The following is a 57,671-nucleotide window of genomic DNA, read 5'->3' on the forward strand; positions in this document are numbered from 1 at the left end:
GGGCATTTGTTATGTGAAACTGTAGATGTTACCCGGTAATGTCTACAGTTTTTTCTTTTATCATTTTTATTGTTTTAGAAATGTTTAGAAAAATTAGTTTATATGTTTTGGGGATGTTGTTAATGTATTTTTTGCATATTTTACTTTGCTAGTTACTTATTAGCATTTATGTTATAATCAAAGTTATGAGTAAAGAGAGTTTATATAGTAAATTAATTGAATATAGCAAAAATGGAAGATATCCATTGCATATGCCAGGACACAAGCGACAGAGAAAATTATTTGATTTTAATAAAGCGTTTGTCGGTGATGAAGATTCTTTTAATAAGTTAGTTAATAAGCCATTTGATAACTCGGTTAACGAGTTAAATGAAGATAAAGAAATAAGTGTATATGTTAATAACCAATATGATCCCTTTGATATAGACATAACAGAAATAAATGGTTTTGATGATTTGCATCATCCTGAGGGAATAATAAAAGCTGCTATGGAAAATGCTTCAGATTTTTTTGGAACAAGGGCTACATTTTTTCTTGTTAATGGAAGTTCATGTGGAATTTTATCTGCAATTACCGCGGTTACAAATATAGGCGATACTATTATTTTAGGGAGAAACTGTCACAAATCAGCTTATAATGCTGTTCAGCTAAGAAATTTGAATGTTGAATATGTGTATCCTGAAATAGTTGAAGGGTTTAATATAAGTGGTGGTTATAAACCGGAAGAAATTGAACAAAAATTTGTCGAAGCAGAAAAGAAAAATATAAAAGTTAAAGCTGTTGTAATAACAAGTCCAACTTATGAGGGTATAGTTTCTGATATTAAAAAAATTGCAGAAATTGTTCACGGACACAATAGCATTCTTATTGTTGATGAAGCACATGGTGCTCATATGATTTTAAGTGATGAGTTTCCTACTTCGGCTTATAAATTAGGGGCTGATATTGTTATAGAAAGTGCACACAAAACGCTTCCTGCAATGACACAGACAGCCTTTTTACATGTGCAGGGGGACAAAGTTTCAGTAAAAGATGTTCAGAGGATGTTATCGGTTTATCAGTCAAGTAGTCCATCTTATGTACTTATGTCCAGCCTTGACAAATGTATAAGAGAGTTATCAACAAAAGGGCAAAAAGATGCTAACGAAATGTTAATAACTCTAAAGAAATTCCATAATAGAGTTAAAAATTTTAAAGTATTAAAAGTGTTAGATCGTAGTATTATAGGAAAAAACAGTGTGTATGATTTTGATATTTCTAAAATTGTTATTTTTCTTAATATGAAGTTGAGGAGTATAGAAAAAGATAATGTAGAATTAAATATTACAAAACTAAATAATACCGTATCAAGCAATACCGTATTAAGTGATACTGTATTAAACAATACCGTATTAAGTGATACAGTATCAGATAAAGCAGAAATAAATAATGCTAAATTAGATAATGCCAAAACAAACAATACTGAATTAAGTACCGATAAAATAAATGAAACTTATGATGGAAAATATCTTGAGAGCATTTTAAGAGAAAAATATAATTTCGAAATAGAAATGTGTTCCAAAGATTATGTAATCGGTATGACTTCTATATGTGATAATATGGATGAGATATTAAGACTAGCTGATAATTTAGTGGAAATAGATAATTATATAGCTGATAAAATTAAAGATAAAAGTTTGTTAGAGCAAACAAATACTGAAATTTTATTAGAAAAAACGGAGCAGGTAATGACAATATATGAGGCATTATTATGCAAAAAAGAAAAAATAGATGTTTGTAATGCTGTAGGTCGGGTAAGTGCAGGATATGTGTATGTTTATCCGCCTGAGATACCAATTATTGTACCAGGGGATTTAATTACAAATCAAATGTTGAAAAAAATAATGGAATATAAAATGTCTAATTTAAATATAAAGGGAATTGATAATGAAAAAATTATTGTTATCAAAAGATAAATTTTTTATATTTACATTAATTATTAATTTATGTAAATATTTGATTATCTATTATAAATATTTAATTAATCATTATGAATAATTGATTAGTTACTGTAAATGATTAATTACTTATTATGAACATATAGTAGATATTAAAGGTTAGATAATGAATGTCAAAAATTCTATTATTATAATTATTAGGAATGGTATGGATTATAGTATGCCTGTAAGTTGGAGGAGATATGTCAAAAATATTTTTTGTATTGGGAAAAAGTTGTAGTGGAAAAGATACAATTTTTAGATATTTGAAAAATAATAAGGAATTAAATTTAAAAACAATTGTTGGTTACACAACAAGACCAATGAGAGAAGGGGAACAGGAGGGTGTGGAATATCATTTTGTTAGTAGGGAAAAACTTGCTGAATATAGAAAACAGGGAAAAATTATTGAGTGCAGAGATTATGATACTGTGTACGGAGTGTGGAGTTATTTCACATTAGATGACGGTCAAATTAATTTGGGTGCAGATAATTACATTTATATAGGAACTTTGGAGTCTTACAATGCCATGGTTAAGTATTATGGAAAAGATGTGGTGGTACCTATATATGTAGAAGTAGAAAATGGTGAAAGGTTAGAGCGTGCCATAAAAAGAGAGCGCTTGGAGAAAGAGCCAAAATACGCTGAACTTTGTAGAAGATTTCTTGCAGATGAGGAAGATTTTAAGGAAGAAAACATCAAAAATGCCGGTATTGAAAGAAGATACATGAATGATGATTTAGACAGATGTATTGCCGAGATTGTGGAAACAATTAATAAATTATGATATGATAAAAGTTAGGTTTGTGAATAATAAAGTCTTTGTTTGTAAGTTAAAGATTTTAGAGTTTATGTGAAAGAAAGACCGTAATCTGTAAGTTAAAGAATTTTAAAGTTTACGGAAAAAAAGACCGTAATCTGTAAGTTAAAGAATTTTAAAGTTTACGGAAAAAAAGACCGTAATCTGTAAGTTAAAGGATTTTAGAGTTTACAGGAAAAAAAGACTGTAATTTGCAGGTTAAAAGATTAGTAGTTTATAAATTATTAAATTTTGTTGGATATAAAGGATAGTATGGAGTCAGGAAGAATTTTAGGACAAAACCATATAGTAAAACACTTCGAAAATGCCATAAAGATAGGAAAGATTTCTCATGCTTACATTATTAATGGGGAAAAAGGCACAGGTAAGATGCAGCTTGCAGTGGATTTTGCAAAAGCATTGCAATGTGAGGAGTTTAATGGCAAAGCATGTGGGCATTGTAAGTCGTGTAAGCAGACAGATTCCAAGAATCAGCCGGACATAAAGTATGTTACTTATGAGAAATCCGGAATTGGTGTTGACGAAATAAGAGAACAAATTAATGATGATATAGATATTAAGCCATATAGTAGCAGGTACAAAATATATATTGTTGATGAAAGTGAAAAAATGACTGTGCAGGCACAGAATGCATTGCTTAAAACAATAGAGGAGCCGCCGGAATATGCAATAATAATTTTGTTGACTACAAATGCAGACACATTTTTGCCAACAATTTTGTCAAGATGTGTAGTTCTGAATATTAGACCGGTGAAAGAGGAATTAATTAAAAACAAGTTAATGTCGGAATATGGCATTGGTGCTTATGAGGCATCGATGGCAGCAGTTTTTAGTGGAGGTAACCCTGGAAAGGCAGTTGAACTGGCAACATCAGAAGATTTTAAGGATTTGAAAAATCATGTTGTTGGGGCATTGTTGTCGCTGGAAAAAGGTGGCATGGATATAATATCAAATAATGTAAAGGAAGCAGCATCTTTTAAGAAGCAGATTGATGAATATTTCAGTCTAATTAGAATATGGTTCAGAGATGTTTTATTATATAAGGCTTCAAAAAGTGATGATAAACTGGTATTTCAGGATGACTATAAGTTAATAGAAGAAATGTCAGAAAAAATAGATTATTATGGTATAAATATTATTTTACAACAGTTAGATAAGGCTCAGAGTAGAATAAAATCAAATGTTAATTTTGATGTAACAATGGAAGTCTTATTTTTAGCAATAAAAGAAAGGATGAATGATGGTAAAGGTAATAGGAGTTAGATTTAGACAGGCGGGAAAAATTTATAATTTTGATCCGCTGGATTTTAAAATAGAAGTTGGCAATCATGTAATTGTTGAGACAGCAAGAGGTATTGAATACGGAAAAGTTGTACAGAGTGTGCAGGAAAAAAACGAAGAAGACGTTATTATGCCTCTTAAACCTGTCATAAGAGTGGCAACTGAGGAAGATGACAAGATTGCCAAGCAAAATAAAGATAAGGAAAAGAAGGCCTTCTTTATTTGTAAAGAGAAGATTAAAAAACATGGTCTTGAAATGAAATTAATAGATACAGAATATACTTTTGATAATAATAAAGTATTGTTTTATTTTACTGCTGATGGACGAATTGACTTTAGAGAATTGGTTAAGGATTTAGCATCAGTGTTCAAAACAAGAATTGAACTTAGACAGGTTGGTGTAAGAGATGAGACAAAAATGCTTGGTGGTATTGGAATTTGTGGAAGACCACTTTGCTGTAGCACATATTTGTCAGAATTTATTCCGGTGTCAATAAAAATGGCGAAGGAACAGAATTTATCTCTTAATCCTACCAAAATATCAGGAATATGTGGAAGACTGATGTGTTGCCTAAAAAATGAGCAGGAAGCATACGAGTATTTGAATTCTAACTTACCAAATGTAGGTGAAACAGTTAAAACTTTTGATGGTTTAAAAGGAGAAGTTAAGAGTGTTAATGTTTTACGTCAGAAAGTTAAAATTGTTATTGAGCAAAATGACGAAAGAGAAGAACGTGAATATTCTGTTAATGAATTGAAATTTAAGCCAAAGAAAAAGAAATTTGAGTTAGCTTCTGATGAGTTAAAAGAATTAAAAGGTTTAGAAGATATGGAAGCTTCAAAGTTAGATTAGAAAAATCAAAAGGATAATTATGAATTTAGAAAAAGAAAATAATCTGTTTTTAAAAGAAGGGGAAAGGATAGATGACCTGGAGAGAAACGGATATAAAATAATTCAGGACAGAAAGCGCTTTTGTTTTGGCATGGATGCAGTTCTTTTGTCAGGCTTTGCCCAGGTTAAAGAAAACGAAAAAGTTTTGGATATGGGAACAGGCACAGGAATTATCCCAATATTGCTTGAGGCAAAAACTGTGGGTGAAGATTTTTATGCTTTGGAAATCCAGCAGGACAGTGCTGATATGGCAAAGAGAAGTGTAATTCTTAATCATTTAGAAGAAAAAGTACACATTGTTCAGGGTGACATAAAAGAGGCGTCGGTTATATTTAAGCCGGCTTCTTTTGATGTAGTAACATGCAATCCGCCTTATATGACAGAAAATCATGGGATTGAGAATTTTGAAGAGCCTAAGGCAATTGCAAGACATGAAATTAAATGTACTCTTGATGATGTTATAAGAGAGGCTGCCAAGGTTTTAAAACCCGGTGGAAGATTTTATATGGTTCACAGACCAAGACGTTTGGTAGAAATTATGAATCTTATGAGTGTGTACAAAATCGAACCTAAACGACTTAGAATGGTACATCCTTTTAAGGATAAAGACGCAAACATGCTTTTAATTGAAGGACATAGAGGACGCAAGTCCATGATGAAAGTGGAAGCACCACTAATTGTCTACAAAGAACAGGGTGTGTATACAGACGAAATTTTAGAAATATATGGAAAAAGGTAAATTATGGCAGGAAAGTTATTTTTATGTGCGACACCAATAGGAAATCTGGAAGATATTACTTATAGAGTAGTTAGAACACTAAAAGAGGTTGATTTAATTGGTGCAGAGGATACAAGAAACAGTATAAAATTGTTAAATCATTTTGATATAAAAACGCCAATGACAAGTTATCATGAATTTAATAAATATGATAAAGCAAAGGTGTTGGTTCAGGATATGTTACAGGGAAAAAACATTGCATTAATAACTGATGCAGGAACTCCGGGAATATCTGATCCTGGGGAAGAACTTGTAAGACAGTGCTATGAAGCAGGAATAGAAGTAACTTCTCTTCCAGGAGCTGCAGCATGCATAACAGCACTTACCATGTCAGGTCAGAAAACAAGACGTTTTGTTTTTGAGGCATTTTTGCCAAAGGATAAAAAAGAAAAGCAACAGGTACTTGAAAGTTTAAAAAATGAAGTGCGAACTACTATTATTTACGAAGCACCTCATCGTTTAGTTAAAACTTTAAAGGAACTGGAAAAAACAATAGGCAACAGACCGCTGACTATTTGTAGAGAGTTGACAAAGAAATACGAGGAAGCTTTTCAGACAACTATCAGTGAGGCAATTGAATATTATGACAGCAAGGAGCCAAAAGGAGAGTATGTTTTAGTAATTGCAGGAAAGCCAATGGAAGAAATTCAGGCTGAAAAAAGAGAACAGTGGGAATTAATGACTATTGAGGAACACGTTCAATTCTATATGAATCAGGATATGGACAAAAAGACTGCAATGAAAATGGTTGCAAAGGACAGGGGCGTTTCAAAAAGAGACATTTATAATGAGCTTATTAAATAATAAAAATTTATTAAGCGACGAAAGTTTGTGGAGAAGATGGATCTGACTGATTTATATTCCCATTAAAAAGTGCGTAAATTTTAAACTTTTAAAACAGATTAACAAACCTCTATGGGGGCTTTATTTAAGTGCACCTTTTTTCTGAAGACAAAAGAAAAAAGGCGCACTATTATTTTGGGGAAAACAATAAAATATGGTCAAAAAAGGTACTGTGCCCTAACGATTATAAATGGTTAGAGCGACAGCCCCTTTTTTTGGGGGGGGTGTGCGACCTGTTGTCGCTATATGAATTGATTTCTAATTAACAAAGATAATTTTTTAATGATTTTGTGATTTCATCACAATTGTCGTTAGCATGAATGTTAAGTTGTAAAGGTTTTGACAAATCAAAGGCGAATATCCCCATAATTGATTTTGCATCAACATAATTGCGTCCTGATACCAAGTCAAAATCATTTTCATACTTAACAATATCATTAACGAAAGACTTAACTTTCTCGATTGAGTTCAAGTTAACTGTAACTGTTTTCATTGCAAATACCTCCTTTAAAAACTGTCACTACTTGAATGGCACAGTTTCATCCCTCATTCGACATACAATACTAATGCCTAAAACAAATTAAGTCAAGAAAAAGAAAAGGGCAAAAATAACCAAAGTTTATACATTAATATATGAAAAAAATATCGTATTTTTATAGAAAAATCGGAAAGGTTTCCAATAATCTGTAAAAAAATTAGACAAAGTAATTTAATCGTTTTTATAAAATAGCAAAATGTACTATATTTTAGGCAAAAATCACTGTTGAAAAAAAATTCGTTCATATAAGAACAAAATCCTTAATATTATGTGTAAATAGGCAAAAAGAGCGGAAAATGTTAAATTATATTTGGACTTTTATGATTATAGTTGGTGTGGTTTATGGTGTGATAACAGGTAATATTGATAAGGTTGGCAACGGAGCAGTAATGTGGGCTGAGGAAGCTGTGAAAATATCAATAACAATGTTGGGGATAATGAGCATGTGGATGGGCTTTATGAATATAGCTGAGAAATCAGGCTTAGTCAAAAAATGTGAAAAAGCAATTAATCCACTTATAAATTGGTTGTTTCCCAATTTGCCATGTAACCATAGTGCAAGACCACACATAATTACAAATATAATTGCAAATGTTTTAGGTTTGGGCTGGGCGGCAACACCGGCTGGCTTAAAAGCTATGGAAGAATTAGCAAAAAATCCAATACCACAAAAGGGAAAAATAATAGAAAGTCATATTTCCACCAACGAGATGTGTACATTTTTAGTATTAAATATCTCATCATTACAATTAATTCCTGTTAGTATGATAGCATACAGAAGCCAGTATAATTCTCACAACCCAGGAGCTATTGTTGCACCAGCAATTATTGCAACCACAATAAGTACCCTGGCAGGAGTGAGTTTTTGCAAAATTATGTGCAGGAGAGTAAGAAAATAAAATAAATAATATTAGTGTTTGACACTGTAAAGCCATTAGTATAGAATGAGTGTGTCAATAAAATAAAAATAGTTATGGTCTGGATATATTTTAATTAATTACAATTAAAAAAAATTACATAAATTTAATGGTTGTATGTGAATATTAAAATTATTTAGTTTAAGGGAAGTCCGGTGAGAATCCGGCACAGTCTTTCTCTACTGTATAAGGGACGAAATAAGCATTATGTCACGGATGATTTCTGGAAGGCGCTTAGAATAGGATGAACTTGAGTCAGGATACGTCAACATAACCAGCTGGAAATCGTAAGCAAGGCGAGTAGGAGTATATATGGCCCATAAGGGTTTTTTTGTCTTGCTTTTTAAGCAGGACTTTTTCTAATTTTAGAGAAATTTTATACTTGATTTCTGAATAAATTTATATTGACAAAAGGAGGATAAAATGAACAAAGTAACAAAGAAGATTTTAACTTTGTTAATGGCAGTAACATTAGTTGTTGGTATGTTTACTACAACATATGCCAATGAAACAAAGAAAATTAACGTAACATTTGCTATTGAAAGATTTACAATTGGACAGGGCTTTTTAGTTGAACCGGTTACAGTTCAGGTAAACGAAGGGGCAGCAGCTAAGGATGTTTTAGAAGAAGTTGCCAAGGAAAAGAATTTAACAATTAATTTATCATCTTATGGATATTACATTGATTCAATCAGTTATGCAGATACAGGCGTTATTAATATTCCTGAAAGTATTCAGAAGATGCCAAGTATTGATGTTGACTATGGTTATGGAAATCAGCATTATGATGCTCCAACAAATACAAGTACAAATGCGTTATTTACAGATGACCAGAAGTTAGGTTCAGGTTCATATAGTAGTTTAGCAGGTTGGATGTATACAGTTAATAATGTTGCACCTGATGTGGCAATGGATTCACAGCCTGTAAAAGATGGAGATGTTATCAGACTTCAGTTTAGCGTTTATGCAGGTGGAGCTGATTTAGGTTTTGTAAGTTACTATGAAAATATCGAAAGTGCGAAACTTCCAAATAAAGATGCACTTACTAAATTAGTAGCTAATACACCAGACAACCCTCAGGTAGTAGCAAAGGCAGAAGCTATTAAGGTTCTTGCAAATTATGATGCAACTCAGGAAGATGTAGATGCTGCATACACAAACTTAGAAAAAGTGCAGGTAACTACAGCAGAACCTACAACAACACAAAAGACAACTTTAAAAAAAGCAAGTATTAAGTCTTTAAAGAATGTTAAGGGTAAAAAGGTTAAAATTAAAATTAATAAGGTAACAGGTGCAAAAGGTTATCAGATTAAATATGCAACAAATAAAAAATTCAAAAACTGTAAATACAAAAACACAAAGAAAACAACATATACACTTACTAAGCTAAAGAAAAAATCAAAATGCTATGTAAAGGTTAGAGCTTACAAGAAGTCAGGAAACCAGAAAGTATATGGTAAATGGAGTAGTCCAAAATCAGTTAAGATAAAAAAATAGCAGGAAGATTGTCGCAGTAGATTTTTTATAAATTTGCTGCGATAATTTTTAATGTAATAATAAATTCTTTCAGAATTTCTTATTACATTAAAACGTTTCACTAGGAATGCACCCTGGCGCGAAAGGAAAAATGTTGCGCGGCAACACGCACTCGGTGCGAAGAATGCCGCAAGTAACATTCTTTTATAATAGAAATCTCAACAAAGATAAAGGTGTAGAAGATGAGAGAAAAAGTTTTAAGTACAATAAAAAAATTAATATTTATGTTTTTAATAATGTTGTGTGTTGTATCACAATCTACTTCTACACAATGTAAAACAGTATTAAATAAGAAACAAACGGAAAGCTATTTACAGAAAATTTCCAAATATGAAATGTCTACAATTCAAAATCCCCAGTACGGAAGTATAGGTGGCGAATGGTTGATGATTGGATTGGCACGTTTTGAAAAAGTTCCGTCATCTTATGTAGAAATTTATTTAAACAATTTAAAAGAATATGTGAAAAAGTGCGATGGAGTTTTATCAACAAGAAAATACACAGAGTATTCGAGAGTTGTTTTAGCTTTAACTTCATTAGGTATTGATCCTGAAAATTTTGAAGGCTATGACTTATTAAAATCTTTGGCAGAATTTGATAATGTAAACAAGCTTGGAATCAATGGACCAACTTATGCATTAATAGCTTTAGACAGTGGAGATTATGCAATTCCTGAACCGGCAAAAAGTTATGATGGAAAAGTTACAACAAGAGAAAAATTGGTTGGTTTACTTGTAAATGCACAAAACGACGATGGCGGTTGGTCATATATGGGTGGCAAGTCAGATGTTGATGTGACAGCCATGGCAATGCAGGCGTTGGCAAATTATAAGAAACAAAGTAAGGTGGAAAAAGCATTAGAAAAAGGAATTGAATACCTGTCCAAAAAGCAGAATAAAACAGGGGCTTATTCCACATCTAATAGTGAAAACTGTGAAAGTACAGCACAGGTTTTAACAGCAATGTCAATGCTTAATATTAGCGTAAAAGACAGTAGATTTATAAAAAATAGAAATACAGTATTAGACGGTTTGTTGCAATTTTATTCAAATGGTGCCTTTAAGCACACTAAGGATACTTTTGTAAATCAAATGGCAACAGAACAGGGCATGTATGGACTTGTTGCGTACTACAGGAATTTAGCTGACGACAGTAATCTGTATGATATGGGTGATGCCAAAAAGAATAATAATTATGGCACAGATAAGAAAACTAATAAAAAATCTTATGAAAAAAAGGGCAGTAAAACATCAGAAAATAAAAAGAAAAATAGCCTAGGTAATACTACAGACAATAGCACAGGTAGCAAGTCAAATAATAATAGTGTAAGTTCCGGAAATAGCAAAAAATCAAATGCATCAGTGAATTCAAATAAGAATATTTCAGGCACAAATAGTGATACGAAAAACAAGTCAAAAAATAGTAAAAGCAAAAAAAGTAACAACAATAAAGATAACAATAACAAAATTAGTAATATAGAAGATTCAGGAAATACAGCAGAATCCGTAAATGTATCAGAGAATGAAGCCCACAAAGCTATAAATCAGAAACAGAAAGAAAAATCCGTAAAAAATTGTATAATACTAATTTTAATAATTGCTGCATTAGCGACAGCTACAGGTATAGGAATTTTTGTAAGAAAGAAAAAGAAAACTACTAAGCTAACAATGGTTGCATTAGTTTTGTTAGTTACAGTAACAATGTCAGGTTGTGGTAAAAGTAATGCACCACAAAAGGAAGCCGGAAACTGCACCATTTTGGTAGAGTGTTCAACAATTTATGACAACTTAAAAGATTTAGACAAAGGGTTGAAAAATCATATACCAAAAGACGGCATTATATTAAAAAGTCAGAAAGTAAAATTTTATGAAAAAGATACTGTTTACGATGTTCTTAAAAGACAGCTTGATAAAAACAGCATTCTTATGGAGGCATCTTTTACGGGAAAAAGTGCGTATGTAGAGGGCATTGATAATATTTATGAGTTCTCCTGCGGGAAGAAATCAGGTTGGATGTACAGTGTAAATGACAAATATCCACAGGTAAGTTGTAGTGAGTACACTGTAAAAGATGGCGATGTAATAAAGTGGCGATACACATGTGATTTAGGCGAGGATGTAAAATAGTGACAGATGAATTTTCAAGATACCACCCAGTTGTAAATTTAATATTTTATTTACTTGTATTAGGAACAACAATGTTTCAAATGAGTGTAGGGTTAGTTTTTATTTCTCTTTTTTCGGCAGTAGTCTATTATTTTATGCTGAAAAAAACAGAGGGATTAAAGTATTGCGCAGTAGTTGTAGGTATAATTATTGTCTCTGCAATTATAAACCCATTGTTTTCTCATAAAGGTGGAACGTTGTTGTTTTATCTGTTTACGGGAAATCCTGTAACTTTGGAATCTATTATTTACGGATTAATATCTGCAATTATAATAGGGGCAATGTTGTTGTGGTTTTCAACTTTTAATCAGGTAATGGGCGTGGAAAGAATCTTAGGTGCAATAGGAAAAGTGCTACCAAACGTGTCTCTTTTAATAACCATGATAATGAGATTTATACCCCAGTATACAAGGCACCAACGTAAAGTTTCAATGGTAAATAAAGTCAATAAAAGAAATTATGACGAGAAAATAAATCTTTTAAATAGAGAAAAAACTGAAAAAGAAAATGTTATAGAAGCACGCAAAAGACAAAAAAAGAAAAGTGGTATAGAAGCACATATAGGACAAAAAAAGAAAAATTATATAGAGGCATGCAAAAAACAAAAAAAGAAAAATGGTATAGATAAGATAATTGATAGCATAAAAGAAGGCAGCAGAACTTTCTCAATAACCACCACCTGGGCGTTGGAAAATTCAATTTACACAGCGGACTCCATGAAAGCAAGGGGGTTTGGAACAGGAAGAAGAACAAATTACAGCAATTATAAATTTCAAAAAAGAGATTATTTGCTAATGGGCTGGCTGGTAATTTTATGGTTGGTTGTTGTTTTTTCATTAGAGAGAGAAAAAGTTTACACTTACTATTATCCTTTTATACAAGTAAAGAATAATATGGTTGTGTATTTGATGTACGGTTTGTTGTGCTTGACACCTGTATTAATTAACGTAAAGGAGGAAATAAGATGGCTCATATTGAAATCAAGAATTTAAGTTTTAAATACAAGACCTCAGAAAAAAATAGTTTGTCAGATGTTTCCTTTACAATTAATAAGGGGGATTTTGTTGTATTATGTGGAAAATCAGGTTGTGGAAAAACAACATTGCTTAAATGTTTAAAGCCTAATATTATGCCGGCTGGAAAAACTGAAGGCGAAATATTGTTAGAGAGTAGAAACATAGAAAGTTTAACTGACAGAGAGCAGGCAAAAAAAATAGGTTTTGTAATGCAAAATCCTGAATATCAGATTGTCACAGACAAAGTTTGGCATGAACTGGCATTTGGCTTGGAGAGTATGGGTGAAAAGAACGAAATTATAAGAAGTAAAGTGGCAGAAATTGCTGAATATTTTGACATAACTGATTTGTATAATGAGAATACAGACAACCTTTCAGGGGGTCAGAAGCAGCTTGTAAACCTTGCAGCTGTAATGATAATGAATCCTGAAATTTTGGTGTTGGATGAACCGACATCTCAATTAGATCCAATTGCAGCAGAACGGTTTATGGATATTGTAAGCAAAATTAACGAAGATTTTGGAATTACAGTTATTATTTCAGAACATAGACTGGATTATCTTCTTAAATATGCAAACAAATTAGTTGTTATGGAAGAGGGCAAGTTAGTACAGTGCGGTTGTCCACAGGAGGTTTTAAGGGAAGCGTTGAATATGGAAGTAAGTCCTTTAATGCCAATACCAAGTAGGATTTTTAATGGGCATAACGGCGCAGGTCAAATTCCTATATCCACGAAAGAGGGAAGAAGCTGGCTTATAAATTATATAAGTGACAGTAAAGATGAGTCATTTTTTTCAAAAAGAAATTTTGCTGAAAAAAAATCCAGTGAATATAAATCTTACAAAAAAGATGAAAATTTGAGTGAATGTAAATCTTATAAAAAAGATGAAGATTTAAATGAAAGGAAATCTTTAAATTTGGGATTCCCTACATCATATAACAATGAAAAGAATATGAGTGTAGTTAACGTGAAAGACGTGTGGTTTAGATACGAAAAAATGAGCAGAGATATTATAAAAGGTCTAAATCTGCATATAAATAAAGGAGAAATATTCTCAGTTATTGGTGGTAACGGAACAGGAAAAACAACTACAACAATGTTGCTTAGTGGTATTCTTAAACCTTACAGGGGCAAAATCAAGGTGAGGGGTAAAATAGGATTCTTGCCACAGGACGTGCAAATTCTCTTTGAACAGGAATCTGTAATGGAAGAATTGAAAAAAGTGGACAAGTCATTGATTGAAAAAATGAACTTGCAAAAGCTTCTAAATATGCACCCTTATGATTTAAGTGGTGGGGAGCAGCAGAAGGTTGCCTTGGCTAAAGTCCTTGGAGAAAAGCCGGCTGTTTTGTTATTGGATGAGCCTACAAAGGGAATCGACAATATTTACAAAGAACAACTGGGAATTCTATTAAGGGATTTGGCTGAAAATGGAAAAACAATTATTTTAGTAAGCCACGATTTAGATTTTTGTGGAGAGTATTCAGACAGATGTGGCTTGTTTGCTCAGGGAAGTTTAATTAGTGAGGACACTGCCAGAGAATTTTTTCTGAACAATAGATTTTATACTACTACAATTGCAAAATTAGCAAGGGGGATTATTGATGGTGCATACAAAATGGAGGACATGTTATGATAAGACATTATTACATAGTATCCATACTTATAATTGTGGCGGCAATTGGAATTTTTGTGTGGTCATTTGAAAAAAGAAAACCCAAAACAAGAGAAATAGTAACCCTTGGTGTTCTAACAGGCATGGCGATTGTGGGTAGGGTTATATTTTTTATGACACCACAATTTAAACCATGCGCAGCCATAATAATAATTACAGGAATTATGCTGGGTAAACAATCAGGATTTTTATGTGGCTGTTTAACTGCGTTTATTTCAGACTTCTTTTTCGGTCAGGGACCATGGACCCCTTGGCAGATGATTGCTTTTGGTTTAATAGGTGTACTTTCGGCAATTGTATTTAGTGGAAAAAGACAAAAGCATGCAGAAAAAAGAGTTCTAATTAGTATATATGGTTTTTTTGTAACATTTGTGCTGTACGGACTAATTCTTGATACGGCCACAGTTGTTATGTACACAGACAAGCCAAGGTTGTCTACGTTTCTGGCAACTTACGGTGCAGGTATATTTTTTAACTTTGTACATGGTTTATCCACTTTTGTTTTCCTAATGATTTTGTCTCAGGAAATGTTTAGAAAAATAAAAAGAATAAAAGTTAAATTCGATATGTTTAGTTAGGTAGTATATAAAAATATTTTAAATTGGCAACTTAAATAAAAGTTTAATTTAACATATATGATAAATATGTTATAATGAGCTGTAAAAAATAATAAGAAGAGAGGTATAAATTGTGCTTAAAGCAGAAAATTTATCACTTTATGTAGATGATGAAGGGGAAGAAAAGTGTCTCCTTAATGATATTTCATTTCAGGTTGATGATGGGGAAATGCTTGTTATTACAGGTCCAAACGGAGGTGGAAAGTCCACTTTAGCCAAAACATTAATGGGTATTAACCATTTGAATAGTGGAAAAATTATATTAGACGGTGAGGATATAACAGATTTTGACATTAATCATAGGGCAAATGCAGGAATCGGCTATGCATTTCAGCAACCACCAAGATTTAAAGGTATGACAGTTTTAAGACTTTTAAAACTTGCGTCAGGAGAAAATCTTTCAGATGAAGAATGTTGTAATCTATTGAAAGCCGTTGGCCTTTGTGCAAAGGATTATATTCACAGACAGATAGACGGAACACTTTCAGGTGGAGAGATGAAGAGAATTGAGATTGCATCTGTGCTGGCTAAGGAACACTCACTTTGCATTTTCGATGAACCGGAGGCAGGAATTGATTTGTGGAGTTTCTCAATGCTTATACACAAGTTTGAAGAAATCCATACAGAGAAAAAACAAAGTCTTATTGTAATTTCACATCAGGAAAAAATTATCAATATGGCAGATAAAATTATGATTATTGATAATGGAAAGATTAAAAAAATAGGCACTAAAGATGAGGTTCTACCATATCTTACCGGTGTGCAGGAATGTCATAAATGTGCAGAAGAATTGGAGGGAAGAGCGTAATGGTGAAGCTTAACAATGTAACTGAAGAAGTTTTAAATGTTATTAACGATAATGAATTTAGCCAAAGCGGTGCCTTCAATCTTAGAGAAAATGGCGTATCCATTTGTCATGGAGACAGTGAACATATTAAGATTAGAAAAAAAGAAGACAATCCGGGAATAAACATTTATATTGACGGAAAAACAAACGGTGAATCAGTATATATACCGGTGGTTGTTAGTGTTTCAGGTATGATTGATCTTGTTTATAATGATTTTTACATTGAAGATGGGGCAAACGTAAACATAATTGCCGGCTGTGGAATTCATAATAGTGGTTGCAATGAAAGCAGACATGATGGTGTTCATACTTTTCACGTTGGAAAAAATGCAAATGTACGATACGTGGAGAAACACTATGGCGAAGGTAATGGAACAGGCGCAAGAGTTTTAAATCCTGTTACAAATATCATTGTGGGAGATAATTCTGTTTTTACTTTGGATACAGCGCAGATTGAGGGTGTAGATTCAACTGTTAGAGAGACAAATGTTGAACTTGGAAAAGAAGCCAAGCTATATGTAACTGAGCGTCTTATGACAAGTGGCGAGCAGAAGGCAGAGTCAAATATTGAAGTTCAGCTTAACGGCGAAAACAGTTCGGCACAGATAGTTTCAAGATCCGTTGGAAAAGGAAATTCAGTACAGACATTCCATCCAAATGCCATTGGAAATAACAAATGTCAGGCCCATATACAGTGTGATTCAATTATTATGGACAAGGCTGAGGTTGGTTCAATACCGGAAATTAGAGCAAAAAACATAGATGCGGCAATTATTCATGAAGCTGCAATAGGAAGAATTAATGATGAACAGCTTCTTAAGTTAAGAACATTAGGTTTAACAGAGGAAGAGGCTGAAGCAGTTATTATACAAAACTTTTTAAATTAAAAAATATAGTGTCCAAAGGTCATAACCCAAATTGTGTAAAAACAGGTGGAGTTATGACCTTTTAATGTTGTAGTTTTGATTACAGAGATTGTTATGTGTTACGCACTTTTATAAACCCACAAAAATCTTAAATTTATTAGTTGAATTTACTAAAATAAGGTGTTATTATGATTCAGGTTGTAAAATAAATTTTACATAACTATATTCTAAATACATAGAAAAGAGGTCGTGAAAATGGAAGAATATGGATATCTATGGCAACTTGCTTTAATATTAGCAAGCACTAAACTTTTTGGTTTGGTAACAAAGAGATTCAAAATGCCACAAGTAGTAGGCGCGTTATTAGCAGGACTTATTTTAGGACCGGCAATTTTAGGTAACTTGTTAAATGGTGTTATGGTTGGGGGACACGATTTAGGTGCTTTAACATTATATCAAACACCATTTATTGATCATATGGCAGAAATAGGCGTAATCGTTCTTATGTTCTGTGCAGGTCTTGAAACTGATATTAACGAATTAAAGAAATGCGGTTTAGCATCATTTGTAATAGCAGTTTTAGGCGTAATCGTACCATTAATTGGTGGTGGATTATTTACTTATTGGTTCTTAGAAGCAGGATGGATTGAACCTGCAAAGGCATCATCATTATTTATGCAGGCTGTTTTCGTAGGTGTAATTCTTACTGCAACATCAGTTAGTATTACAGTTGAAACATTGCAGGAAATGGGCAAGTTAAAAACAGCTTCAGGTAATGCAATTTTAGGTGCAGCTATTATTGATGATATTTTAGGTATCATTGCACTTACAATTGTAATCAGTTTAGGTGGAAAAAGTGGAAAAGGTGCAGAAACAACACCACTTGAAATCGTATTGTTAAAAATAGTATTATTCTTTGTATTTGTTGCTGTATTTGGATTTATTATTTACAAATTATACAAGAAATGGTGTGAACATGACGGAAAAGGAATGCACAGACATGCTATCATGGCATTTGTAATCTGTCTTCTTATGTCATTTGCAGCAGAATATTTCTTTGGCGTTGCAGATATTACAGGAGCTTTCTTTGCAGGTGTAATTATCTCAATGACACAGAAGGACCAGTTCATTGCATCAAAATTTGATGTTGTAGCATATATGCTTTTAAGCCCAATATTCTTTGCAAGTATCGGTCTTAAGGTAGATGGTAAGGCAGTTGCAAGCATGGGAATTTTAATTGTTGTATATGCAATTGTGTTAACAATTATTGCCATTATTACAAAAATTATGGGTTGCGGACTTGGTGCAAAAGTATGTGGATACAAGAACTACCAGTGTTTAAGAATTGGTGTTGGTATGGTATCCAGAGGTGAAGTTGCATTAATCGTTGCAAACAAAGGTATTGAGGCAGGACTTATGAGTTCTGAGTTAGTAGCACCGGTAATTATCGTGGTTATTGCTACAACAATTATTACACCTATTGTACTTAAACCTGTATTCTTAAAGACAGGTCAGGATGTTGTAACTGAAAGTAAGTTAGTTGAAAACATTGAAAACAGAGATAAGTACAACAGACCAATAGAAGGTTAAAAAATTTAATAAATACAAGTTATATACCTCTTTATCGGATGCCCGGTAAAGAGGTTTTCCTTTTTTGTTCTCGAATAAAATTTCTATGCATAGATTTATAAAAAAGACAGGGTTTCGTATGGAGATTTTAGTTAAACTATCTTCTTTTATAATTCCGGGAGTAATGCTTTTTATTACAATATACGGAATTAAAAGTAAGAGAAATATATATGATGATTTTGTTTCGGGAGCAGCAGATGGGTTAAAAACAGTGGTAAAAGTTTTGCCAACGTTAATTGGACTTATGGTTGCTGTAGGTGTTTTAAGTGAATCCGGTTTTATGGAATTTTTAGGAAAATGGTTGGGAAAAATAACTAATCCTTTAGGTTTTCCGGGAGAACTTATGCCGGTTACAATTGTAAAAATATTCTCTTCCTCGGCAGCAACGGGTATGGTGCTTGATATTTTTAAAAGATATGGCCCTGATTCATATCTTGGAATAGTAACTTCGTTAATGATGAGTTGTACGGAAACTATATTTTATACAATGTCTGTATATTACATAACTGCAAAAGTAACGAAAACAAGATGGACTTTGCCTGGTGCAATTTTGGCAACAATTGCTGGAACAATTGCCAGTGTAATACTTGCAAATTTAATGTAAATACTATATATTTTGATTAGATATTTGTCAGAAAAATAAAATATATAGGAGGCAAAAATGATTTATACAGTTACATTTAACCCATCTATTGACTACATTGTTTCAGTAGATGATTTAAAGTTAGGCTTGGTAAATAGAACATCGGAAGAGCTTATGTTCCCAGGTGGAAAGGGAATTAATGTATCAATGGTTTTAAGTAATCTTGGATTTGAAAATACAGCTCTTGGATTTTTAGCCGGATTTACAGGTGAAGCTATTGAAAGCATGTTAAAGAGCAATGGAGTAAATGCTGATTTTATACAGGTTGCAGAAGGCATTACAAGAATTAACGTTAAGATTCGTGCTCAGCAGGAAAGCGAAATTAACGGTATGGGACCTGCAATTAAGAAAGAAAACATTGACGAATTATATAAGAAATTAGATCAGTTGCAGGATGGTGATATTTTAGTTTTAGCGGGAAGTATCCCAAGTGTTATGCCGGAAACAATGTACAGTAACATTATGGAATATTTACAGAACAAGGATGTTAAGATTGTTGTTGATGCAACTAAGGATTTATTACTTAACGTTCTTAAATATAAACCATTCTTTGTTAAGCCAAACAATCATGAATTAGGTGAAATTTATGGTGTTGAATTAAAGACAAGAGAAGATGTTGTTCCGTATGCAAAGAAGATGCAGGAAGAAGGCGCAAGAAACGTTCTTGTATCAATGGCTGGCGAAGGTGCTGTATTAGTTGCTGAAGATGGACAGGTTTATAAGAGTCCATGTCCAAAGGGCAAGGTTAAAAATTCTGTAGGTGCAGGAGACTCAATGGTAGCCGGATTTATTGCAGGTTATTTAGAAACAGGCGACTATAAGGAAGCACTTAGAAAAGGTTTATTAACAGGTAGTGCAAGTGCATTTAGTGATAATTTAGCAACTAAGGAAGAAGTTGAAGAATTAGGCAAGACTTTCCAGTTAGACTAAGTATTAAACAGAATTAGAGAGTCTGATTAATAAAATAATTAATTAATAAATAAAATCACTCTGAAGTATAATATTTTAGTTTATGGGTGAAATTTAATTAAACTAAAGCTTGGTAAAATTTAATATATTAATTTATAAAATGAGCAGAAACTCTAATTAGAAGTTGGGTGTGTTGACATTCAACTCTAATTTAGAATTTCTGCTTATTTGCTTATGTAATGTTAATAATAATATTCTAACCACTTCTCAACTACATCAAAGCTTGTAGGTCCAATAGTTAGAAAACTATTATGAAATCTTTTTGTATCGAATTCTGCTCCAAATTTTTTCGTGAATTTATTCTTTAGATTAATAATTTCTAAATAGCCAACATAGTATTGCAAATAATTTGCAGGCTCTTCAATTACAGCCTCGTAAATTGAATTACAGGCATTGTCATCAAAAATACTATAAGTTGACAGAAACTTTTTTGTGTCCTTACGGTTCCAACCTTCATAGTTAATTCCAATATCACAAAGAGAATAGAGAGCCAATGAGTATGAAGTGTTACAACTTAAAGCTCTGGCAACAATAGAGTCTTTGTATTGATATTTATACGAAAAAATTTCCGTATAAGTTGCCCAACCTTCGGAATAGCCACCAAAATTTAATATGTGCCTAATGGGAGAAGGATTAGTTGAGGCAAAAAAATTGTTTTGATACATATGTCCAGGTATTCCTTCGTGTGCTAAAGTGGCATAAAGATTTTGCCCTTTATTCTTTTTTGAATTATTAATATAAATATTGTTTTTGTTCTTACTGTCAATTGCCGGTGACAAATAAAAAGCAGGACTTAAGTGTTTTTCTAAGGTTTTATCAACATACTTAATATTAAAAGAGTAATTTTGTTTTATCTGAAAATCCCCGGAACTTTTTTTCGTAAGTTCTTTTAAAATATCTTTTGGAGATTTAGCCACTGACAAACGTTCAGCAGCGTCCAACTTCTTATCTAATGAAGGACTTATGTTGTACAAAGAATAGAGACTTTTCATATCCTTTGTTATCTGTTCCTGAATCATTGCTTTTATCTCTAATATGTTTCTGTTACTACCGGTATAGGTTTTAACCAGATACTCGTAATAATTTTTGCCGTTTGGCAAATTACATAGACCACCTTGGTTTTTACAATAGCCCTGCTTCATTAGAGAGGAGAGAGTACTAATAATGAGATTGTAACCTGAGATTACACTGTTTTGTAAATATTTTTTATTTTGTGCAATAAAAGCCTGTTTTTGTGACCCACTTAAAAAAGAACATTCATTGATTTTTTGTACAAAAGATTTGTGTAGAAGGTTATTTTCAGGGACTTTGTCACCAACAAAATCCTGACATTGATTAATTATGTTTTGGCAACAAAATGAGCTAATAAACACATTTTCCTTTGCTTTCAGTTTTTGAAAATCACAAATGTCCTTAAAATAGTCGTAAACCTGAGACAAAAGCTTTAAATATGTGGTAATGTCCTGCTTGTTTTTAAAAGTATATTCAGAAAAAAGTATGGGAAGTTGGGACTGAAGACCTGTTGTGGGACTTAATATTTCTGAGCATAAGCATAAATCAGCAAAATCAAGCTGATTATTAAAATAACCGGCTAAGGTATCGTATGTTATTTTCTGTTTAACCGATAATTGATTATAATTGAATTTTTTTAAAATATTAATTTGGTTTATGTAGAATTTCTGACTATCCATCATGGATTGATAACTGTATTCTCCGAGAGTTGGTTCTTTCACATTAATATTCCATTTTTCCGGGTGTTCCAAATAAAAATGCAAACTTAAGTAATCATTAGACAGATTAATTTTAAAAAGCTGATTACTATACAAGTCAAAATTATACTGATCCTGATTTTGGTAATGGGGTGTTGAATCCGCATAATCGTTACTTGGGGAATGATTATAAAAAGCTGCAAAAAAGTAAGTTATGAAGATAAAAGTAACTAAGCCAATAATAAAAACAGCTAAAAATTTTTTTGATTTTAACATTGAGTTTATATTTTTCATTTGAGGCTCACCGAAAAACTAATTATTATAGAATATGGAAAGTCGCGTAAAATTATGATATTTTAGAATAGTATGATAAAATATCATTTAGTAAAGGGAAGAAAGAGGTGGATTATGTCAATTTTAATGTTACATCCAGTATTTAAGGATGCCATTTGGGGCGGAAAACTATTAAAAAACTTTGGATACGAAGAAGCCGGGGATAATGCAGGCGAGTGTTGGGGAATCAGTGCCCATCAAAACGGAGACTGCACAGTTGCAAATGGAGAATTTGCAGGCAAAAAGCTTTCATGGTGTTATGAAAATCATAGAGAATTGTTTGGAAACATAAAAGAAGATGTTTTTCCTTTATTAATTAAAATAATTGGAGCAGAGGATGATTTAAGTATACAGGTTCATCCTAACAACGAATATGCAGCAGAACATGAAAACGGTGCATTAGGAAAAACAGAATGTTGGTATATTTTAGATTGCAAAGAAGATGCTACTATTGTTATTGGTCACAATGCCAAGGACAAAGCAGAGTTAGAAGACATGATTAGAAACAAAAAATGGAACGACTTAATCCGAGTTATTCCAATTAAGAAGGGAGATTTCTTCCAGATTAATCCGGGATGTCTTCATGCTATAAAAGGTGGAACTTTATTAATAGAAACACAGCAAAGCAGTGATGTTACTTACAGAGTTTATGACTATGACAGACTTCAGAATGGTAAGCCAAGGGAGCTTCACGTTCAGCAGAGTATTGACTGCATTACTGCACCACATGTTGACTATAACGAAGAAAAAGTTGTAGAAAAACATGATGGTATGACTAGCGAAAAATTAGTTATATGCCCATATTACACATTGGAAAAATGGGACGTTGATGGAGAATATGAATTCAAGATGGACAAGCCATTTTTAAACGTAAGTGTAATTGACGGTAAGGGAGAAGCTGACGGAATTAAAGTTAAGAAGGGGGATCACTTTATAGTTCCTGCGACAATGGATAGTTGCGGTTTTTCAGGAAAAATGACAGTAATGGTATCTTACTGCTAAAGAAAAAAGAAAGTTGGGGAATATATGTTATCAGAAAGAGGACTTCAGATAATTGAAAAGTTAATAGATAACAATCGTGTGCCGATTACATCAAAGACTCTTGCATTATATCTAGGGGTGTCAGAAAGAAGTGTAAAAACTTACATTAAGGAAGTGTCTGATTTTTGCGAAGAACACAAGATGATATTAGAAAGAAAGCCGGGCATAGGTTTTGTTGCTAATTTTACAGACGAGCAAATCAGTCAGATTAATGAATTAAAGAGAGACAAGAAAATCGTAATGTCTAAACGTCAGAGAATGGGATATATTATGTATATTCTTTTAAGTGGCTGGGACACATATACGTTATCATTATTTTCAGAGGAATTAAATGTCAGCAAAAAAATGATTGGTGACGACATTAATTCCATATCAAAAGAATTAAAAAAATACGGAATCAAAATTAACAGAGTGGCAGGACATGGTGTTTTTATAACAGGAGATGAATTTTCCATTAGAAAAGCCATGAAAACATGCTGCACATACGCAATCGGAAGCAAGGTAATAGAGGAAACTTACGATTACCGAATGAACATAGAAGAAGAGGAACTTTGGATAAATAACTTTGGAAAAGATAATTTTGAAAAATCAATAGAAGTTATTCATGCGGTAGAAGAAAAGTTTGACGTGGCATATACGGACTATAGTTTTAGAATGTTGGCAGAATATTTGTCTATTCAGTTGTTCAGAACAAGAATGGGAAATGTAATAACTGAGGACATTTATATTCCTGAAACATTTAATAGAAATGAGAGTCTTGTAAATATGGTTGTGGAATATTTTGAACAGCTAGGAAAAGTAAATCTAAACGAATATGAGAAGCAGTATATTGATATTTTATTTGCTTCAGCAGCAGTGCAAACTGTGGAAAATGCAAATAAAGTCCATATGATTTCAGAATTTGAAGAAAAAAATAAAGAAATCTGCGAGGAAATGCTGGAATATCTTTCAGAAATTTTGAATATAAATCTTTTAGACAATGAATTATTAAGGACAAGTTTGGAAGGTTTTATACCGGCATCAATTGTTAGAACAGCTTATGGAATCGAAGTTAAGAATCCGTTCTTATCAGATATAAGGGAAATGTATTCGGGAATTTTCGCCACATGTTTTACATTAGGAAAATTCTATGAGGAATACAGTAAATCCATACCTACAGATCATGAAATATCATTTATTGCCTTATATTTAGGTGGTGCTTTGCACAGAAATGTTAAAAATGTGAAAGCTGTTTTAATTGGAACAAGCGGTATTGCAGCAGCAAATATTGTCGCCAGGAAAATAGAAAGTAAAATATCTGATATTAAGATTGTAGCCATACTTTCATCAGGCAAAATAGATTGTATTGACGATTATGAGTTTGATATTGTATTATCAATGCTTCCAAACTTCAAATACAATGACAAAGTTGTTTATATTTCACCAATTGTAAGTAAAACTGACGAGAAAAATATAAAGGATGCTTGCTTTGAGACTCTGTCACATCCGAAGCTTGAAAAAGATAATTTTACGGATATGATAGACAAAGATCATATTCTTTACGTTGAGGAGAAGGTCGATAGAGATTTTGTCTTAAAAGCAGCCTGTAAACAATTAGTAAACGAGGGATATGTTACTAAAGAGTTTTACAATGATGTTCTAAAAAGAGAAAACATTGAGCCTACTGCAATTGGTAACGGCGTAGCAATTCCTCATGGAATACCGGAAAATGTTGTTAAGCCAAAAGTATATGTTATTAGTTTAAAGCATCCACTTAATTGGGGTGGGAAAATGGTAAACGTTATGTTTTTACTTGCATTAAACTTCAATAACATAAAAACAACAAAGGCATTTTTCTCAGATTTTGCAAGAATTGTCGGTTCGGAAGAGAAACTTGAGAAGTTCAAAAAATTAGACAATGTTCAAAAAATGGAGCAAAATCTTAAAGAAGAATTGCATTGGGAGTAAAAAATATAAGAAAATTAAAAATGTTTCAATCCCAGTGGATAAAAAGCTTATTGAAAATTGCACTAACTTTAGTGCAATTTTCTTTTTTTGCGACAATTGAAAAAAAATAAATATGTAGCTAGAATAAAATCACACAGAGGTGATAACTTAAAGAGAAGGAGGACAAAATTTTGGCTAAAGAACTTATGAACGAAGCAATCGTAATGTTCGATGTTGAAGCTAATAGTGCTGAAGAGGTAATCAGACTTATAGCTGATGCAATGGACAAGGATGACAGACTTATTGACAAGGAAGGATATGTAGCGGACGTTTTGGCTAGAGAGGCAAGCTCAAGCACAGCAGTAGGTTTCTCAGTTGCTACACCTCATTCAAAGTCAGTACATGTTAAGGAACCATCACTTGCATTTGTTCGTCTTGCTAAACCAATGAAGTGGGATGATTCAGAAGAAGTTGATATGGTATTCCAGATAGGTGTTCCATCACCAGGACAGGGTGACAGACATCTTGAAATTTTAGCTGGTTTGTTTAGAAAAGTTATGCATGATGACTTTAGAGAACAGCTTGCTAATGCAAAAACAGCCGATGAGGTTATTAATCTTATAGGTGCAGTTTAAAACCTAAATAGGTAAAAGATTACATGATAGGAGAAAAGTTATGAAAGAATTAGTTGATATTTTAAAACACACTAAAACACATCTTATGAATGGTGTATCTTACATGATACCAGTTGTTGTTGGTGGTGGTATTTTAATGGCTATTGCCGTTTTATTAACAGGTGAAGGAGCAGCTCCAGGATGGGGTTCAGGAATTCCTTACTGGTTATGGACAATCGGAGTTGATGCTCTTGGATTAATGTGTCCTGTATTTGCAGCATACATTGCATTTTCAATCGCTGACAGACCTGGTATTGCAGTTGGTATGGCAGGTGGATTTATGGCATTAAACATTCCTACAGGTTTTGCTGATGGCGCTGTTACAACAGCTTCAGCAGGATTTATCGGAGCAGCTATTGCTGGTTTACTTGGTGGTATTATTGCTCATTACTTAAAGAAGATTCCACTTCCTAAGTCAATGCAGTCGCTTAAGTCAATTATCATCATTCCAGTAATTGGTGTATTGGCAGTTGGTATTATAATGTTTGCATTCGGAACACCTATTGCAGCATTCATGACATGGTTAGAAGATGTTATGAGAAACATGGCTCACGGAGATCATGGAAACTTAGCACTTGCAGGTATCAGTGCATTAGCATCACTTATGATTGCAACAGACCTTGGTGGTCCTGTAAATAAAGTTGCTTACTCAATCTTAATGGTAGCATTTGTAGGTACAGGCATCTATACATTTGCAGCTCCAGTTGGTATTGCTATTTGTGTACCTCCAATTGGATGTGGTGTTGCATCATTACTTTTAAAGAAGAAGTTCTCAAAAGAAGAACAGAATGCAGGTATCGGTGCTATAGCAATGGGCTTCTGTGGTATCACAGAAGGTGCTATTTCATATACAGCAGCAGATCCTGCAAGAATGATTCCTATTAACATGATTTCATCAGCAATTGCCGGTGGTATCGCAGGATTCCTTGGAGTTGGTGCTAAGATGTCAGCTTGCTGGGGTGGTTTGATCGTAGCTCCTGTTATTCAGGGTGAAAGCTTCTTAGCTGGTTGGCCACTTTACATTATTTGTATCTTAATTGGTGTTGCAGTTTATGTACTTCTTTGTGCATTACTTAAGAAAGATTATGTAGCTCCAGAACCAGAAGATATGGGAGATGTTGATATCTCATTCGAATAAGATAAAGTTTTTGAATTACAAATGAATACTAAATGAGAACCACTTTTTAGTGGTTCTCATAAATTAAAAAAATTAAATTATTGTATGAAAGAGAGTGATTAGATATGAAATTTTTAGCAGTTACAGCTTGCCCATCAGGGGTAGCACATACTTATATGGCAGCTGAAGCAATTCAGCAGGCATGTGAAAAAGCAGGAGTTGAATGCAAGGTTGAAACACAGGGTTCAATCGGAATTGAAAATCAGATTACAAAGGCAGATGTAGAATCAGCAGATGCTGTTATTCTTACAACAGATATGCCTATTAAGAACGTTGAAAGATTTGACAACCTTAAGAAAGTAAAAATTGGAATCAGCCCAGCAATTAAGCAGGCAGATGCTATTGTAGCTAAAATGATTTCAATGCTTAATGCATAAATAAAGTTTATAAAGGATTAGCCAAAACCCTGCTTCTATGAAGCGTTATTACTTGATCGATTATAGGCATTTATAATCATAGAAATGATATAAGGCAGGTAGTTATTGCCTGCCTTATAAAATATAAAGCACATGAAAGACTTTAATAATGATATAGGAACGATTAATTAAAGTAGAAAATTATTGCATAAGCAATTAACATATATGAATTATTAAAGAAAAAAGAGAGAGATTTTTAAATTAGGAGGAAATGAAAATGGTAAGTAGAACATTAACAGTAAACAATCCGGAAGGATTACACATGAGACCAGCAGGAGTTGTAGCAAAGGAAATGGGAAAATTCGCATGTGATGTTACAATCGTATTTGGAGATAAGAGAATCAACGCAAAGAGTCTTATTAATATTATTTCAGCTTGCATTAAGAAAGGTGCAGAAGTAACTTTCGAATGTGATGGAGCTGACGAAGAAGAAGCAATGGCAAAAGTTGTTGAATTAGAAAGCCAGAATTTTGGTGAATGAGAGGTAAGATTATGTACAAGGGTATTGCAGGTTCTGAGGGAATCGGAATCGGAAAAGTTGTTATAATTGAAGAACATGAAATTAACATTGAAAATAAGAAAGTAACAGATACTGATAACGAAATTAAACGTCTTCAGGATGCCATTGAGAAGTTTGTAGAAATTACAAATCAGATGGCAGAAAAAATGGATGTTACAGTTGGCAAAAAAGATGCAGATATTCTTAGAGGACATATCCAGATGCTTCGGGATCCTATGATTGAGGAGCAGATTTCTACTCTTTTAGTAGCTGAAAAGATTACAGCAGAAATGGCTGTAGACCAGGTTTTAGAGCAGACAGCAGAAATGTTTGCACAGATTCCTGATGAATTACTTCAGCAAAGAGCAACAGATTTTAGAGACATTAAAACAAGAATGATCAAAATTCTTCTAGGTATTGAAGAAGTCGATATATCACAGGTACCAGCAAATACTGTTTTGGTTGCCAGAGATTTAACACCATCAATGACAGCAGGAATTAACCCTGATAATATTGCAGGAATTTTAACAGAAGTAGGTGGTAGAACGTCACATTCAGCAATTCTTGCAAGAGCAATGGAAATTCCAGCCGTACTTAGTATCGAAGGTATTTGCAGTATTGTTAAAAATGGTGACGTAGTTGCGATAGACGGTACAAGTGGAGAAGCAATTGTAAATCCTGATGAGGATACTGTAAAAGAATATGAACAGAAATTAGCTGATTACAAGAAAGAAAAAGCTTTACTTGCAGAGTATGCCGGAAAACCATCAGTAACAAAGGATGGTACAAAGGTTGAATTAGTTTGCAACATTGGAAAACCAGAAGATGCAAAGAAAGCTGTTGAATGTGATGGCGAAGGAATTGGTTTATTCAGAACTGAATTCTTATTTATGGATAGAGACAGCGTTCCAACAGAAGAGGAACAGTTTGAAGCTTACAAGTCAGTAGCTGAAACAATGAAGGGTAAACCGGTAATCATCAGAACGTTAGATATTGGTGGTGACAAGGCTATTCCTTATTTAGGATTAGAAGAAGAGGAAAATCCATTTTTAGGATTTAGAGCTATTCGTTATTGTTTACAGAGAACTGATTTATATAAGGCACAGCTTAGAGCTTTAGTAAGAGCAAGTGCATTTGGAAAGATTAAAATAATGGTTCCATTAGTAACTTGTGTGGACGAGCTTCGTAGCGTTAAGGCAATGGTTGCTGATATTATGAAAGAACTTGATGGTGAAGGAATTGCATATAACAAGAATCTTGAGATTGGTGTTATGATGGAAACTTCAGCAGCATGTATGATTGCTGATATCTTAGCAAAAGAAGCAGCATTCTTTAGTATTGGAACTAATGATTTAACAGGTTATACAATGGCAGTTGACAGAGGAAATGCTAAGGTTGCATATCTTTACTCAACATACCAGCCAGCTGTACTTCGTTCAATTAAGAGAATCATTGAATGTGGTAAGAAGGAAGGCATTATGGTAGGTATGTGTGGTGAAGCAGCAGCAGATCCTAAGTTAATTCCATTACTACTTGCATTTGGTCTTGATGAGTTTAGTGTAAGCGCAACAAGCGTATTAAAGACAAGAAAGACGATTTCAAATTGTACAGTAGAAGAATGCAAGGCATTAGCTGACAAGGTAATGCAGTGCAATACTGAAGAAGAGGTTTTAGATATTTTAAAATAAAGTTAGCATAGCATAAACTCCCCCGGCGCGTGTACCAGATAGTTAATTGAAGGTGCATGCGCTTTGGAGGATTTTTGTATTTATAAGGTAAATATGCTAATATGAGTAATGGTTCATAACTGCAGGAAGTTATTTTTTATACTATGAAATTACGTGCTAAATTAATGTGTGCTTTGTGTTAGGAGTAGCATAAACTACATGTTACATTAAATAACCAACATTGCAGGATATGATAATATACACAATAGGCAGGAGGATAAGATGGACATTAAACTTATTGCAACAGATGTAGATGGAACTTTAGTAGGGGCAGACCATATGGTAATTCCAAAGGTAAACATAGAAGCAATGAATATGGCCAAGGAAAAAGGAATTATTAACGTTATCAGTACAGGTCGTTCACTAAGTTTGGCAGCAGGTGAAATCGAAAAATTAGGTTGTATTGACTATGCTGTAATTTCAAATGGTGCGGCAGTTGTAGATTTAAAAGACAACAGTGTGATGACAAGCTGCTATTTAGATAAGGAAAAAGTAGAAGAAATTGTAAATATTTTTAATAAATATCCATTAGTATATGAAATTTATGCTGATAAAAAGGGGTTTATAAGCCAATATACATATGATAATTTCAGAAAATGTTCATTACCAAATGAATTCATGGATTATTATAAAACAAAAATGGAAATGTATGATGATCCAATGGATGTTGTTAGAAACACTAATGTTGAAAAGTTTAATGTGGATTACACACCCGAAGAATGTATTGAAGATTTATATAAGGATTTAGAAAAAGTAACAGATATAGTTATAACAGCCGGCTTTAAGGGAAATGTTGAAATTACAGCAGTTGGTGCAGACAAGGGAAAAGCACTTAAGTTCCTTTGTGACGAGATTGGTGTAGACATGAAGAATGTAATGGCATTCGGTGATTCAGGAAATGATGTAACAATGTTGACAGAAGCCGAAGAGTCCTACGCTATGGTATCAGGAAACGAACTTGCAAAAGAAGCGGCAAAGCATGTAACAAAACTTTCTAATGAAGATGGTGGTGTTGGAGAAACAATAAAAGAGTATTTGACAAATACTGAAAAATAAATGAAAATAGAGCTATCAATACTAAGGAGGAAATTATGCTAGCTAGGGAAAGACAAAATAAAATTGTAGAGATGGTGAATGCTAATGGTTCTGTCTTAGTAAAAGAATTAAGTGAAATGTTCGAAGTCACTGAAGATAGTATTAGAAAAGATTTATCATTATTAGAAAAGAAAGAACTGCTTAAGAAAACATACGGTGGAGCAGTAAGAAACAGAGTCAATACTCATGAACTCTATGTTTCTCAACGTAAAGGAAAAAACGTTGAGGAAAAAAAGAAAATTGCAAAAAAAGCATTTGAGTTAATAGAAGAAGGAGATTTTATTTTCTTAGATATCTCAACTATTAATATAGAGTTGATTAAGTTAATTGTTGAAGCTAACCTTGATGTTACTGTTGCAACTAACATGATTGATGTAATGCTTAGTTTTACAGCATCTTTAGATACCAATTTAGTTTTCGTAGGTGGTAAAATGAACAGGGGACGTGATGGCTTTATTGGTTCATATACTAATAAACAAATTGGCGAATTCAGTTTTGACAAGGCATTCATGGGAGTTGTAGGTGTAGACATTAAGAGAAACAAAGTTTACACATATACAACAGACGATGCATTAACCAAAAAAGTCATTATGGAAAATAGTGAGAAATGCTATATGCTGATGGAAAACACTAAGTTTGCAAGAGAAGGTAATTACAGATATTCTTCAATAGATGAATTTGAAGGAATTATTTTAGATGAAGAACCAAGTGAAGAAGTACAAAAGCATTTGGCAGACAAGAAAGTAACAGTTTTGTATTAGGAAAACTACAACTACAAATTAAGATAAGACGTTGCATTAATGAATTTGATTTAGTGAAAAAATCAGATTAATTAATGTGGCGTTTTTCTTTTAAAACAATGTAGATTTTTGTATAATATTGACTATAAGATAAGAGCGGAAAAAAATAAAAATAAAAAAGTATATGATGGAAAAAAATACATATTTTCCATACAAAACATAATAAATGTATAAAAAATGGGACTTTTTTCAACTAGAAACAATAAAAAACAATAAAAAGTAATAAAAAACAATAAAAAATCGTTGACTTAGGTTAAACAGGGATGTACAATTAAATTATCAAATAGGAGGTGGAACTATGAGTGATTTAATCAAAACAGATAGAATTGAAACATTGAAGAATAGAATGTTATCTCTTCCTAGATATGCTTCAATAGAGCAGGCAAAAATTATTACAGACACATACAAAGAGCATGAGGGAGAACCAAGAATTATGCAGAGAGCATATTCACTTAAGAATGCTCTTGAGAAAATAAACATAAGCGTTGAACCAGAAGAATTAATTGTTGGAAATAGAACAGCAGGAGTTAGATATGGAGTAGTATTCCCAGAGAGCGGTAGCACATGGGTAGATAAGGAATTCGAAACTCTTCCAACAAGACCACAGGACAAATTTAACGTAAATGAAGATGACATTAAATATTTTAGAGATGTTATTTATCCATATTGGCAGGGGAAATCATTAGAGGATGTTCTCAGATCAAGATATGGTGAAGAAATTGATGAAATTGCAAAGGTTGTTAAGATTAACCAGAAAGACCATGCACAGGGACATATTAACCCTGACTGTGAAGGTTGGTTAAAGAAAGGGCCGGCTGGATTAAAGGCTGAGGCTGAAGAACATTATGCAAAGGAAACAGACGAAGATAAGAAACTTTTCTATAAGAGTGTTGTAACTGTTATGGAAGGAACAATTAATTTTATACAGAGATATCGTGACCTTTTAAACGAGCAGGCTGATGAAAATCCTGAATGGGCTGATAACATGAGAAGTGTTGCAAAGATTTGCGATAACATTTCAAAGAGACCGGCAGAAACATTTCATGAAGCAGCTCAGGCGTTATGGTTCTTATTCGTTATTTTACAGATGGAATCAAATGCATCATCTTTCTCACCGGGAAGAGCCGATACTTTTATGTATCCATATTATAAGCATGATATTGATGCAGGAATCGCGGACAATCAGTCAATACTTGAAATTATCGAAAGCTTATGGCTTAAGTTCAATGAGATTGTTTATATGAGAAATAAAAACAGTGCCAAGTTCTTCGCAGGCTTCCCAATTGGATTTAATATTGCAGTTGGTGGTCAGGATGAAAACGGAGAAGCTTTTGAAAATGAATTATCATATTTATTCTTAAAGGCACAGGAGCACATTGGTCTTCCACAACCTAACCTTTCAGTAAGATTGTGTGAAAAGACAAGTGATAAATTATTGAAACAGGCAATTAAAGTTGTTTCTTTAGGAAGTGGTATGCCACAGTTCTTTAATGACAAGGCTATCGTTCCAGCAATGATTGAAAATTTAGGCGTTGAAGAAAAGGATGCCAGAAATTATGCAATTGTTGGTTGTGTAGAACTTACAACACAGGGAGATAACTTAGGCTGGTCTGACGCAGCAATGTTTAACTTAAACAAGGCATTAGAACTTACATTAAATAATGGTAAGTGCTTAATAACAGGAAAACAGTTAGCACCTGACAGAGGTAACTTAACAACATTTGATACATTTGAAGATTTAGAGAAAGCGTTCAAGGAGAACATCGATTACTTTATGGATAAGATGATTCTCGCATGTGAACAGGTTGAACAGGCTCACATGGATCTTCTTCCAACACCTTTCTTATCATCAGTAATCAAAAACTGTATGGATAAGGGAATGGATGTAACAAAAGGTGGAGCAAAATACAACTTATCAGGCATTCAGATGATTCAGATTGCAAACCTTGCAGATAGTTTTGCAGCAATTAAACAGTTAGTATATGATGAAGGAAAAGTTAGCAAGGAAAGATTGTTAAAAGCTCTTCAGACAAACTATAAAGACGATGAAATCCTTAGAACAATGCTTCTTAACAAAGTTCCAAAATACGGAAATGACGTAGAATGGGTTGATGAATTAGGAGCAAAATGGGCAGGATATTTCAGAGAAAGAATTGGGAATTTCAAAAACTATCGTGGTGGAAAATATCATACAGGAATGTATACAGTTTCTGCGCATGTACCTATGGGTGAAAATGTTGGTGCATCTCCTGATGGAAGATATTCAGGAACACCATTAGCAGATGGTGGTATGTCACCGGTATATGGTCGTGACGAACATGGCCCTACAGCAGTTCTTAAATCAGTATCAAGACTTGATAAGAATTGGACAACAAACGGTGGACTTCTTAATATGAAGTTTTTACCTGAATTCTTTAAGACAGAGAACGGAATTGATAAGTTTGCTAAGATGCTTAGAACATTTGTAGATTTAGAAATTCCACATATTCAGTTCAACGTAGTTAATAAAGAAGACTTGTTAGCAGCTAAGAAGAATCCTGAACAGTATAGAAACTTAACAGTTCGTGTTGCAGGTTATACAGCATATTTCGTAGAACTTGCAGGAGAATTACAGGACGAAATTATTGCAAGAACAAGTTATAACGATATCTAAAAAAAACTCCGGTGGTTGAACCACCGGAGATAACATAAAAGTGTTTGGAAGGAATGAGTCATATGAAAGGATATGTTTTTGATTTTAAAAGATTTTCAACACATGATGGTAATGGAATACGAACTACAATTTTTTTAAAAGGGTGTACTCTTAATTGTGTATGGTGTCAGAATCCGGAAGGCATTTCCATAAAGCAAAGACCACTATATTTTCCAAACAAGTGTATTCATTGTAAGACTTGTGTTCACCTGTCAGAAAATGGTGGTGTAACAGAAGAAGATGGCAAGATTAAGTTAGATGTTTCTAAGGAAGAAGATTGGGAACATATAATTGATAGTTGTCCGGCAGTTGCATTGACAATGGATTCAAGGAAAATGACAGTAGAGGAAGTTGTAGAAGAGGCCAGCAAAGATGCACCATTTTTTAAGTACGGTGGCGGAGTTACTCTTTCAGGCGGTGAACCTTTATACCAGCATGAGTTTGCAATTGAAGTTTTAAAAGAATTAAAGAAAAAGAACATTGCTACAACAATTGAAACTGCTTCTCATATACCAACAAGAATATATCAGGAAGCAATGAAGTATATTGATTATGTTTTTGCTGATTTGAAAATTATTGATTCAGCAGACCATAAGAAATATACCGGTGTGGACAATGAACTTATAAAACAGAATTTAGAATGGTTGTTATCCTCAAAGAAAGCGAAGGATGTAATTATAAGAACACCTTTGATTCCTGGAATGACTACCAGTGAAGAAAACATTGCAGGAATTGCAAGATTCATATCAGATATTTATCCTGATGTTAAGTACGAGATACTTAATTACAATCCATTAGCGCAGGCGAAATATGATATGGTTGACAAGCAGTTCTGTTTTGAAGATAACCCACCGTTATATAGCGATGAACAAATGAGAGCATTTGGAAAAATTGCTACAGATAATGGAGTAAAAAATCTTATTTTAGAAATATAGTGTAAGTGCAGAAGACAAAGGTCACAATATCTAAAATAAATTACAGATAAAAATTGAAATTAAAGATTAATATGTACCTAATTAACATAGTGTTAATTTAAATAAACAATAAAGAAAGAGAAAATTTGGAGGTATCAAAATGAAATTTATTATTGATGATGCAAACATAGCTAAGGTTAAGGAAATTTGGGATTTATATCCATGTGATGGTGTAACAACTAACCCATCAATTCTTGCAAAAAGCGGAAGAAATCCTTACGAAGTTTTATCAGAACTTAGAGAAATCGTTGGAAAAGATGGCGAGCTTCACGTACAGGTAGTATCAAAAGATGCTGAAGGAATGATTAAAGAAGCTGGCGTTATTAGAGAAAAATTAGGAGAAAATACATTTGTAAAGATTCCTACAACTCCACAGGGCTTAAAGGCTATGAAGACTTTAGCACCACAGGGAGTAAATATTACAGCTACTGCTATTTACACACCAATGCAGGCATTCTTAGCTGCAAAGGCTGGAGCTAAATACACAGCACCTTACATTAACAGAATAGATAACTTTGGATATAATGGCGTACAGGTTGCTATGGATATCCAGGATATTTTTGAAAATAACAATCTTCCATGTGAAGTTCTTGCAGCAAGCTTTAAGAACTCACAGCAGGTACTTGAACTTACAAAATACGGAATTGGTGCAGCAACAATTGGTTGCGAAGTTATTGAAAACCTTATTAAGAATAAGGCAATTGATGCAGCAATCGATGTATTCAATTCAGATTTTGCTTCAATTACAGGCGAAGGGAAGACAATGGCTGATTGCTAATTCACAATCTCTTTCTAATAGGCGGGTTTCACCTACGGGTGGCCCGCTGTTTTTTTTATATAATAAGAAATTCCTTTAGAATTTCTTATTATATAAAAAACGTTCCACTAGGGAAGCACACTCGTGCGAAAGGAAAAATGTTCCTTTCCAATTAAAAATCCCAGTCACTATAACTATCATAGCTACTATATCCGCCTAAACTATTAGAAATAGATGAACCTACCATTGATGCAGCCATTGAAGCTACAATCGCAACGGCAACAATAGTTAAAACAAAAGAAATTAATAAAGCATATCCTTTTTTGTCAGAGCTAATATCAGCTAAATCAATATAGCTAATTATAAACATTAAGGATGCATATATCATTCCGACATATAAAACTAACATTCCCAAAAGCGGAATAATCATCATTAATATAACTGAAACCACAAGTACGATAATATTAATAAAAGCATTAACACCTACTAATGAAACAGCATCGCTGAATTTCATCGAACCTTTAAAGAATGTACTTGTTGTTAAAACGAGTAAACCAGCCAATGCAAAATAGTAAGCTGCAAATATTAAAGCAAACATAAGTGAGACTGAAAAAGCAGAATTACTTATAAGCGAACCCAAAATAGGTATACGGTATAAAGCTGTTGCACTTGCACTAATAAGTATAAAAAACATAAGAAATGTTACGATTATATTTGTGCAAATCATTAAGATGCCGTAGGTAGAATCTTTCTTATCTGCGAATTCTTTTGCAATACCTGTTGGTGATTTAAAGAAACTTGTGAATTTTGAAAAGATGAATTTAAACTTTTCAAAAACAGCATTTGCTTTACCAGCTTCGAAAGTTGCTTTAGTATCTGAGGAGTTACTGTTTGCATTTTCATTAGTTGCTGACTGTGAATTGCTATTCTGATTTTTATCTTCATTGCTTGAAGAATTATTATTTTCAGAAGCAATGGAGTTCTCTGCAATTACAGAATTAATGTCAGATTCTGGGTTGCAAGTGTTTGGGTTTGTAGTTTCATTATTAGAGTTTTGTGCATTTGGATTAGTTGTTACATTATCCTGGCAGTTGCACACTTCGCCGTCTTCTAGCGGTTTACCGCAGTGGATACAAAATTTTGCCATTGTTATCCCCCTCCTAAATTATTATTAAAATATATTTAAACAGATTATTATATGAAAAGAATTATAAGAATCTGATTAAACGTTACATAAACTTAGATAATTGTACAAAAAAAAGGAGTAATATGTCAAATTATGCAAAAAGCTCATAGGATAAATACAAAAAAATAGTGTAGATAGTCAATAAACACTTTAAAATACTAGAAAAATAAGGTCGAAAAGATTCATAAATAATGATAAAATAAAGGTAATATGAAAAATTGTACAGACAAAAGGATAAATGTAAAAAAGTGTTCAGGAGAAAGGAATCTGTATGCATATAGTAGTATGTGATGACGATAAAGGTTGTTGTACCAAAATAGAAAGATGGGTGAAGGAATACAAAACTATAGAAAGTGTCAATATAACAGTGGACGTTTTTTATAGTGCAGAGACTTTAATTGAAAAAATGAAAACAGGATATTTTTTCGACATGATATTTCTAGATATAGAATTACCGAAAAAAACAGGAATTGATTTAGGAAAAATTATTGTAGAAAAATATGATGAACGCTTAGTAAGTATAGTATTTATTTCAGGTAAAAATATTTATTGCGAAAAGCTATTTGATTTGGAACCGCAGAATTTTCACTTGAAACCTATAGAAAAAGAAATGGTTTTCAATGATTTGAAAAAATATGTGGATAGAAATAGAAACAATAGAGCAATTTTAAAGTACAATGAAAACGGTGTGAAGAAGGGTATATACATTGGAGATATAATTTATATTGAGGCTTGTGAGAAAAATCTGGATGTATATACTAATGATGGAAAGATGACACAAATTCGAGGAAGCATCAAGAACATAGAAGATGAATTTGGCAAGTATTACATAGTTAAGTGTCATAAATCCTATGCAGTAAATGCAAAGTATATAGAACGTTATGTTAATAAAAATCTTATATTGAGTAATGGAAAAACTATAGCTGTTGGCAGAAAATATGTACAAAAAATAAAAGAAATATGGTCTAAGTACGAGGAGGATTCGTTTAGATAATGGAAACTATAATTTTTTTAGCAACAGGAATTTTGCAGGTATATGAAATAGATATATTATGTAAAGGTTTTTTCAAAGAACAGAGAACTAACAGGCTACAATCTTATGTGGCATATTTTATAACATATTGTCTCATATCTTTTCCATATTTACTATTTAATATTCCGGTATTAAATACAGTATGCTCTTTTTTAGGAATTATCGTAACGGCTATTACATATAAAGGAACAGTTAAGAAACAAATAGCATCTGTATTTCTATTTATGGCGACAATGAGTTTGTCTGAAGGTATAGTGTCAGTTGGCGTAGGCGTTTTTACACCGGAATTGTTCCAGCAGAACGAGTATTATTCATTAACAGGAACAGTGTGTCTTCCAATCGTTCAGCTTGTTGTAGTATTGTTGTTGAGAAACTTTAGCAACATACGTGACGGAGAACACATTTCAGCAGTATATTGGATAATATCAATATTCCTACCAATATCATCAATAGTAATGTTTTATCTATTTTGTAGAAATATAACACACAATGATGTTGCAATTATAACTTGTGTAATTATTTTGATTGTTATAAATGTTTTCGTTTTCTACTTATATGATGAGGTGGCGAAAAATTACAAGTTAGAAAGTAAAAGTAGAGAGCTGGAGTTACAAACAAAATATCAGGAACAACAGTTGAAAACAATGAATGATTCTGTTGAAAAAATCAGAGCATTAAAACATGAATTCAAGAAACATTTTTCCATGCTGGAAACTTTAAGTGAAAGTAAAAATTATGAGGAACTTAACAAGTATTTGCAGGAAATTAATGCAGGCTTTAATCAGGCAAACAAATATATAGAGTCCGGAAATATAGTAATTGACAGCATACTAAATTACAAACTTCAGGAAATGTATGAAAAGGACATAAAAGTAGACACAGAAATTGTACTGCTGGAAAAACTGGACATATCATTTTATGATTTCAATATTATTCTGGGAAATCTCCTTGATAACAGCATTGAGGCAGCAGAACAAACAGAAGAAAAGTACATAAAAATTTATATAACCTATAGAAAACACAAATTAAACATTGAGATACATAATACCACAAACAATAAAGTGGATATGAACAACGTAAAGACAACAAAAAAAGATACAGTAAATCATGGGTATGGAATCAAAAACATAAAAGAAATTTTGAATAAATACGAAAGTGTATATGATGCAGAGCAGGACGGAAATATGTTCAAAACAAAAATGTGCATTTTCATGTAAAAAGATAACCTTAAAAGTTTTTATTTTGAAAAGCTACTTAAATTTTATTGTTAGGAAATTTAAGCAGCTTTTTTGGGTTACAAAACAATAAAATGCAGAAAAAAGTGTCGTTCATTCCAAAAAAACTACCGTTTATCGCAAAAGTGAATTTTTAGAGTAAAAGTGTGCTAGAATAAAAGTGTGTTTATTATAAGTTTTTAAGGAGGTATGAAATGAGAAAAAAACTAAAGAAAATTACAAAGATACTTGGTGCATTGGGAATGAGTTTGGCTGTATTAGTCACAAGTAGCGTAGCAGGGTATGCATCAGAGCAACAATTAACAGAAGAAAAAATAGCTAGAATAAAGGAAATGGCTAAAGAGAATGATTATTTAAGAGATGTTGATGACTTTGAAAGTGAAGAAGCATATAAAAAATACTTAGAGTTTCAAGGTATATCATGTAAAGACTCAAATAATGCAATTGCAACATATTCATCAGTAAAAAAAGTTGAAGCAAAACTTGGAATTAAATTGAAAGGATTAAAGCCAGATGCCAACAAACCTGAGATTGAGCAAGCAATGTCTCTTCCTATACAAACTTTTTATATGGGATCTTCATATGTGTATATTGTGCAGAAATCAGGCTCTACAGTATATTTATCTAGAATGGAATATTCTACGGACAAAAAAGAGGCAACATTTAAAGACAAAATGATTTTAAAAAAATTTGGTCATTGCCAAACTTTGCAATATTTTGAATGGAAAAATAAACCCTATTTTTTGATGACATGTAAAGATGATGGTGGTGCACATACAAATGAGGATGGTAGAGCTTACTATTGGGCGACAGAGCTTGCAAGAGTACAATACGAACCTAAAAAAACATATGATTATATGCATTTTAAACGTCTATGTCAACTATCGAAAGCAAATACAGAAGGAACAGCTATAGGCACAGCAAAAAGATGTGACGGAGCTTTATCAAGTGATAAAAAAACATTATTAGTTTGGTGTAAAACTACTCAAAATAAAATGCAATTCGCAAGATATAATTTAAATGACGTAAATAAAGCGTTAGATAATAGTGATAAGATGTATGTATCTTGTGGCTCGTTGAAAGAAAAGTGTTTGGCATCGTATACGCCATCTGCGAATGAAGTATTTGGAAATGTAGAGTCATCTTCGATGCAAGGATTGGAATTAAATGATGCGAACAATACATATATTGCAAATGGAGCAAATAGCAAAAATAAATATATTATAAAACTTGGTAAAACAGCTAAATTTTCAAGTGCGATTGGAATATCAAATAGCAATTTGGTCGCAAAGACAAATACAGAAATAGAAGGACTCCAATTAAAAGGGGACAATGTATATTTTGGAATTTGTAATCATAATGAAAAAGGGCAGGGGATACAATATATTTATTATGTAAGTAAAAATGTATTTTAAAATGTAAAAATAGTATAAGAAGTTATGGTTAAAGTGAAAGGAGTATATTATGAAGAATTTAAATAAATTAGTTATATTTGCTATGACAATAATGTTAATGGTAACGTCTAGTTTAAATGTTAACGCGGAAAGTGTTAGTTTAAAAGATAAAAATTTTGAATATTCTATAGATAAGAATACAGAGGGCACTAAAGGAATATTTATAACAAAATATATTGGAAGCGATAAAAAAGTTACGATTCCAGATGCAATTGATGGAAAGAAAGTTATTGAAATTGGAGAACGTGCTTTTTCCAATAATAAGAATATAGAAGAGATATCAATGCCTAATGGAGTTGTACGAATTTGTGAGATGGCTTTTAGTGACTGCACAAATTTAAAAAGTGTAAACTTAAGTAAAAGTCTAAAATATATTGATGATAGTGCATTTGCTGATACTGCAATGAAAAAAATCAAGTTTCCTAAAAAATTGATTACCATAGGAGTGGGAGCGTTCCAAAATACGAAACTTGAAACTATAAAATTGCCGGAAAATTTAAAATACATTAATTCATTTGCATTTGAAGGAAACAGTGTTACCGGAAAGATAAAGGTTCCAGATTCTGTTTTGAAAGTGGGAAAGGACGCATTTGGTAGCAATTTTAATTATAAAAAAGTTGTAATGCCATCATATTTAAAGATAACATCTTTTAAAAAGAATTATGTGGCAATGGCAACTGTAACAAGCAAAAAGAAAACAAAAGATTACGAAGCTATATATATAAAGAAAATAAAAGCAAAAACTAAAAAAATTACTTTAAAAAAGAAGTCCAAGAAATTACAGACAATAGCTTATGTTAAAGGTTTGAAAAGTAGTATGACAGGGATATTAAAAAATAATATCTTAAAATATAGTTCATCAAATCCTAAGGTTGTAAAAGTAACTTCAAAAGGAATACTTAAACCAGTGAAAAAAGGAACTGTAAAAGTAAAAGTTACTTTACGAACAACAAAAGCAAGTTTTAAAGTAAAAGTAGTTGTAAAATAGAAAAAGAGTTGCTTAAATTTTATTTTATCTAAAATTTAAGCAGCTTTTTCTATATGATAGGAAGTCCTTTTATGCTACTTATAAATCCACAAATTTCGAGAAAAAACAAGAAAAATTTCTTAAATTGCAAGAAAAAAGTGTCGTTCATTCCAAAAAAACTACCGTTTATCGCAAAAGTGAACTTTTGGGGCAAAAATGTGCTATCGTATAAGGCATAAAAAGGAAAGGAGGAAAAACATTATGAAAAAGGAAAAATTCATAAAAGGCTTTGCAAATGTTTTAGCTGCTGTAGCTGTTACAGTAACATCTGGTGTTGCAACAACAGGTTGTTTTACTTTTTTACATCAGCCGGAACTTCCAAAGGGAGCAGAAAAACTTAGAAAATTTAAATAGGAAAATTTAAATTGGTAAGATTTAAAAATTACCATGAAGTAACAAATGAAAAGAACTACAAAGGAAATAGATAAAATGACAAACATGCTAACTAATTTTATTATTCAGCATAGCGATGCTAAAAGGGAAGACGCAGACATAATCGCATTCGGCGTAAAATATGGATTAATTACATTGGCAGAAATATTGGGAATGGTTGTTATATCTTTTCTTATGAGAGAATTTATTCCGGGAGCGGTTATATTAATCGCTTTTATTTCTATTAGAGTTTATGCAGGTGGCTACCATGCGAAAACTTTACTAAGATGTGTCGTAATGTCCACCATTTTGTTTACATTGATAATTCTTGGTTACAAAATGTTATACTTGCCGATAATTGTTAAGGGACTAATTGCATTATTTTTGGGAGTATTAATATTGATATTTAGTCCGGTTGAAAATGATAATAGAAGATTATCTAAAAACGAGAAAAAAGTATTTAAAAACAGAGCGCTTCTTTTCTATAGCATAAGCTTGATAATTTTTATGTTAATCAAAAAATTATCCAACATATTAGTGTGGGCGTATTTGATGATTCTTGTAGTGTTAATTGGGGGCATTGTAAAAGAGAGAATGAAAATGACTAGCGAGCGCTAGGTTGAAAATGAAGAACAAAAGAAAGGAATCAACAGGCAGAGGATGGCGGCTTTGGCGCTTTGAATAAACACTGGCAGTTGATTTTGAGAAAAGCTTCAAAAAATCTAGGAAGATAGGTTTTTTGAGGCTTTTTTGATAAAATAAGAAAAAAGAAGAATAACAGAAAAATAGCAAATATAATCCGGATAGAGAGTGGGATAATATTTTTTAAATAACATTACACAGGAAAGGGGCATTTTATGTCTAAGAAAAGAATGTTTATAGGTATAATAATTTTATGCCTAATGACAGTGGCAATATTTTGTATAAATGACTATAGACATCAGGAATGCTATCACGACATTGAAAAAATAGTATCAGAATGTATAAAGGGAAATATAGATAGTAATGCTATAGACAGTGAGGCTGGTAAGAAATTATATGATTATGTACAAGATATGTATAAGGAATATGATGGCTTAGACGTAAAAGAAGCTGAAGGTTTATGGGATGAAGCAGACTGGAATAAAAAGACAGTTTGGATTAATGAAACTTTTAGTGGAAAGTTAAAGAATTCCTCAAAATCAGAAAAGACTGAGAATGCAGAGAGTTTTAAGATATTTTTTATTATAAAAACTTACTAAATTTCTGATTATCTTTTCATAAGTTGGTAAATGCCGATATATCCCGTATTTTAGGGCTTTATCGGTATTTTCTTTTTGGAAGATACCTTGCATAAGCTGGCATTTACCAGCATGAAAATGCAACCAAAAGTAGTAAATGAGTAGTAAATATAAGCTCCGATATTAACAAGCCAGTCTTTCCAGTTCTGCTTTTGCAGATTGAAATGTACCGTGTGCATAATAGCCAAGTGTCATGGTTATGTTAGCGTGTCCCATAAGATATTGCAGGGTGTTTGGGTTCATTCCTCTGTTTGCCATATTCGTACAGTAAGTATGTCGGAATGAATGTGGTGTGATGTTCGGTAACTTGTCCGTGTGATACTTGTTATACTTCTTAATTAGTCCTCGCACCATGCCCTCATAGTTTCCTGCAACTTTAGGTAAGCCCTCACGGTTCAAGAATAGGAAATTGCTATAACCACCTACAATCAACGGTTGTGCCTTTCCTCTGTTCTTTAGTATTCTTTGGATTGCTTGATAAGCCCGTTCTGTCAATGGAAGTTCTCGTTTTCCGTTTTTGGTCTTTGGCGTTTCAATATAGTAGCCGATTTCGCTGTCTTTCAATAACTGGTGGTCTATATTGAGTATTCTGTTCTGCATATCAATATGCGTCGTTAGTCCGCAAAATTCAGAAATACGAAGTCCCGTTTCCAGCAGAAGCACAACCTCATCATAATACTTGCTGTAAATCTTATCCTTTTCCATAAAGGCAAGCAGGCGTTCTTCCTGCTCTGGTGTAAGGATAACTTTCTGCTCCGTATCATCTTCCAGAACATCACTTAGCTTAAATTCAAACGGGTTCTTTCTGATACAGTCGTCTTGTATCGCCATGTAAAATGACGCTTTCAAGGAACGCTTGTAGTTATCAATCGTTTTATAGGCGTATCCTTTTTCGCTCATTCTGATAGCCCATTCTTTAGCGTCCGACTGCTTAACAGTATCAATCGCCCTCATACCCAATGGGTCATTTTTCAGAGCGTTCATAAGATACTGTCGTCCTTTTTCAGTAGCCCTCTTGATGTTCTTTCTTTGGCTGTTCTTCTTGTCGTAGAGCTGGCAGACTGTCATTTTACCGCCTGCTGTATCGATACCGTCGTTAAGGTCTTTTTTAATCTGTGTTTCTTTTTCCCTCAACGATATATCATCACGCTTTCCAGCAGGTGTCTTGTCTGTCGGTACAAGTTTCCAAGAATAGATAAATTGTGGCTTTCCGTATATATCGGTATATTTATAAACGTATCTTCCGTCTTTTCGCTGGCTCTCTCCATTACGCAAATTGCGATTTTTACTGTCTTTTCGTTTTACATTAGACATAGTGTAAAGCTCCTTTCCGTCATGGAACGAGCCGTGATACGCTATATTTATTATACCATATCTACGGCTCAATGACATTAGATTTCGTCCAATGTATCTATGATTTTTTCAAATTGTTTTCGCTTAATCTGAATACGGTTGCCGTTCACGATAACCCAGCCAGCGTCAAGATTTTCTTCGGCTAATTTACGCAATTTCTTTTCGCCAATGCGGAAGTATTTGGACGCTTCTTCAACCGTCAGCGTATATTTTTCCCAAATAGGCACATCAGTATTGTTCATAATCTATGCACCCCCCTTTACTGTGTGTCGTTTTTTACAAGCAGGCAGACGGCTTTGGAAAGCTCCATTAGTATCTCAACTATTCCCATTCTTGTGGGCAGAACCGCACCATGCGGACGTATCATTATTCTGTGAGGATAGGTCGTGGCAAAACGACTTTTCCAACAGTCGCTCTCGGATCACTGCGTGGGTCGCTCGCTTTCTTTTGAAAAGGTCGTGGCGTACAGTCCCCGTGGCTCGCCATCTCACAAACGTATCTGTCTGCTTTATTCAGTTGTCAAAGAGCTGTGGTGAAAGCGTGTTGCTTTCATATAAAAGCAGGTGGCAGAGCAGGAAAGAGGGGGATATTAAATCATGCTCCGCTAAAAACTGCTTATTCTTCTGGTTCTAAGTCCATATCTTCAATATCAAAACCTAAAATCATTTTGATAAGTGCTTCTCTGATACGTCCTTTTAATTCCATATCTACAACGATATAAACATTGCCGTATTCATCATAAAGTGAACGCAAACAGCACTTTGATATGTAAGGGTCATAAAATGCCAGTAATTTTTCAATCGCTTTTTCGTTTCCGTCCATAGCTGATGAAATCAAGTAATAAGACGGTTTCTTAAATAACTGTTTCATTTTCTAATGTTCCTCCTTGAGTATTTTTTTCATAGTTTCCAAAGCGTGATGTCGGTTTCTAAATACACCGCTTTGCGTGATTTTCTGCAAGTTGGCAATTTCACTTTCTGTCATTTCCAAGAAGTAATACATCAACAGAGTATTGCGTTTTCTTTCTGGAAGTTTCTTCAAGGCTTCTGCCAATTCATCATCAAGGACACGAATATCAATGCCACATACTGAAAAGATTGTATAATCTGTTTCGTAGTCGTCCCAAACAGCCATTTTATCAACAAGGACATCTGGCAATTCGCTGAAAGATATTTCTTTATTCTTACGACGGTTTAATTCCTTGTAATAATCTTTCACGACACTACGGACAACTTTCTTTAAACAACTTTCAAAACGACATTGAACTGTTTTCTGGAAGTCAGACGGTTTCATCAATCTCACCTCCTTTCCTTTATGATTTGAAAAGTGTTTATCCCTCTTTCCGCACCATATAAGGACAGCTAGGTGTGATTTAATGACCTCTTTTGAAAAATTTTTTAAATTTTTTCGGGTATGAAAAAAGCCCGCACAAAACATATAGTCTGTACGAGCCTTTAAAGCTAAAACATAGTAATATTGTATCATTAAGAATCACAAATCACAAGTGATTTGTGATTAATCACTTGTGATTTGTGATAAGTGATTTGTGATTAATATATAAAAGCCCTCTTTAAAGGGCTTTTATGTTTATTTGTTAGGCTTTAAGCCTGTTCAGCATAGTGGAGTTTCTCAGAAGAGAAACGGAACTTTGATGAACAAATAAACCACCGGCTAGGCCGGTGAGTCAGCATTGCTTAAGCTTACAGTAAAAAACCTCCAGTGATATAATTATGTTGGTTCGCCAACCACATAAAATCAAAGGAGGTTATCCAAATGGATATAAACAGTTTAGCACATACGAAATGGAATTGTAAGTATCATATTGTTTTTGCACCAAAATATAGAAGAAAAGTAGCGTATGGGAAGATGAAACAGGATATTGCGAATATTTTAAGTATGCTATGCAAAAGAAAAGGTGTAGAAATAGTAGAGGCAGAGATATGCCCAGACCATGTGCATATGCTTGTAAAGATACCACCAAGTTTAAGTGTTTCAAGTTTTGTAGGGTATTTGAAAGGAAAAAGTACACTTATGATCTTCGAACGCCATGCAAATTTAAAATACAAATATGGAAATCGCCATTTCTGGTGCAGAGGATATTACGTAGATACTGTAGGGAAAAATGCAAAGAAGATACAAGAATATATTCAAAATCAATTACAAAATGATTTAGAGTATGATCAGATGACACTAAAAGAATATATTGACCCGTTTACGGGTGAGCCAGTAAACCAAAATAAATAAAATAAGCCCCATAGGGCTTAATAAGTAAATGACGGTACAGTTGGCGAACCAAATTCGATGAGTCTTTAGACTTAGCGTCGGTAATAAGCCCTTATAGGGCTAGTACAAACCACCGGCTAAGCCGGTGGTTTTGATTTGAAAAAGAGATAAAATCAATATATCCCTTTTCCCCAATTTTTACAACGGCATTGTAGGGCTTTTTCTCTTTGTTTTTGATTCCTTTTACCAGGGTTTCTTTTCCCTCCAGTAATTCTTTTACATTCGTTTTGGTTAGTTTTTTCTTTCTAAAATGTTCAGCTAAAGTAAACTTACATTCAGGATAATTTGAACAACCATAAAACGATTTTTTTAATACAATATTGTTGCCACACTTAGGACATTTTCCTACAAGGGGTCCCGAGCGCTTAGTGGGAATTTGTACCCCTTATCGATACAAATTCCCCGTAGGCGCTAGGGACCTCTTTAGCTTCTTGGAAGCTGTCAGTAGTATATCTAATAATTTATCTCCATTCCCTTTAGTAGCGTGTAACTTTCCAAATTTAAAAAAGCGACTCATAGAATTATTTCCTCCCGTTAAATAATAGATAACTATTAAAAATAGACAATACTTGCTCATAAGTAATGGTACTTAAATTGTTTACTTTGGCGTGTTTCATTGCTTGATGAAACTGATTTTCAGTAAACAGTTGACGATATTCTCGATTGACCCATTTTGAAACAAAGTACGTATATAGCTTCCAATATTTATCTGGAACATCTGTGGTATGGCGGGTAAGTTTTATTAAGACACTGTTTACTTTTGGTTTAGGATGAAAGCATTCCGCTGGCAGCTTAAGCAATTGCTGAATCGAGACTTGAGTGTGCAAGAGCAACCCTAGTGTTCGGTGAATATCCAAGGTACGCTTGTAGAATCCTTCTTCAACAATCAGATAGATGTCAGACGCACGGCTTTCAAAAACCACTTTTTTAATAATTTGTGTGCTTAAATGGTAAGGAATATTCCCAACAATTTTATACCTCTGTTTGTTAGGGAATTGAAACTGTAGAATATCTTGGTGAATTAAAGTGACACGAGTATTCAGTTTTAATTTTTCTGACGATAAGTTGAATAGATGACTGTCTAATTCAATAGACGTTACCTGTTTACTTATTTTAGCCAGTTTCGTCGTTAAATGCCCTTTACCTGTTCCAATTTCGTAAACGGTATCGGTTTCTTTTAAATTCAATTGTTTTATTATTTGGTTGAGTACTTTTTCACTCGTTAAAAAGTTTTGAGAATATTTTATATTTTTGTTCATGTAATCACTCCTGAAGTGATTACATCTGTAAATAAATACAGAAGTTAAACGATTTGTTTGTAATTTTAGTTATCTGTTTAAAAAGTCATAAGATTAGTCACTGGTAGGAATTAATCTAACGTATTTATTTATCTGCGTAATCACTGTTTTTAGTCTGTTTCAAAACAGTAGATGTTTTATCTACATTACGCATTTGGAATACCAACATGACGAATCCCTCCTTCTTAATTACAAATTTTTAGCATCTAATTTAACTTCAATTCCTATTATACAAAATTTTAAGATAACAGTCAAGAACATATCTGCACAAGTTGTAGATATACCATAAATGCTGATAATCAACATGATTACGCTTACCATCAAATAAGTAAGTGTTTCTTGCTTATTAAAATTATCCATAGTACAACGTGAATTCCAGAGAAAAAGAGAAATCGCACCAAGAATAATACTTAAAACAAAAATGACATTTCTTTTTTTACTGTCACGGAACATTTTCTTTTCATTTTGTTTGTCAAAATAAAGAAAATCACGTATCGTCATTTTACTTATTCTTCTTAATAGATTAAGCAAAACCAAAACATAAATAGTTAAAAAATAAATTATCAATAGTCCAATAGAAACGAAATTCAAAGAAATAAAGAGAGTTTTTGGAATACCCAGTAAGTTTACAATTACTAACGACACAAACTGGCTGAATAAAAAGCCAATAGGAATAGCTAATACAAATGCTAAAATTCCCAACAGTATATTTTCAATTACAACTAAGTGGGCAATTTCTTTTTTCTTAATGCCAAGAAGCATATATGTTCCTAATTCTTTACTTCTTTTTTCAAACATAAATTTCGTTGTATAGTTGATCAAAAAGCATATCACAAAAATAATAAGAATATTTACAGCGAACAATGAATTCTTAAATGCATCCATACTGGAACATAACTTTACAATTTCATCAGAATTTGCCACCAAATTAAAAGCAAATATAAGAGAAAAGGATGCAGTAACGGTTATCAGATAAATCAAATAATCTTTAATATTTCTTTTTGTATTTCTATACGCTAACTTACCTAACATTTCCCACTTCACCTCCGAGCAAGGTTAATATATCCAGTATTTCATTGAAGAAATCTTTTCTGCTTTTTTCCCCTCTGAAAATTTCATTGAATATTTTACCGTCTTTCAAGAACAAAATACGTTCACAGAAAGACGCACTAAACGGGTCATGTGTTACCATTAAAATAGTAGCCTGCATTTTCTTGTTGATTTCAGACATTGTTTCCAGTAATAATCTGGAAGCTTTTGAGTCCAAAGCTCCCGTCGGTTCATCAGCTAAAATCAGTTTCGGTTCATTGATTAAGGCTCTAGCACAAGCACAACGCTGTTTTTGTCCGCCAGAAACTTCATAAGGAAATTTCGATAAAATATCACGAATACCCAATTTATCGGCGATAGCATGAACTCTTTTCTCAATATCAGTAGGGTTCTGTTTGTTGATAACCAATGATAAAGAAATGTTTTCTCCAATCGTTAAAGTATCTAAAAGGTTGAAATCTTGAAAAATGAACCCTAAATTTTCACGTCTGAAATCAGCAAAATCTTTATCCTTGATTTTGGTAATATCTTGATTATTGACTGTAATGTGTCCGCTGGTTACAGTATCAATCGTAGAGATACAGTTTAATAGGGTAGTCTTTCCAGAACCACTAGCTCCCATGATTGCGACAAATTCGCCCTTATCTACATACATAGAAATACTGTCTACTGCCTTTGTGATATTTCCAGAGTTACCCCCGTAGTATTTTTTTACTTGCTCTAAATTTAAAATGTGTTCCATTAAAAATCGCTCCTTTCTTCCTGCCACATTTATTTGTTTTGGAATACAATTAAATTATAGCAAGGGCAGTATTCAATTACACTTACAGTTTTGAAAGTAAACAGAGAGTAAAAGAGCCGTGATAATGCAGATCACAATTTTGTGAAGCATTTCCACGACCCTTTTATTATAATTTTGCCTTTGTCTTTTTCGTAATGATATAAATATATTCTTCTGGTGTAGGGCGTTTATTCCCAAAATACTTTTTGAAATTTGCCTGCACCTCTGGGTCGGTGCTATTCATAGCTTCATCAATCGTAGCTTCAATATCCGCCCGAACATCAGCCAATGATACACCGCCAGCTTTTGCACCAGCTTTCAATGCCTTTTTTATATCTCTTTTGTTCAGTCCTATCATATTCATACCTCAATTCTACTTTTTAAAGCTAATAAGTTTTCCATTGTATTTTACAATGATGAATATGATATAAAACACTCCTACAACAATCAAAATAAGACCTATGTAATAGCCTAATTCAGAATGAGAGATTAAATTGATAATCGGCATAACAAGAATACCAATACTAACCAGTAAAGTGCCTATTCCTATTTTTTTTGTAAACACCTTTTTATCTTTAGGGTCAAGTTGTGTATAATGATAACCATGTAATAAAGTAATATTCTCTTTTATACCTATTTGATAAGATGTAAAAAGTAAAAACAATCCTATAACTATTTCAACAATCAATTCCTCTAATTCCATAATCGTTCTCTCCTTTAATCAAAATAAAATAATTCTTCAAATTTTTTATCTAAAGCTATACAAAGCACTAATGCCAATTTTGCTGTTGGATTAAATTGTCCAGTTTCAATAGAACTAACTGTATTCCGAGAAACCCCGACTAGTTCAGCTAATTCTGTTTGTGATAATTTTTTTTCTTTTCGTACAGTTTTTAATCTGTTTCGCAAAATTAAATGTTCGTCCATTCTATAAACCTACCATTAAAAATTTATAAAAGTAATACCCCATAAATAGAAAAAAGAATAAAGCAATAACAAATTTGGATTTATTTTTTGAAATATGTGCTTCATAACCCATAGAGCCAAATGCCACAGACCCAATAATTGTCATTATGTCATAGTAAGGTTCTTTACAAACTGCTTTAATGAAAAGAATTAAAATGCAGATAAATAAAACAAACATTAAGCCAAAAGATTTCCCTTGAAGTTTAATATGTTTTTCGTATTCATCAAGATATAGATTCTCTTTTTTGTTTTGTGATAGTATTTTTTCTTTATCCATTATATAACGCTCCCTTCAAATAATACCAAGTACACTTGTCATTTATATTATAGCATTCGGTCATTACAAGTCAATATTTTTGCACAGTTTTCTTGTCGTTTTGTAAAAGCGTGCAAATCTGATAGGAAATGCACGCTATATCATTTATCCTACAATCTTCCAGTTACTATCCTTATGTAGCACAAGCTCATACTGCGATACCTGCGTCGCTTTTGTCTGATTATCAATGAATTTTACCGCAACCTTGACTTTCACATTGTCGCCGTCCTTTATAAAGATAGGGTTTACCAGTTCAGAATAAAGGTAGTCCCTGCCGATAGGTTCAATCACATTTCCCAATACATAGTAAGCAAGCTCTTTTTCCGTCGCTGTTGGGTACAGCTTAAAGAATGTTTCCAGAAAAGCGGTAGCGTCATTTACCGTATCAGCGTCCACGCTTGCGTCTGCTTCTGGTGTCTTAGGCTCATAGTCTGATTTTTCAACTGCTGGTGCAAGGGTAGGGTTTTGAACGATTACCATATCCCCGTCTGCGTCCACATAGACTTTTACAGTATAGGTTGCTTTCACATTGCTTGTCTGTTCTCCCTCTTTTATCTGCTGATCTACTTCGTAGGTAGCAGAAAAAGTGTCCGCTCCCGATTGCTCGATATGCCATACAATCACATCTGTAACCGTGGAGCTGGTCGGTATATCGGTTCTAATGGTGTCTACATTTAAGTCCTGCAATTCCTTTGTCAGATAACCGCTGATTGCCTGCGTCCTTGCTTCGATAGCTTCTTTGCTGTTATCCCATGTGTAATAGGACTTCGCAAAGTTTTTCACGAAATTTTCTATCCCGTTGGTGTCCTGCAAGCAAAGTTCAATGATTTCTTTTTCATGGGTGGTGTGCTGGTCGATAGCCGTAAAATTCTTATACACCCCAAAGCTCACGCTTGCGACAAGCACCACCCACAACGCAATCACGGTTTTCTTATGTGTGCCTACCTTGACAGTACGCACCTTTTTTTCTTTTGGTTCTTTGATAGTTTCTGTCTGTTTCTTATTCTTCTTAAACATATTTTTCAAGTCCTTTCTATTGTTTTACTCGTCCTGCACCGATTAAGTGCTGTTGCCAGTAACTACTACTTAGGTCTGCATATCCTATCGGGTCGCCTGCGTGGTACATCTGTGTCGGCGAAACAAGAATACCGACGTGTGTTACATACGAACCAGCGTTATAGGTGGAATGGAAAAACACCAAATCGCCTGCTTTTGCCTGCGAGAGTGGCAGATGTTGGGTTGCGTCATACTGTGCTTGTGCTGTTCTCGGTAAGGAGATACCAGCTTTTCCATAGCACCATTGCGTCAATCCCGAACAATCAAAGGAAGTATTCGGGTTACTGCCACCATACACATACTTCCAGCCTTGATATTTCAACGCTTCATTCATTACCTTTTGTGCCAGTTCTCCCGATACCTGCGGAACTGCTAAATACTGATTGACTACTTCCACATAGAACATATTTCCATAGCCATACCGCCAGCCCCCATTCTTAGCAACGGCTATCGGGTTGGTGTAGGTTACTTTCTTTCCACCCGATTTCTCACGGGCGAAGCTCTCTGCAAGATTAAAAGTGTGTTTTTTCCTTTTCCTGCCACATATCCCACATAGCCACCGCCATAGTTATAAGACTGTATCGCTACATTCAAGTCGTCGATACCTTGATTTTTGCAGGAAGAAAGCAGGGACGCAAAATACTTACACCCCTGCTTGATTGAGCTTTCCGTATCTAAGGAATTAGGCGGTAAACCAAGACTTTCCGAACTCTGCATAACATCTTCTGCCGTACCGCCACTTTCTACTTGAATGATAGCAAGTAACACATTGACATACTCGGAGATACCGTTTTCTCTGGCGTATTTTTCTACCATAGGCTGATGTTTCAAGACTTCTGCGGATAGGTTCATACCCGTAATGCCAGAAGAAAAATTGCTGTTCTCGTCGTCGCTGTCCGCACTAATGAGGACGCCAAAGAAAAGCACCAGAGAAAAGAGGATAGGAAACAGACTGCCAATGATAGCGATATGTTTCAGTTTCATTTTTTCTTCTGTCCTTTCTTCGTTACAAGGTTACGGGTTTTCTCTATGGTCTGCTGGTTCTTCTGGACGCTCTGGGTCTGCTGAACCTTTATCCTGCGGTCTTTGGTGTCATTCTGGCGTGTTTCCTGCGATACCACTTTTTCTACATTCTGCCTATGTACTGTCTGTGTAGGCTGGGGTGCTTTCTTATCAGAAGCACCAGAAGATAACGGACGCTCTTTGATAACATTTGTCTTGACTGGCTCACTTGCTTTCGGAGTTGGAGCTGTGGCTGGGCGTTTGACTTCCTGCATTTTTTCAACACTCGGCTTTGGAATGGTTGAAGCTGTGACTGGTCGCTCATGGGGACGGGTAGCTCCCGTTGTCGCTGATCCGTCAGCCTTTCGCTGTACCTGCCTTGCTTCTTGTGCCTTTTGAAGCTCCATACGTTTGTCAGCGATATTTTTCTTACGCTGTTCCTGCTTTTCCAAGCGTCCCGTCTGTCTGGACTGCTGTTCCTGCACCATGCCACGCTTGAAGTCTGATACGCTGGACTTTGCCTTTTCCTTTGCGGAATACACCGCATAAGCGGTCTGTGTCGGCATATCCTTGATATTCTCTTTGACAGCGTTTGCCTTGTCTTTCACTTTATTTTTCGTATCTAAAACAGCACCGACTTTTGAACCTGCACGCTGTCCCATGCTGGAAGTGGTATTGCCCCGATTTTCTTTAGAAGCCGTATTTTTTCTTTCGGCTCTCTTGCCAGCAACGGCACTTCTAGCCACCGCACCAGCTACACCGCCCGAAATACCGCCAGCACTTACCGCCCTTGCAATACGGTGTTCCATACGCCTAGCCCGATGTCGCATAAACAGATACGGTCTGCGGAATATGCGTCGTCCCATGCTTTGACTGTCGCCAGCATTAAGTGAGAACATACTCATTAAGTCGCCCAGCTTCATGTAGATACCAGCGAAACATACTATCTGCAAGAACGCCACCATAAAGAATGGGTAGTCTGTGGAAATGTTGTAAAACATACTGGAAATACTAAATGCCACCGTTACAATGAGCGTTATTCCTGCCCGTGTCATTATGGTATTAAATACTCTCACGATTGCCTGCTTTGCCATGCTTTCATAGCTCGGTATCATGGAAAGTAAAAAACTGATAGGTAAAAACATTGCAAAGATAATAAAAAGTATCTGGCTGAACAACATCATGCCCGTAAGCAAGAATACAAATATCGTGATACCCAAGTTAAAGAACAAGAGGAAGAACACCATACCCAAACGGTTCACGACCTGCGGTATTGTCAGATTGTTATTGTCGTTGTCCTCGATTTCTGTTTTCACGACTTCCTCTCTGGTTTTCCCGTCCTCGTCCTCTGGACTTGCCGATACGAGAGCTTCTACACGGTCTGTCCCGATTTCTTCTGCGTTGCTGTTCCCGAATTGAAGCAAGAGCCACGGCTGTTCCACTTGAATAGAAAATAGGCTGTCCCGTATCAAGTCCACGCTGTCCTTACCCTCGCTGTCGGAGTTAGGGAGCATGATTTTTGTTCCCAAATCCAAAGAAGCGGTACTGATGTCTGATGAAAATTCATTTATCTTCTTGATATAGTCGGGAGCATAAGCAATAAATGAAGCGGACAGCACGAACACCACCACAAAGTTGATAACAGCGTGAAGTGCTTTGCTGGTTTCCCGTTTTATCAGTCCCGTATAAGCAACGTACATTCCCACCACTAAGATAATGAGAAGCAGGAAACCAACATAGAAGCCCGTAGAAGAAAAGCCGTTCTCGGTAACGCCTGCAAGGGTCTGTATGCTCTTTCCGATACTGTCTGCCATATCATTGATGAAGTCCAGCTTATAGGCTTCCTGCACCACATAGCCCGTTGCATTACTCAAATACAAACTGATAGTCCAGACAAAGTTGGTAATGCAGTACAGCCCGTATTGTACCGATTTTCCGATACCGTCGAGCCAGTTCCACGGAAGCCACGACCAGCTATTATCGACGAAAAAATCAAGCTGGTAGTTGGAAAGGGGATATTTTGAATAAAGATTTTCTGCGTTTATGGTATCGTCTACAAGCCCCGTCGCATGAGCCACCGTCCCCAAAAGTGAAAGCAGGATAAGGGAGAGTGCCACCACGAACAGAGCCATTTTGAGAAAGTGGAAAATCTTCTTTTTTGTGAACACACCTTTTATCCTTTCTTTCATCACTCCACCTCATTTCTCTGTACGGGCGGTCTGGTATCAAAGGCGTGTAGCAGTTCTTCAAAGACTGGGTGTATCTGCACCACACCGACACGCCCGTATAAGTCCTGCAATAAGCATTGTCCGTTCTCCAAATCACGCAAGCGTTTCTGGTTGTTCTCATCGTCCTTGTCGATACCGAAAAACTCTAAGGTCTGCTTTATCTCGTTTATATCCGTGCTTCTAAATGCAAACTTTAAGCCGATATTGTTTTTCAGACTTTCCTTTGACACGTCATAGGCAGACTGGGTAACGAAATAAACGCCTGCCTGCATAGCTCGCCCAGCACGAACCAGCTTATTTGATAAGGTTTCTCCTTGTGCCACATTTAAGAACGCCCACGCTTCGTCTAAATCGACAATCTTAAAAATGCTTCTGTCCGAATGGATAAAATCAAGGGCAAAGGTACTAATCACAATCAGCATAGACACAGACAACAATTCAATGGTCGTGTATTCTTCAAAAGTGGTATCTTTATCTGGCAGTACAAGGTCGGCTACTTGAATGATATTGAGCTGATTATCCAGACTGATAGCATTTTCTACCGTACCGTCTGAAAACAGCAGGTGTGCAAAGTCGTAGTCCGTGAAGCTGTCGATATGGTCTGCGATATTTCTTGATATGGGCGTATCTTCACGGCGTAGCTCGTCTATCACATGGAGCAAGCCCCGACTGTCACTCTGGGTAACGGAGCGTACTGCCTTACGAAGTACGGGGAATTTTTCGCCGTCCCTTGAAGAGATACCCGTAAGGAATGTTAAGATGTCGATTGCCAGACTTTCAGCGTCTTTTACATTCTTCATAATCACAAACGGGTCAAGAAGCCCTGCATTGTCCTTATCGCTGGTAAGATTTACGATATTGATTTCATGTGCAATCTCTGGGAGCGTTTCTTTCCAGTTACCACGCTCACTTTTAGGGTCTAACAGAAGTGCTTGACCGCCAAACAGCACCGCATAATATACCAGAAGATTGTTACAGAACGATTTCCCACCGCCAAGCGAACCGACAAAAGCAGACGCTAAAGCGTTGGTAACTGTACCTTTTACACCTTGACTGGCAAGGGACGGTTGCAGGTACACATTTCTTCCCGTATCAACAGAATAGCCCATATAGATACCCGTAGTTTCTCCTAACTGCTGTGTCGCACCAAAGCCAAGCCCAGCTAAAAAATCTGATTTTACATACTGCACATAGTCATTGATATATCGCTTGCTGGCTGGTAAAAATTCAGAATGAAGCCCCAGCATATCCCCAGCAGGACGCACCAGCTTTACATTGAGGTCGTCGTAAAAGTCCTTGACTTCATCACAACGGCGTTTCAGCTCGTCAAGATCGGGTGCAGACACCCGTATGACGTAGCTTAACTTATACATACTTTCTTTTGTCTGGTCTAAATCAGTTTCCAGCTCGTCCACGCTGTCTAAAGCGTCCACCACATTTGAGCTGGTTTCACTTCCTGCTTGATAGGCGTGATTATCAAGGTCTTTCAGTTCCTTTTTCTTGTTGCGGACGGTCGTTAATGCTTTCCGATTTTCCACGATTTCTACATTCATGCTCGTATCAACGGGGAATGTGAATTGCTGTTGCTGGAAATAGAAGATTTCAGACGACGGAAAATCAAGCTCTCCTACAATCGCATTGACGGTAAAATAGGACACATAGCTTTCCTTGTCCTCATGTTCCAATCGTAAATACCGCTGGCTTTCCTCAATCACACACCTTGTCGGACGGATAAGGTCGTAGTATTTTATCAGCGTCTCTTTGTTCAATTTTTTCTTTGGTAGCTGGTACTCATAATCTTCATAAGCGATACCGTCCCTGCCGTAAAGATGTTCCATGAGATACCCAAAATCATGGATTTCCAAGCGACGCACCTTAAAGCGACGGGAGATTTTATTTTCCAGTAACTTTTCCATTTTTA

Annotated in this window: 55 protein-coding genes, 2 pseudogenes and 1 riboswitch (1 of these 58 running past the window's edge); of the genes and pseudogenes, 37 read left to right on the plus strand and 20 right to left on the minus strand. The window is 34.2% G+C overall.

Annotation, left to right across the window (positions count from 1 at the left end):
- The first annotated feature begins 185 nt into the window (after positions 1–185).
- The 6 genes from DWZ69_RS00005 (at position 186) to rsmI (ending at position 6,552) form a co-directional block, all read left to right on the plus strand.
- A complete protein-coding gene (locus tag DWZ69_RS00005; protein WP_117999227.1) occupies positions 186–1,955 on the plus strand; it encodes an aminotransferase class I/II-fold pyridoxal phosphate-dependent enzyme in 1,770 nt (589 codons plus the stop codon).
- A gap of 224 nt (positions 1,956–2,179) precedes the next feature.
- On the plus strand, positions 2,180–2,764 hold the full coding sequence (locus DWZ69_RS00010) for a hypothetical protein (protein ID WP_022164748.1): 585 nt from the start codon (positions 2,180–2,182) through the stop codon (positions 2,762–2,764).
- A 285-nt stretch (positions 2,765–3,049) separates the two neighbouring features.
- Positions 3,050–4,060 (plus strand): DNA polymerase III subunit delta' C-terminal domain-containing protein, encoded by a 1,011-nt coding sequence (locus DWZ69_RS00015; protein ID WP_117999228.1) that lies wholly within the window; start codon positions 3,050–3,052, stop codon positions 4,058–4,060.
- Positions 4,038–4,931 carry a stage 0 sporulation family protein gene (locus DWZ69_RS00020; RefSeq protein ID WP_117999229.1) on the plus strand — a complete coding sequence of 298 codons (894 nt, stop codon included), beginning with the start codon at positions 4,038–4,040 and terminating at the stop codon, positions 4,929–4,931. The genes DWZ69_RS00015 and DWZ69_RS00020 overlap by 23 nt, the downstream gene beginning before the upstream one ends.
- Positions 4,932–4,950: 19 nt before the next feature.
- On the plus strand, positions 4,951–5,709 hold the full coding sequence (locus DWZ69_RS00025; RefSeq protein WP_117999230.1) for a tRNA1(Val) (adenine(37)-N6)-methyltransferase: 759 nt from the start codon (positions 4,951–4,953) through the stop codon (positions 5,707–5,709).
- Positions 5,710–5,712: 3 nt separating this feature from the next.
- Positions 5,713–6,552, plus strand: a complete 840-nt coding sequence (gene rsmI, locus DWZ69_RS00030) for a 16S rRNA (cytidine(1402)-2'-O)-methyltransferase (protein ID WP_117999231.1) — start codon at positions 5,713–5,715, stop codon at positions 6,550–6,552.
- A gap of 301 nt (positions 6,553–6,853) precedes the next feature.
- Here rsmI and DWZ69_RS00035 read toward each other — a convergent pair whose 3' ends face one another.
- On the minus strand, positions 6,854–7,084 hold the full coding sequence (locus DWZ69_RS00035) for a hypothetical protein (RefSeq protein ID WP_022164743.1): 231 nt from the start codon (positions 7,082–7,084) through the stop codon (positions 6,854–6,856).
- Between the two features lie 341 nt (positions 7,085–7,425).
- Between DWZ69_RS00035 and DWZ69_RS00040 the strand changes: the two genes are divergently transcribed.
- From DWZ69_RS00040 to pfkB, 11 genes are all read left to right on the plus strand, one after another.
- A complete protein-coding gene (locus DWZ69_RS00040; RefSeq protein WP_117999232.1) occupies positions 7,426–8,028 on the plus strand; it encodes a nucleoside recognition domain-containing protein in 603 nt (200 codons plus the stop codon).
- A 122-nt stretch (positions 8,029–8,150) separates the two neighbouring features.
- Positions 8,151–8,331, plus strand: a riboswitch (cobalamin riboswitch).
- Positions 8,332–8,469: 138 nt separating this feature from the next.
- Complete coding sequence (locus tag DWZ69_RS00045; RefSeq protein WP_117999233.1) at positions 8,470–9,543, plus strand: DUF4430 domain-containing protein; 1,074 nt, start codon at positions 8,470–8,472, stop codon at positions 9,541–9,543.
- A 221-nt stretch (positions 9,544–9,764) separates the two neighbouring features.
- Positions 9,765–11,708: a DUF4430 domain-containing protein gene (locus tag DWZ69_RS00050; RefSeq protein WP_117999234.1), complete on the plus strand. Its 1,944-nt coding sequence runs from the start codon at positions 9,765–9,767 to the stop codon at positions 11,706–11,708.
- Complete coding sequence (locus DWZ69_RS00055) at positions 11,708–12,739, plus strand: energy-coupling factor transporter transmembrane component T (RefSeq protein ID WP_117999235.1); 1,032 nt, start codon at positions 11,708–11,710, stop codon at positions 12,737–12,739. The genes DWZ69_RS00050 and DWZ69_RS00055 overlap by 1 nt, the downstream gene beginning before the upstream one ends.
- Positions 12,712–14,400 (plus strand): ABC transporter ATP-binding protein, encoded by a 1,689-nt coding sequence (locus DWZ69_RS00060; protein ID WP_117999236.1) that lies wholly within the window; start codon positions 12,712–12,714, stop codon positions 14,398–14,400. Before DWZ69_RS00055 ends, DWZ69_RS00060 begins: the two co-directional genes overlap by 28 nt.
- A complete protein-coding gene (locus DWZ69_RS00065; RefSeq protein ID WP_117999237.1) occupies positions 14,397–15,017 on the plus strand; it encodes an ECF transporter S component in 621 nt (206 codons plus the stop codon). The genes DWZ69_RS00060 and DWZ69_RS00065 overlap by 4 nt, the downstream gene beginning before the upstream one ends.
- A gap of 112 nt (positions 15,018–15,129) precedes the next feature.
- Entirely contained in the window at positions 15,130–15,864 is a 735-nt protein-coding gene (locus DWZ69_RS00070) for an ATP-binding cassette domain-containing protein (RefSeq protein WP_118435513.1), read from the plus strand.
- A complete protein-coding gene (locus DWZ69_RS00075) occupies positions 15,864–16,790 on the plus strand; it encodes a SufD family Fe-S cluster assembly protein (RefSeq protein WP_117999239.1) in 927 nt (308 codons plus the stop codon). The genes DWZ69_RS00070 and DWZ69_RS00075 overlap by 1 nt, the downstream gene beginning before the upstream one ends.
- 234 nt (positions 16,791–17,024) lie before the next feature.
- On the plus strand, positions 17,025–18,359 hold the full coding sequence (locus DWZ69_RS00080) for a cation:proton antiporter (protein ID WP_118435517.1): 1,335 nt from the start codon (positions 17,025–17,027) through the stop codon (positions 18,357–18,359).
- Positions 18,360–18,477: 118 nt separating this feature from the next.
- Entirely contained in the window at positions 18,478–19,002 is a 525-nt protein-coding gene (locus DWZ69_RS00085; RefSeq protein WP_117999425.1) for a nucleoside recognition domain-containing protein, read from the plus strand.
- Between the two features lie 57 nt (positions 19,003–19,059).
- On the plus strand, positions 19,060–19,971 hold the full coding sequence (gene pfkB, locus DWZ69_RS00090) for a 1-phosphofructokinase (protein WP_117999241.1): 912 nt from the start codon (positions 19,060–19,062) through the stop codon (positions 19,969–19,971).
- A gap of 221 nt (positions 19,972–20,192) precedes the next feature.
- Here the strand turns inward: pfkB and DWZ69_RS00095 are convergent, their stop codons facing one another.
- Positions 20,193–22,013, minus strand: coding sequence for a DUF885 domain-containing protein (locus DWZ69_RS00095; protein WP_117999242.1), 1,821 nt, complete (start codon positions 22,011–22,013; stop codon positions 20,193–20,195).
- Between the two features lie 114 nt (positions 22,014–22,127).
- Between DWZ69_RS00095 and manA the strand changes: the two genes are divergently transcribed.
- The 12 genes from manA (at position 22,128) to DWZ69_RS00155 (ending at position 35,851) form a co-directional block, all read left to right on the plus strand.
- Complete coding sequence (manA, locus tag DWZ69_RS00100; protein ID WP_117999243.1) at positions 22,128–23,054, plus strand: mannose-6-phosphate isomerase, class I; 927 nt, start codon at positions 22,128–22,130, stop codon at positions 23,052–23,054.
- A 24-nt stretch (positions 23,055–23,078) separates the two neighbouring features.
- Positions 23,079–25,040 (plus strand): PTS sugar transporter subunit IIA, encoded by a 1,962-nt coding sequence (locus DWZ69_RS00105; RefSeq protein WP_117999244.1) that lies wholly within the window; start codon positions 23,079–23,081, stop codon positions 25,038–25,040.
- Positions 25,041–25,210: 170 nt separating this feature from the next.
- Positions 25,211–25,654, plus strand: a complete 444-nt coding sequence (locus tag DWZ69_RS00110) for a PTS sugar transporter subunit IIA (RefSeq protein WP_022165982.1) — start codon at positions 25,211–25,213, stop codon at positions 25,652–25,654.
- Between the two features lie 40 nt (positions 25,655–25,694).
- Positions 25,695–26,831, plus strand: coding sequence for a fructose-specific PTS transporter subunit EIIC (locus tag DWZ69_RS00115; protein WP_117999245.1), 1,137 nt, complete (start codon positions 25,695–25,697; stop codon positions 26,829–26,831).
- A gap of 104 nt (positions 26,832–26,935) precedes the next feature.
- The gene (locus tag DWZ69_RS00120) at positions 26,936–27,247 is read left to right on the plus strand and encodes a PTS fructose-like transporter subunit IIB (protein ID WP_022165980.1); all 312 of its coding nucleotides are present in this window, start codon (positions 26,936–26,938) and stop codon (positions 27,245–27,247) included.
- A gap of 256 nt (positions 27,248–27,503) precedes the next feature.
- Complete coding sequence (locus tag DWZ69_RS00125) at positions 27,504–27,767, plus strand: HPr family phosphocarrier protein (RefSeq protein WP_022165979.1); 264 nt, start codon at positions 27,504–27,506, stop codon at positions 27,765–27,767.
- Between the two features lie 11 nt (positions 27,768–27,778).
- Positions 27,779–29,473, plus strand: coding sequence for a phosphoenolpyruvate--protein phosphotransferase (ptsP, locus tag DWZ69_RS00130; RefSeq protein ID WP_117999246.1), 1,695 nt, complete (start codon positions 27,779–27,781; stop codon positions 29,471–29,473).
- A 261-nt stretch (positions 29,474–29,734) separates the two neighbouring features.
- Positions 29,735–30,568 carry an HAD family hydrolase gene (locus tag DWZ69_RS00135; protein ID WP_117999247.1) on the plus strand — a complete coding sequence of 278 codons (834 nt, stop codon included), beginning with the start codon at positions 29,735–29,737 and terminating at the stop codon, positions 30,566–30,568.
- Between the two features lie 35 nt (positions 30,569–30,603).
- The gene (locus DWZ69_RS00140) at positions 30,604–31,368 is read left to right on the plus strand and encodes a DeoR/GlpR family DNA-binding transcription regulator (RefSeq protein ID WP_117999248.1); all 765 of its coding nucleotides are present in this window, start codon (positions 30,604–30,606) and stop codon (positions 31,366–31,368) included.
- Positions 31,369–31,705: 337 nt separating this feature from the next.
- Positions 31,706–34,060 carry a formate C-acetyltransferase/glycerol dehydratase family glycyl radical enzyme gene (locus tag DWZ69_RS00145; protein WP_117999249.1) on the plus strand — a complete coding sequence of 785 codons (2,355 nt, stop codon included), beginning with the start codon at positions 31,706–31,708 and terminating at the stop codon, positions 34,058–34,060.
- A gap of 62 nt (positions 34,061–34,122) precedes the next feature.
- Entirely contained in the window at positions 34,123–35,034 is a 912-nt protein-coding gene (locus DWZ69_RS00150) for a glycyl-radical enzyme activating protein (protein ID WP_117999250.1), read from the plus strand.
- Positions 35,035–35,173: 139 nt separating this feature from the next.
- Entirely contained in the window at positions 35,174–35,851 is a 678-nt protein-coding gene (locus DWZ69_RS00155) for a transaldolase family protein (RefSeq protein WP_022165973.1), read from the plus strand.
- A 151-nt stretch (positions 35,852–36,002) separates the two neighbouring features.
- Here the strand turns inward: DWZ69_RS00155 and DWZ69_RS00160 are convergent, their stop codons facing one another.
- Complete coding sequence (locus DWZ69_RS00160; protein WP_118435520.1) at positions 36,003–36,977, minus strand: Yip1 family protein; 975 nt, start codon at positions 36,975–36,977, stop codon at positions 36,003–36,005.
- 310 nt (positions 36,978–37,287) lie between these two features.
- Between DWZ69_RS00160 and DWZ69_RS00165 the strand changes: the two genes are divergently transcribed.
- From DWZ69_RS00165 to DWZ69_RS00195, 7 genes are all read left to right on the plus strand, one after another.
- The gene (locus tag DWZ69_RS00165; protein WP_118435523.1) at positions 37,288–38,010 is read left to right on the plus strand and encodes a LytTR family DNA-binding domain-containing protein; all 723 of its coding nucleotides are present in this window, start codon (positions 37,288–37,290) and stop codon (positions 38,008–38,010) included.
- Positions 38,010–39,266: a sensor histidine kinase gene (locus DWZ69_RS00170; RefSeq protein WP_117999253.1), complete on the plus strand. Its 1,257-nt coding sequence runs from the start codon at positions 38,010–38,012 to the stop codon at positions 39,264–39,266. Before DWZ69_RS00165 ends, DWZ69_RS00170 begins: the two co-directional genes overlap by 1 nt.
- Positions 39,267–39,478: 212 nt before the next feature.
- The gene (locus DWZ69_RS00175) at positions 39,479–40,699 is read left to right on the plus strand and encodes a helveticin J family class III bacteriocin (protein WP_117999254.1); all 1,221 of its coding nucleotides are present in this window, start codon (positions 39,479–39,481) and stop codon (positions 40,697–40,699) included.
- Between the two features lie 49 nt (positions 40,700–40,748).
- Positions 40,749–41,726 carry a leucine-rich repeat domain-containing protein gene (locus tag DWZ69_RS00180; protein ID WP_118435526.1) on the plus strand — a complete coding sequence of 326 codons (978 nt, stop codon included), beginning with the start codon at positions 40,749–40,751 and terminating at the stop codon, positions 41,724–41,726.
- A 240-nt stretch (positions 41,727–41,966) separates the two neighbouring features.
- Positions 41,967–42,119, plus strand: a complete 153-nt coding sequence (locus DWZ69_RS00185) for a cyclic lactone autoinducer peptide (protein WP_117999256.1) — start codon at positions 41,967–41,969, stop codon at positions 42,117–42,119.
- Between the two features lie 45 nt (positions 42,120–42,164).
- Positions 42,165–42,755: an accessory gene regulator B family protein gene (locus DWZ69_RS00190; protein ID WP_117999257.1), complete on the plus strand. Its 591-nt coding sequence runs from the start codon at positions 42,165–42,167 to the stop codon at positions 42,753–42,755.
- 239 nt (positions 42,756–42,994) lie between these two features.
- Positions 42,995–43,378, plus strand: a complete 384-nt coding sequence (locus DWZ69_RS00195) for a hypothetical protein (protein ID WP_118435529.1) — start codon at positions 42,995–42,997, stop codon at positions 43,376–43,378.
- 162 nt (positions 43,379–43,540) lie between these two features.
- Here the strand turns inward: DWZ69_RS00195 and DWZ69_RS00200 are convergent, their stop codons facing one another.
- The 4 genes from DWZ69_RS00200 to DWZ69_RS00220 all read right to left on the minus strand — a co-directional run bounded on the left by DWZ69_RS00200 (position 43,541) and on the right by DWZ69_RS00220 (position 46,063).
- Positions 43,541–44,731, minus strand: coding sequence for a site-specific integrase (locus DWZ69_RS00200; RefSeq protein ID WP_003062094.1), 1,191 nt, complete (start codon positions 44,729–44,731; stop codon positions 43,541–43,543).
- Between the two features lie 77 nt (positions 44,732–44,808).
- The gene (locus DWZ69_RS00205) at positions 44,809–45,012 is read right to left on the minus strand and encodes an excisionase (protein ID WP_002322728.1); all 204 of its coding nucleotides are present in this window, start codon (positions 45,010–45,012) and stop codon (positions 44,809–44,811) included.
- Positions 45,013–45,385: 373 nt separating this feature from the next.
- Entirely contained in the window at positions 45,386–45,640 is a 255-nt protein-coding gene (locus DWZ69_RS00215; RefSeq protein ID WP_002322727.1) for a helix-turn-helix domain-containing protein, read from the minus strand.
- Between the two features lie 3 nt (positions 45,641–45,643).
- Positions 45,644–46,063 carry a sigma-70 family RNA polymerase sigma factor gene (locus DWZ69_RS00220; RefSeq protein ID WP_003061815.1) on the minus strand — a complete coding sequence of 140 codons (420 nt, stop codon included), beginning with the start codon at positions 46,061–46,063 and terminating at the stop codon, positions 45,644–45,646.
- A gap of 480 nt (positions 46,064–46,543) precedes the next feature.
- Here DWZ69_RS00220 and tnpA point away from each other — a divergent pair, with 480 nt between their 5' ends.
- On the plus strand, positions 46,544–47,014 hold the full coding sequence (tnpA, locus tag DWZ69_RS00225) for an IS200/IS605 family transposase (protein ID WP_009264818.1): 471 nt from the start codon (positions 46,544–46,546) through the stop codon (positions 47,012–47,014).
- A 91-nt stretch (positions 47,015–47,105) separates the two neighbouring features.
- Here the strand turns inward: tnpA and DWZ69_RS00230 are convergent.
- From DWZ69_RS00230 to DWZ69_RS00300, 13 genes and pseudogenes are all read right to left on the minus strand, one after another.
- Positions 47,106–47,405: pseudogene (locus DWZ69_RS00230) on the minus strand (topoisomerase C-terminal repeat-containing protein); the annotation flags it as partial.
- Between the two features lie 169 nt (positions 47,406–47,574).
- Positions 47,575–48,312, minus strand: a complete 738-nt coding sequence (gene erm(B), locus DWZ69_RS00240) for a 23S rRNA (adenine(2058)-N(6))-methyltransferase Erm(B) (protein ID WP_117479738.1) — start codon at positions 48,310–48,312, stop codon at positions 47,575–47,577.
- Between the two features lie 124 nt (positions 48,313–48,436).
- On the minus strand, positions 48,437–48,520 hold the full coding sequence (locus DWZ69_RS00245; protein ID WP_001814874.1) for a 23S rRNA methyltransferase attenuation leader peptide: 84 nt from the start codon (positions 48,518–48,520) through the stop codon (positions 48,437–48,439).
- 20 nt (positions 48,521–48,540) lie between these two features.
- The gene (locus tag DWZ69_RS00250) at positions 48,541–49,383 is read right to left on the minus strand and encodes an ABC transporter permease (protein ID WP_003060411.1); all 843 of its coding nucleotides are present in this window, start codon (positions 49,381–49,383) and stop codon (positions 48,541–48,543) included.
- Positions 49,373–50,143: an ABC transporter ATP-binding protein gene (locus DWZ69_RS00255; RefSeq protein ID WP_118435535.1), complete on the minus strand. Its 771-nt coding sequence runs from the start codon at positions 50,141–50,143 to the stop codon at positions 49,373–49,375. Before DWZ69_RS00255 ends, DWZ69_RS00250 begins: the two co-directional genes overlap by 11 nt.
- Before the next feature lie 166 nt (positions 50,144–50,309).
- A complete protein-coding gene (locus tag DWZ69_RS00265) occupies positions 50,310–50,540 on the minus strand; it encodes a hypothetical protein (RefSeq protein WP_003060191.1) in 231 nt (76 codons plus the stop codon).
- Between the two features lie 15 nt (positions 50,541–50,555).
- Positions 50,556–50,885: a DUF3784 domain-containing protein gene (locus tag DWZ69_RS00270; RefSeq protein WP_003061243.1), complete on the minus strand. Its 330-nt coding sequence runs from the start codon at positions 50,883–50,885 to the stop codon at positions 50,556–50,558.
- 14 nt (positions 50,886–50,899) lie between these two features.
- Entirely contained in the window at positions 50,900–51,109 is a 210-nt protein-coding gene (locus tag DWZ69_RS00275; protein ID WP_007286202.1) for a helix-turn-helix transcriptional regulator, read from the minus strand.
- Between the two features lies 1 nt (position 51,110).
- Positions 51,111–51,425, minus strand: a complete 315-nt coding sequence (locus tag DWZ69_RS00280) for a DUF6442 family protein (protein WP_003061887.1) — start codon at positions 51,423–51,425, stop codon at positions 51,111–51,113.
- 144 nt (positions 51,426–51,569) lie between these two features.
- Positions 51,570–52,481, minus strand: a complete 912-nt coding sequence (locus DWZ69_RS00285; protein WP_003062215.1) for a conjugal transfer protein — start codon at positions 52,479–52,481, stop codon at positions 51,570–51,572.
- 16 nt (positions 52,482–52,497) lie between these two features.
- Positions 52,498–53,504, minus strand: a pseudogene (locus DWZ69_RS00290) (C40 family peptidase).
- On the minus strand, positions 53,501–55,711 hold the full coding sequence (locus DWZ69_RS00295; RefSeq protein WP_118435538.1) for a YtxH domain-containing protein: 2,211 nt from the start codon (positions 55,709–55,711) through the stop codon (positions 53,501–53,503). Before DWZ69_RS00295 ends, DWZ69_RS00290 begins: the two are co-directional and overlap by 4 nt.
- A protein-coding gene (locus DWZ69_RS00300) for an ATP-binding protein (RefSeq protein WP_003060327.1) crosses the window boundary here: on the minus strand, positions 55,711–57,671 show its 3' portion. 490 nt of this gene lie beyond the right edge of the window; the window shows 1,961 of its 2,451 coding nt (coding positions 491–2,451); its start codon lies off the right edge, out of view — the gene reads right to left on this strand; its stop codon occupies positions 55,711–55,713. Before DWZ69_RS00300 ends, DWZ69_RS00295 begins: the two co-directional genes overlap by 1 nt.

The sequence above is a fragment of the Eubacterium sp. AF34-35BH genome (assembly GCF_003477765.1).
Lineage (GTDB): Bacteria > Bacillota > Clostridia > Lachnospirales > Lachnospiraceae > Eubacterium_G.

Excerpts from the sequence above, each read along its gene's own strand:
- DWZ69_RS00005 (WP_117999227.1), top strand. The coding sequence starts at position 186 with ATGAGTAAAGAGAGTTTATATAGTAAATTAATTGAATATAGCAAAAAT.
- DWZ69_RS00010 (WP_022164748.1), top strand. The coding sequence starts at position 2,180 with ATGTCAAAAATATTTTTTGTATTGGGAAAAAGTTGTAGTGGAAAAGAT.
- DWZ69_RS00015 (WP_117999228.1), top strand. The coding sequence starts at position 3,050 with ATGGAGTCAGGAAGAATTTTAGGACAAAACCATATAGTAAAACACTTC.
- DWZ69_RS00020 (WP_117999229.1), top strand. The coding sequence starts at position 4,038 with ATGGTAAAGGTAATAGGAGTTAGATTTAGACAGGCGGGAAAAATTTAT.
- DWZ69_RS00025 (WP_117999230.1), top strand. The coding sequence starts at position 4,951 with ATGAATTTAGAAAAAGAAAATAATCTGTTTTTAAAAGAAGGGGAAAGG.
- rsmI (WP_117999231.1), top strand. The coding sequence starts at position 5,713 with ATGGCAGGAAAGTTATTTTTATGTGCGACACCAATAGGAAATCTGGAA.
- DWZ69_RS00035 (WP_022164743.1), bottom strand. The coding sequence starts at position 7,084 with ATGAAAACAGTTACAGTTAACTTGAACTCAATCGAGAAAGTTAAGTCT.
- DWZ69_RS00040 (WP_117999232.1), top strand. The coding sequence starts at position 7,426 with ATGTTAAATTATATTTGGACTTTTATGATTATAGTTGGTGTGGTTTAT.
- DWZ69_RS00045 (WP_117999233.1), top strand. The coding sequence starts at position 8,470 with ATGAACAAAGTAACAAAGAAGATTTTAACTTTGTTAATGGCAGTAACA.
- DWZ69_RS00050 (WP_117999234.1), top strand. The coding sequence starts at position 9,765 with ATGAGAGAAAAAGTTTTAAGTACAATAAAAAAATTAATATTTATGTTT.
- DWZ69_RS00060 (WP_117999236.1), top strand. The coding sequence starts at position 12,712 with ATGGCTCATATTGAAATCAAGAATTTAAGTTTTAAATACAAGACCTCA.
- DWZ69_RS00065 (WP_117999237.1), top strand. The coding sequence starts at position 14,397 with ATGATAAGACATTATTACATAGTATCCATACTTATAATTGTGGCGGCA.
- DWZ69_RS00075 (WP_117999239.1), top strand. The coding sequence starts at position 15,864 with ATGGTGAAGCTTAACAATGTAACTGAAGAAGTTTTAAATGTTATTAAC.
- DWZ69_RS00080 (WP_118435517.1), top strand. The coding sequence starts at position 17,025 with ATGGAAGAATATGGATATCTATGGCAACTTGCTTTAATATTAGCAAGC.
- DWZ69_RS00085 (WP_117999425.1), top strand. The coding sequence starts at position 18,478 with ATGGAGATTTTAGTTAAACTATCTTCTTTTATAATTCCGGGAGTAATG.
- pfkB (WP_117999241.1), top strand. The coding sequence starts at position 19,060 with ATGATTTATACAGTTACATTTAACCCATCTATTGACTACATTGTTTCA.
- DWZ69_RS00095 (WP_117999242.1), bottom strand. The coding sequence starts at position 22,013 with ATGAAAAATATAAACTCAATGTTAAAATCAAAAAAATTTTTAGCTGTT.
- manA (WP_117999243.1), top strand. The coding sequence starts at position 22,128 with ATGTCAATTTTAATGTTACATCCAGTATTTAAGGATGCCATTTGGGGC.
- DWZ69_RS00105 (WP_117999244.1), top strand. The coding sequence starts at position 23,079 with ATGTTATCAGAAAGAGGACTTCAGATAATTGAAAAGTTAATAGATAAC.
- DWZ69_RS00115 (WP_117999245.1), top strand. The coding sequence starts at position 25,695 with ATGAAAGAATTAGTTGATATTTTAAAACACACTAAAACACATCTTATG.
- DWZ69_RS00120 (WP_022165980.1), top strand. The coding sequence starts at position 26,936 with ATGAAATTTTTAGCAGTTACAGCTTGCCCATCAGGGGTAGCACATACT.
- DWZ69_RS00125 (WP_022165979.1), top strand. The coding sequence starts at position 27,504 with ATGGTAAGTAGAACATTAACAGTAAACAATCCGGAAGGATTACACATG.
- ptsP (WP_117999246.1), top strand. The coding sequence starts at position 27,779 with ATGTACAAGGGTATTGCAGGTTCTGAGGGAATCGGAATCGGAAAAGTT.
- DWZ69_RS00135 (WP_117999247.1), top strand. The coding sequence starts at position 29,735 with ATGGACATTAAACTTATTGCAACAGATGTAGATGGAACTTTAGTAGGG.
- DWZ69_RS00140 (WP_117999248.1), top strand. The coding sequence starts at position 30,604 with ATGCTAGCTAGGGAAAGACAAAATAAAATTGTAGAGATGGTGAATGCT.
- DWZ69_RS00145 (WP_117999249.1), top strand. The coding sequence starts at position 31,706 with ATGAGTGATTTAATCAAAACAGATAGAATTGAAACATTGAAGAATAGA.
- DWZ69_RS00150 (WP_117999250.1), top strand. The coding sequence starts at position 34,123 with ATGAAAGGATATGTTTTTGATTTTAAAAGATTTTCAACACATGATGGT.
- DWZ69_RS00155 (WP_022165973.1), top strand. The coding sequence starts at position 35,174 with ATGAAATTTATTATTGATGATGCAAACATAGCTAAGGTTAAGGAAATT.
- DWZ69_RS00160 (WP_118435520.1), bottom strand. The coding sequence starts at position 36,977 with ATGGCAAAATTTTGTATCCACTGCGGTAAACCGCTAGAAGACGGCGAA.
- DWZ69_RS00165 (WP_118435523.1), top strand. The coding sequence starts at position 37,288 with ATGCATATAGTAGTATGTGATGACGATAAAGGTTGTTGTACCAAAATA.
- DWZ69_RS00170 (WP_117999253.1), top strand. The coding sequence starts at position 38,010 with ATGGAAACTATAATTTTTTTAGCAACAGGAATTTTGCAGGTATATGAA.
- DWZ69_RS00175 (WP_117999254.1), top strand. The coding sequence starts at position 39,479 with ATGAGAAAAAAACTAAAGAAAATTACAAAGATACTTGGTGCATTGGGA.
- DWZ69_RS00180 (WP_118435526.1), top strand. The coding sequence starts at position 40,749 with ATGAAGAATTTAAATAAATTAGTTATATTTGCTATGACAATAATGTTA.
- DWZ69_RS00185 (WP_117999256.1), top strand. The coding sequence starts at position 41,967 with ATGAAAAAGGAAAAATTCATAAAAGGCTTTGCAAATGTTTTAGCTGCT.
- DWZ69_RS00190 (WP_117999257.1), top strand. The coding sequence starts at position 42,165 with ATGAAAAGAACTACAAAGGAAATAGATAAAATGACAAACATGCTAACT.
- DWZ69_RS00195 (WP_118435529.1), top strand. The coding sequence starts at position 42,995 with ATGTCTAAGAAAAGAATGTTTATAGGTATAATAATTTTATGCCTAATG.
- DWZ69_RS00200 (WP_003062094.1), bottom strand. The coding sequence starts at position 44,731 with ATGTCTAATGTAAAACGAAAAGACAGTAAAAATCGCAATTTGCGTAAT.
- DWZ69_RS00205 (WP_002322728.1), bottom strand. The coding sequence starts at position 45,012 with ATGAACAATACTGATGTGCCTATTTGGGAAAAATATACGCTGACGGTT.
- DWZ69_RS00215 (WP_002322727.1), bottom strand. The coding sequence starts at position 45,640 with ATGAAACAGTTATTTAAGAAACCGTCTTATTACTTGATTTCATCAGCT.
- DWZ69_RS00220 (WP_003061815.1), bottom strand. The coding sequence starts at position 46,063 with ATGAAACCGTCTGACTTCCAGAAAACAGTTCAATGTCGTTTTGAAAGT.
- tnpA (WP_009264818.1), top strand. The coding sequence starts at position 46,544 with ATGGATATAAACAGTTTAGCACATACGAAATGGAATTGTAAGTATCAT.
- DWZ69_RS00245 (WP_001814874.1), bottom strand. The coding sequence starts at position 48,520 with ATGTTGGTATTCCAAATGCGTAATGTAGATAAAACATCTACTGTTTTG.
- DWZ69_RS00250 (WP_003060411.1), bottom strand. The coding sequence starts at position 49,383 with ATGTTAGGTAAGTTAGCGTATAGAAATACAAAAAGAAATATTAAAGAT.
- DWZ69_RS00255 (WP_118435535.1), bottom strand. The coding sequence starts at position 50,143 with ATGGAACACATTTTAAATTTAGAGCAAGTAAAAAAATACTACGGGGGT.
- DWZ69_RS00265 (WP_003060191.1), bottom strand. The coding sequence starts at position 50,540 with ATGATAGGACTGAACAAAAGAGATATAAAAAAGGCATTGAAAGCTGGT.
- DWZ69_RS00270 (WP_003061243.1), bottom strand. The coding sequence starts at position 50,885 with ATGGAATTAGAGGAATTGATTGTTGAAATAGTTATAGGATTGTTTTTA.
- DWZ69_RS00275 (WP_007286202.1), bottom strand. The coding sequence starts at position 51,109 with ATGGACGAACATTTAATTTTGCGAAACAGATTAAAAACTGTACGAAAA.
- DWZ69_RS00280 (WP_003061887.1), bottom strand. The coding sequence starts at position 51,425 with ATGGATAAAGAAAAAATACTATCACAAAACAAAAAAGAGAATCTATAT.
- DWZ69_RS00285 (WP_003062215.1), bottom strand. The coding sequence starts at position 52,481 with ATGTTTAAGAAGAATAAGAAACAGACAGAAACTATCAAAGAACCAAAA.
- DWZ69_RS00295 (WP_118435538.1), bottom strand. The coding sequence starts at position 55,711 with ATGAAAGAAAGGATAAAAGGTGTGTTCACAAAAAAGAAGATTTTCCAC.